Source organism: Aquitalea pelogenes, assembly GCF_041914625.1.
In the GTDB taxonomy this organism is placed as follows: Bacteria; Pseudomonadota; Gammaproteobacteria; order Burkholderiales; family Chromobacteriaceae; genus Aquitalea; species Aquitalea pelogenes.
Genome location: NZ_JAYSDA010000012.1, coordinates 234 through 57,904, shown reverse-complemented (window position 1 = coordinate 57,904; position 57,671 = coordinate 234). Strand labels below are relative to the sequence as shown.

Sequence of the window (57,671 nt, the reverse complement as noted above, 5' to 3'; positions counted from 1 at the left end):
GCGGAAGCCATGCCAGCCCAGATACCGTACCGGGGTGATATTGATGACATCTGCTGCAAGGCAGATTTGAAATGATTGTCTGGCAGCTGCATGGGCAACTCCTATTGCAGATTGACATACATGCCGCCATCCACCAGCAGGCTGGCCCCGGTGACATAGCGCGCCAGGTCCGAGGCCAGGAATACCGCCGGGCCGACCAGATCCTCCGGCTGCCCCAGCCGCCCCAGCGGGATGCGGTTTTGCATATGGCTGCGCTTGTGCGGGTCGGCCAGATCCTCCCGGTTGATGTCGGTTTCTATGGTGCCCGGCAGCAAGGCATTGCAGCGGATACCAAACGGCCCCAAGGCAATGGCGCAGGACTGCATCAGCGACAGCAAACCTGCCTTGGTGGGGGTGTAGTGGGTTTGCATGCCACCGCCCACCAGGGCACTGATGGAGCTGACTGCAATGATGGCGCCACCTTCAGCCTGATGCTGCATCTGCCTTGCGGCCGCCTGTACCGCAAAATAGGCACCGTTCAGATTGGTATTCACCGTGCGGTAATACGTCTCGTGCGGCATGTCCAGAAAGGCATGGAAAGGACAGATGCCTGCATTGCTGATGAAGACATCCACCCCGCCCAGGCACTCCACCGCCATGGCAATCAGCGCAGCACCGGTGTCGGGGTCGGCAATATCACCCGCCTGATCGGCCACCTTGCGCCCCAGAACCTCAATCTGGTGGCGCAGGGTCAGGATGTCATCCGCGCTGCTGCGGCCACTGTGGCCCAGCATCACATCCGCCCCATGGCGGGCACAGCCCAGTGCAATGGCCCGCCCTATGCCACGGGACGCCCCGGTAATCACCACTCGCTTACCTGCTAACAACATCGCTTGTCTCCTCAGAAATACCGGCGATACCAGCCCGATGTGCTACAGCAAACCCTTGATTCCATGCCCACCACCGCAGGCCGGGACCAAGGACAAATCCCGTTTTGCCAGCCGTGCTTAGCGCTGCTAACAAAACTCCGTAGAGAACCCGGGCCAAGGCGCGCCGCCGCAGACAGTACAAGGCGTACGGCAAGGCGGCGCAACGCTGGAGCGGGGGTTTTGTTGGCGAGTCTTAATGGACTGCACTACCAAAACCCACCATGCCGATGGCGGCAATAATGACCACAATGCCCAGCGACAGGATGCGGCGTGTCTGCGGTGCAGTACCGCGCCATTCGCCCAGGCAGACACCCCACAGATTGGAAATCAGGATGATGAAAGACATGTGCAGCACCCACGAGCTGGTGGGGTTATGCAAGCGACTTTCGCCCATGCCATAGAAGAAGAACTGCAGATACCACAGCAAACCGCCCAGCGCGCACAGCAGGTAGTTGCGCAGCAAGGGGGTGTTGCGATTGACGAATTCGCCCAGACTGCGACGGCGCAAGGACAGGTGCAGACACCACAACGCATTGGTGGTGAGGCCACCGAGCATGATGACGGCAAAGGTCAGATTGTTCATGAACAGGGAATTGGCACCGTACGCCACGGCAGCCAGCGCCAGAGGTTTGCCCGCATTGATGCCGTAGCTGAAGCAGGCACTCAGGCAACCGGACACCAGCGCAACCGCGATGCCCTTTTTCATGTTGAATTCCCTGACCGCACTTTGCTTGGTCGCCAGATCGACTTCGCGCTCCTTGCGCATGCCGGCCACCCCGCACAACACGATGCCGATCAGCGAGCCCAGCACGCCCAGCAGCACCATCTGCCCACCGCTGCTGAGCAGCATCTGGCTCAGGCGCAAACCGTCCTCGCGGCCAAACAGGTCATTGAACAGCGGCGGCATCAGGGCACCCAGGGCGGATGTCAGGCCCATGATGATGGACATGCCCAGCGACAGGCCGATATAGCGCATGGCCAGGCCAAAGGTGAGGCCACCGATGCCCCATAACACGCCGAAGAAGTAAGTCCAGCCCAGTGTCCCGCTGTCTGCAGTCTCAAGGATGGAAGCAAAACCCGGAATGGTCAGCGCAATGGCCAGCCACGGGGCAATCAGCCAGGAAAACAAGCCGCCCAGCAGCCAGAAGTTTTCCCAGGACCACAGCCGCACGCTGCGATACGGCAGATAAAAACTGGCGGACGAAAACGAGCCGATGAAATGAAACAACAGGCCCAGCAGAATGATGGCCATCTGGCTAGTCTCCCAATTGGTAAAAGCGCCAGGCATTGTCGGCAAACATGGCACGCCGCTCATGTGCCGCAGCCTGCGCCAGCAAATTGTCATAGGCCTGCCACAGCCTGCGGTAGGAGGTGTACAGGCTGCACACAGGGAAATTGGAAGCAAACATGCAGCGTGCGCTGCCGAAGGCATCGATGGCCTCGTACACCAGCGGCCGCAGACTGTCCTCGGTCCAGTGGTGGTCGAGCATGCCGAAACCGCTCAGCTTTACCTGCACATTCGGGCAGGCTGCCAGGGCCCGCATGCCATCCCGCCACGCGCGCCAGCCGACAGGGGCATGGCGATCCACATACATGCCGGCATGATTCAGCGCAAAGCGCACCGCCGGATAACGCCTGGCCAGCGCAGCGGCTTCCTGCATTTGTGAGGGGTAGATTTGCAATTCGAAGATCAGGCCGTGGCGTTCCAGCAAGGCCATCCCGCACTGCCATTGCGCCTCGCGCATGTAGTGGCGGCCCACATAGTCGAACTGCGGGTCGGCATGCACGTTGAGAATCTGCCGCACGCCACGTACGCGAGTGGAAGCTGCCAGTTGCCGGGCAAGCTGATCCGCCACCTGAGGGTTGGCCAGATCGAGAAAAGGCAGCAAAGCAACTGGCAAGGTATCGCCGGACAAGTCGAGCATGTGTTCCAGTTGGCGGGTTTCCTCCAGCACATCCGTCGCATTGGCTTCGATATGCACCACGCCCGCCAGCTCGATATCGGCCTGCTCGGCCAGCTGTCTCAGGTCCGGCAACAGGAAGTCACGTGCCAGCGCGGTGTAATCACCCAGCAGATTGGGCTTGCGCCGGGTCAGCCAGGGGTACTGCCCTCCCCCCAGCCACCAGAAATGGCAATGGGCGTCTACGATGCGCATGGCGGTCCCTCCCCCGTACTCAGCACGAACATGCTGCGCAAGCCTACCTGTACCGGCGCAAAGTCCGGCTGGGTCACCATGATGTCGGCCATATTGGCCCACCATTGCTGCATCACCGGCAGGCTGGGCAGTTCCGCCAGCCGGTCGGGCTGCCGGCAGTACAGCACGGCAAACAAGGCATCATCCTTGTCATCATGAAAAATGCGGTACTCGACAATGCCGGCATCCAGCAGCGCGGTTTTCAGTTCCGGCCAGATGGCGGCATGGCGCCGTTGATATTCCTCGGCTTGCCCCGGAAACAACTGCATGCGGAAAGCCAGGGTGCAAAGTGCTTGTCCATGCGTCATCTCAGCCTCCCGGCGTGTGCAGGTAGGGGCGATGCAAGGCGCAGGCGGGATTAAGCTCCACGCCGAAACCGGGACGGTCCAGCCGCGATACCGGCATGCGGCCGTTTTCCGGCACTGGCTCGTGCAATAGCTGTGGACTGAACATCGGCACCACCTGATCGGCCTGCGGTGCCATCATCAGGAATTCGGCAAACGGGCTGTTGTGACGGGTGGCGACAAAGTGATAGCTGTACACGCTGGAGCCATGCGGAATCACCAGCGCCTGATGCGCATCGGCAAGTGCCGAGATTTTCAGCAGTTCGGTAATGCCGCCACACCAGCCGACATCGGGCTGGATGATGTCGCAGCAGCCCATTTCCAGCAGCATGCGAAAACCCCAGCGCGTGGCCTCGTGCTCGCCCGTCGTGCACAACATGCCCGGCGGCAGTTGCTGCCGCAAGGCGGCATAGCCCCAGTAGTCGTCCGGCGGTAGTGCTTCTTCTATCCATTTCAGGCCAAACGCCGCTGCCGCCTGTGCCAGACGGGTGGCGTAGTTCAGGTCCAGGCTCATCCAGCAGTCGATCATCAGCCAAAAGTCCGGGCCTACCCGCTCGCGCATGCTGGCCAGCAAGGCCAGGTTTTTTTGCAGGCCGTCCTCCCCCTCTGCCGGCCCGTGGTGCAGCGGCATTTTCCCGCCGATGAATCCCATTTCGCGGGCGAGGTCTGGCCGTGCGCCGGTGGCATAAAACTGCAGCTCGTCCCGCACCGCACCGCCAAGCAACTGGTACACCGGCTCCTGCCGCACCTTGCCCAGCAAATCCCACAAGGCCAGATCCACCCCGGAGATGGCGTTGAGCACCAGGCCCTTGCGTCCGTAAAACAGGGTGCCGTGGTACATCTGGTCCCAGATGCGCTCGATATCGCAAACCCGGGCCCCTTCCACGAAACGCGCCAGATGGCGCTCGACGATGAAAGCTGCCGGTTCGCCGCCTGTCGTCACGGCAAAGCCGACATTGCCAGCGCTGTCCTCCACCTCCACCACCAGCGTGCCCAGCACATTGATGCCAAAGCTGCGTCGGCTTTGCCGATAGGCCGGGTATTTGGACATCGGCGTGGCGATGTGGTCGTCAATCCAGTGGCCATCGGCCTGATCGTGATAATCCGCACCACCACCTCGCAAGGTAAAGGCACGGACGTGTTTGATGACTGGCATTTGCTTCATGGTGGACTGCTCCGACGTTGAATATCCGAATCCAAACTGATCAGAAAAAACCAATATCCGGGATGAATTTACTGGGATGACTGACGAAATTAATCACAGCCGATAATAAAAACCGACATAAGAATATTCACCCCCTTCAATCAGGAATTATCCTTATTTTCTTTGGTAAATATCAGGCTATTGATGGCACTCAGAAAATAAGCGGCAGCAGTAAAACTACGACATACTCGCAGAACCATCCAATTACATTTAATTAACTGGCAATACCTTCTGCTTATGGATAAAACCGCCATGCTGCCAGCAACACGGCACCGTCATTTACTGCAACGCCTGCGTTACAAGCATTTGCAAATGTTGGTGTTATTGGGGAATAGCCAGAATATGAAACGGACGGCGGAAGGCATGCATATGTCGCAACCAGCTGCCAGCCGCATGCTGCAGGAAATCGAGGATATGTTTGACTGCCAGCTGTTTGACCGCCTGCCACATGGCATGCGCCCCACGGCACTGGGCGTGGTGTTGGTCAAATTCGCCACCCGCAGCCTGCACCACCTGGAAGGCTGCATGCAGACGCTGGCAGTGCAGAAGAAAGAAGGCTTTGGCTACTTGTCAGTGGGTGCCATCATGGGTGCGGCACCCGAGCGGGTCATGGCGGCAATTGCACGTTTGAAACAGGAAAGGCCCCGCCTGTGCATCCGTGTGATGGGAGATACCAGCGACGAAGTGATCCGCCTGCTGGAACAAGGACGCATCGACCTTGCCATCGCCCGGCGCAGCCCGAAAACCGAAGATGCGGCTTTTGATTTTTGGCCAATGGGTAATGAAGTATTGCGACTGGTGGTGGCTAAACACCATGTGTTATTGCAACAGCAACATATCGAAATACCGGTATTACTACGAGACTGGCCATGGATATTACAAGCACCCAGCAGCCCGGCACGCATGGCATTGGAACAATATCTGCTGCACGCCGCACTGCCCTTGCCCGGTAATATCATCGAGAGCAATTCAATTTACTCCATGCTGCAACTGATTCAACGCACCAATGCGGTGATGCTGTTAGCGGAATCGGCCATGTCAGACTATCTGGAGATGGGCATCGTGCAGATATTGCCAATCAAGGTAGACATACCACTCCCTCCTTTTGGCATCTTGACGCGCAAGCATGAACCACTTAGTGCCGAACAACAGGATTTCATTTCATACCTGCATCAATCCTGAACCATGGCCCCCACTTGGCAGTAAAAGAAAAAGCCTCCGTGTGGAGGCTTTCAGGCATGGCATTCACCAGCCCGCAGGCTGGCAGAAAACTCAGTTGCTGCCGCAGCAGGCCTTGTACTTCTTGCCGCTACCGCAAGGGCAAGGGTCGTTGCGGCCCACCTTTTCGCCTTCACGGCGTACGGTGGCCGGAGCCTGTGCCTTGGCGCGCCAGTAGTTGAATACGGCAATCAGCGCCTCTGGCAGCTGTTCCTTGCAGTCATCCTTTTCCTCGTCGGTAAAGGTGACCAGGTCTTCGCCGTCTTCTTCCTCGAACATGCCGCCCAGCACCAGAATCGGCATCAGCAGGTCTTCGAAACCTTCATCGTCCGCCGCTTCGAACCAGTCGGTATCCACCACGTCCAGCGCGTACAGATAGGCATTGCACCACGGCCAGTAGTCGGCTTCGTCGTCGTCGCCGTCTTCGTCGGCGTAGAGGATCAGGTCCAGCTCGCGGCCATCGGCCAGCACATGGGCGGTGACATCAAACAGCTTTTGCAGCAGGGCTTCCAGCTCCGCCTGTTCTTCGGCATTTTCAAAAGCCGGAGCATCGCCCAGCACTTCAGCCAGCCACATGCTGCGGTCGGCGGCATCCGGTCCGCTGGCCAGCGCGGCAAAGAAGCCTTGTACTTCGTCCGGGCGCATGGTGCTGCCACTGATCGACAGGGGCGTCAGCAACTGTTCCAGCCGGGCCAGATCGGCGTCATTGAATACGATATCAGTCATGGTGCGCTCCTAGCGGTCAGATTGAATGGGCGCATTGTAGCGAAAAAAGCCCCGGCTCGCCGGGGCCTGTGCATACAAAGTTTGATCCATCTGCGTTTACGCAGTCTGACTGTCGTTCAGTCCCAGTTTTTCCTTCATTTGCTGGCGCATGACAAACTTCTGGATCTTGCCGGTAATGGTCATGGGAAAGCTGTCGACAAATTCGATGTAACGCGGAATCTTGTAATGGGCGATCTGGCCCTGGCAAAAGGCACGCATGTCCTCGATGCTGGCCTGTTCGCCATCACGCAGCTTGATCCAGGCACACAGTTCCTCGCCAAAGCGGTCGTCCGGCACGCCAATCACCTGCACTTCCTGAATCTTGGGATGACGGTAGAAGAACTCCTCCACCTCTCGCGGGTAAATGTTTTCGCCGCCGCGAATCACCATGTCCTTCACCCGGCCCACGATATTCACATAACCCTCGGCATCCATCACTGCCAGGTCTCCGCTGTGCATCCAGCCGGAACGGTCGATGGAGTCGGCGGTTTTCTGCGGGTCGTCCCAATAGCCCAGCATTACCGAATAGCCACGGGTCAGCAGCTCCCCGGTTTCGCCATGCGGCACGATGTGGCCATCGTTATCGACAATCTTGACCTCCACATGCGGATGCACCTGCCCGACGGTGGACACGCGCTTGTCCAGCGGGGTGTCGGCACTGCTCTGGAAGCTGAGCGGGCTGGTTTCCGTCATGCCGTAGCCAATGGTGACTTGCGACATGTGCATCAGAGTGGTGACACGCTTCATCACCTCGATGGGACAAGGGCTGCCGGCCATCACGCCGGTGCGCAGGCTGGACAGGTCGAATTGCGCGAACTGGGGGTGGTCCAGCAAGCCGATGAACATGGTGGGCACGCCATGCAAGGCAGTACAGCGTTCTTCCTGCACGGTTTGCAGCACGCTGAGTGCATCAAAGCTTTCCGCCGGGAACACCATGCAGGCCCCATGCGTGAGGCAGGTAAGCGTGCCCAGCACCATGCCGAAACAGTGGTACAGCGGCACCGGGATGCACAACCGGTCGGCCGGACTGAAGCCCATGGCCTGTCCGGTAAAGAAGGCGTTATTGAGAATATTGTGATGCGACAGCGTGGCCCCCTTGGGGCTGCCGGTGGTTCCGGAGGTGAACTGGATGTTGATGGCATCATCGAATTGCAGGCGATCGCCCAACTGCTGCAAGGCGGCGCGCTCGGCAGGGGTCGGTTCGGTCAGCAGTTCGGCAAACCCCAGCATGCCCGGCGTGGCCTGCTGGCCCATGCGGATCACCCATTCCAGCCTGGGCATGCGGGCGGCACGAAGCTCGCCGGGTTGGCTGTCGGCCAGTTCGGGCAACAAATCCTGCAGCATCTCGATGTAATTGCTGCTCTTGAAGCTGGGCGAAGCAATCAGGGCGCGGCAACCTACCTTGTTAATCGCATATTCCAGCTCGGCACGGCGGTAAGCCGGGTTGATATTCACCAGCACCAGCCCAGCCTTGGCGGTGGCAAACTGCGTCAGCACCCATTCGGCATTGTTTTGCGACCAGATGCCGATGCGCTCCCCCGGTTCAAGGCCTAGGCGCATCAGGCTGCACGCCATCCGGTCCACTAGCTCCTGTAACTGGGCATAACTCCAGCGTATGCCCTGCTGGCGAACCACCAGGGCGTCCCGCTGGGCGTGGTGCTGGCAGGCCTGGTCAAACATCTGGCCGATGGTTTTGCCAATCAGTGGCTGCTGACTGGCTCCGTGCACGTAGCTGGCGTGCTGCATTGTGTGTCTCCTTGTTGTGGTCTCTTTATCCGGATGCGTCGTTTCCCTTGCGACGGCAGCCACGCTGCATGGCGCGGCCCATTTTTCTGGCATTAATCCCACAAGTTGACGATTACGTAAACGTAATACATCTATCATGATGAGAAGCCGTGGGAAAAACGCTACAATCCGTATAAATACTGAAAGCAGATACCATGACAGAACAGGAAGTCTTCACCATTTCGGATCTGGCGCGTGATTTTGACGTCACACTGCGCACCATCCGCTTTTACGAGGAACAAGGGCTGATCGAGCCGCAACGCGATGGCCGTCAGCGGGTGTTCACCCGCCGCGACCGCGCCCGCCTGCGGCTTATCCTGCGTGGCAAGCGCATTGGCCTGTCCTTGTCGGAAATACGCGAAATCATTGATCTGTATGATCTGGCCCGCGATGAAGCCAGCCAGTCGCTCAAGCTGCTGCATTTGCTGGTGGCCCGGCGCGAACAGCTGGAAGAACAGCGGCGTGACATCGACGTGGTGCTGGCGGAAATCGATGCGCTGGAAAAACACTGCCGTGGCGTGATCGACCAGATGACCACCAAGGCCGACAACCCCGCCTGAACACCTGCCCTCGTGCAGGTTTTTTTACCACACCATATTGACGCTTACGTAAACGTAATTCAATATTCAAAGCAGTAAGGCAACCATCACAAAAGCCTGTCAGGCACAGCCGCCACGACCGGCACCGAGGAGAAACACCATGTACAGCAGCCTGCGTTTTGACCACGGCGACACTTACGACATGTTGCGCCAGAGCGTGAAGGATTTTGCCGACGCCGAAATCGCCCCGCGCGCCGCCGACATCGACCGTGACAACCTCTTTCCGGCCGACCTGTGGCGCAAGTTTGGTGACCTGGGCTTGCTGGGCATCACCGCCGAAGAAGAATACGGTGGCGCCAATATGGGCTACCTGGCCCACATGATCGTGATGGAAGAAATCAGCCGTGCCTCGGCCTCGGTCGCCCTGTCCTACGGCGCGCACTCCAATCTGTGCGTTAACCAGATCCGCAAGAACGGCTCGGCCGAACAGAAAGCCCGCTACCTGCCCAAGCTGATTTCCGGCGAACACGTGGGCGCGCTGGCCATGTCCGAACCCAATGCCGGTTCCGATGTGGTCAGCATGAAGCTGCGCGCCGATAAAAAAGGCGACCGTTATGTACTGAACGGCAGCAAGATGTGGATTACCAACGGCGGCGATGCCGACACCCTGGTGGTGTATGCCAAGACCGACGTCAACGCCGGGCCCAGGGGCATCACGGCTTTTATCGTGGAAAAAGGCTTTGCCGGTTTCTCGCATGGCAGCAAGCTGGACAAGCTGGGCATGCGCGGTTCCAACACCTACCCGCTGTTCTTCGACAACTGTGAAATCCCGGCCGAAAACGTACTGGGCGGCGAAGGCAATGGCGTGAAAGTGCTGATGAGCGGGCTGGACTACGAACGCGCCGTGCTGTCGGCAGGCCCGCTGGGCATCATGCAGGCCTGCATGGACATCGTCGTCCCCTATCTGAATGACCGCAAACAGTTTGGCCAGGCCATTGGCGACTTCCAGCTGATGCAGGGCAAGCTGGCCGACATGTACGTCAAGCTGTCCGCCAGCCGTGCTTATGTCTATGCCGTGGGCCAGGCACTGGACCGGGGCGATACCGGCCGCCAGACGCGCAAGGACGCTGCCGGGGCCATTCTGTACGCCGCCGAAAACGCCACCCAGATGGCGCTGGATGCCATCCAGTGCCTGGGCGGCAACGGCTATATCAATGAGTACGCCACCGGCCGCCTGCTGCGCGATGCCAAGCTGTATGAAATCGGCGCAGGCACCAGCGAAATCCGCCGCTGGCTGATTGGGCGCGAACTGATGGCGGAAACACGCTGAACATCGGGAGTAGAGAGTGGGGGGGCGGGAGTAAAACCGTCAACCCACCCACACCCTACTGACCACTAACACCGGGAGTAGAGAGTCGGGAGTGGGGAGTTCCCCACCCGTCACCTGCTACTCCCTACTCCCCACTCCCTAAAATCATGCCAGTCATCGAATCCAAACTCTCCCCCCGCGCGCCGGACTTCCAGGCCAATGCCGACAAGATGCGTGCGCTGGTGGAAGACTTGAAACAGAAAGTCGCCACGGCGGCACTGGGCGGCGGCGACAAAGCCCGTGAAAAACACACCGCCCGTGGCAAGCTGCTGCCGCGCGAGCGCATCAACCTGCTGCTGGACCCTGGCGCGCCCTTTCTGGAACTGTCCCAACTGGCGGCATTTGGCATGTACAACGACGATGCGCCGGGTGCCAGCCTGATCAGCGGTATCGGCCGCATTGCCGGGGTGGACTGCCTGATCATCGCCAACGATGCCACGGTCAAGGGTGGTACTTATTACCCGATGACGGTGAAAAAGCATCTGCGCGCGCAGGAAATCGCCAGGGAAAACCGCCTGCCCTGCGTCTATCTGGTGGATTCCGGCGGAGCCTTCTTGCCGCTGCAGGACGAGGTTTTCCCGGACAAGGAACACTTTGGCCGCATTTTCTTCAACCAGGCCCAATTGTCTGCCGCCGGCATTCCGCAAATCGCGGTGGTGATGGGCAGCTGCACCGCCGGCGGTGCTTATGTACCCGCCATGTCGGACGAAACCGTCATCGTCAAGGAACAAGGCACCATCTTTCTGGGCGGCCCGCCGCTGGTGAAGGCCGCTACCGGCGAGGTCGTCACCGCAGAAGAGCTGGGCGGTGGAGATGTACACGCCCGCATCTCCGGCGTGGCCGACCATCTGGCGCAGAACGACGCCCACGCGCTGGGCATTGCCCGCCGCATCGTGGCCAACCTCAACTGGCACAAACAAGGCGTGCTGGACCGCACCGAACCCAAAGCACCACGCCATGCCGCCGAGGAAATCTACGGCGTGATTCCGGCCGACCCGAAAAAGCCGTTTGATGTGCGTGAAATCATCGCCCGACTGGTGGACGACTCCGACTTTGACGAATTCAAGCTGAACTACGGCACGACGCTGGTCACCGGTTTTGCCCGCCTCAATGGCTGGCGTGTTGGCATCATCGCCAATAACGGCATCCTGTTTTCCGAATCGGCCCTCAAGGGTGCGCACTTTGTCGAACTGTGCTGCCAGCGCGGCATTCCGCTGATCTTCCTGCAGAACATCACCGGCTTCATGGTGGGCAAGAAGTATGAAAACGGCGGCATCGCCAAGGATGGCGCCAAGCTGGTTACCGCCGTGGCCTGCGCCAGCGTGCCCAAGTTCACCGTGCTGATTGGCGGCAGCTTCGGTGCGGGTAACTACGGCATGTGTGGCCGCGCTTACAGCCCGCGCATGCTGTGGATGTGGCCCAATAGCCGCATTTCGGTGATGGGTGGCGAACAGGCCGCCGGGGTGCTGGCACAGGTCAAGAAGGAACAACTGGGCGAGGCCTTCACCGCCGAGCAGGAAGAGGCGCTGAAAGCACCGGTACGCGAACAATACGAACGCCAGGGCCACCCTTATTACGCCAGCGCACGGCTGTGGGACGACGGCATCATCGACCCGGCCCAGACCCGCGATGTACTGAGCCTGGCACTCGAAGCCGCCCTGTCCGCGCCCATCGAAAAGACACGCTTTGGCGTGTTCCGCATGTAAGGAAGCGCCATGAGCCAGTATCAGACTCTCGATATCCATTGCAGCGGCAGCACCGCCACTGTCTGGATGAACCGCCCGGAACTGCACAATGCGCTGAACGAAATGCTGATTGCCGAGCTGACCGCCGCCTTCAAGGCCCTGCAACTGGACGACAGCGTGCGTGTCATCGTGCTGGCCGGACATGGAAAAAGCTTTTCCGCCGGGGCTGACCTGGACTGGATGCGCCGCGCCGCCGGTTACAGCGAAGCGGAAAACCTGGCCGATGCCCAGCGCCTGGCCGCCATGCTCAAGGCCATTTACCGCAGCCAGAAGCCGGTAATCGCCCGCATCCACGGCCCGGCCATTGCCGGTGGCACCGGCCTGGCTACCGTATGTGACATTGCCATTGCCACCGACGCCGCCCGCTTCGGCCTGACCGAAGTGCGGCTGGGCCTGATTCCGGCCACCATCGGCCCTTATGTGGCCGATGCCATTGGCTGGCGGCAGGCGCGGCGCTACTTCCTGTCGGCCGAGCGCATTGACGCCGCCACCGCCGCCCGTATCGGCCTGGTGCATGAAGTTGTCGCCGCCGACATGCTGGACCAGCGCATCGCCGACATCGCCAGCGAACTGGCCAAAGGCGCACCACGCGCACTGGGGGCAGCCAAAGACCTGCTGGCCGAACTGCATGAAGGTTCACCGTGGGATGACGACCTGCTGGCCGATACCGCCAGCCGCATTGCCAGTACCCGCAGCGGACAGGAAGCCCGCGAAGGCCTGGCCGCCTTCTTCGACAAACGCCCGCCCGCCTGGCAACAAGAACAATAAGGACACTGCCATGTTCAAGAAAATCCTCATTGCCAACCGCGGGGAAATCGCCTGCCGGGTGATCAAGACCGCGCGCCAGCTGGGCATTGCCACTGTTGCCGTTTATTCCGATGCCGATGCGGATGCCCGCTTTGTCAGACTGGCCGATGAAGCCTGGCGACTGGGTCCGGCACCGGCGGCGGAATCCTATCTCAAGGCCGGGCTGATTCTGGACATTGCCCGCCAGAGCGGTGCCGAGGCCATCCACCCCGGTTATGGTTTTTTGTCTGAAAACGCTGATTTTGCCGCCGCCTGCGCTGCCGCAGGTATCGCCTTTATCGGCCCGCCGGCCAGCGCCATTGCCGCCATGGGTAGCAAATCTGCCGCCAAGGCACTGATGGAACAAGCGGCCGTACCGCTGGTGCCCGGCTATCACGGTGAGTGCCAGGAGCCGGATTTCCTGCACCAGCAAGCCGACCGTATCGGCTATCCGGTACTGATCAAGGCCAGCGCCGGTGGTGGTGGCAAGGGCATGCGCATTGTCGAGCGCAGCGAGGATTTCGCCGCTGCGCTGGCCTCCTGCCAGCGCGAAGCTGCCGCCAGTTTCGGTGACGACAAGGTACTGGTGGAGAAATATCTGCCACGGTCGCGCCATGTGGAAATCCAGGTGTTTGCCGACAGCCTGGGAGGCTGTGTCTACCTGTTCGAGCGTGACTGCTCGGTGCAGCGCCGTCATCAGAAAGTACTGGAAGAAGCCCCGGCACCGGATTTGCCGGTCAGCACCCGGCAGGCCATGGGCGAAGCCGCCTGCGCCGCTGCACGTGCGGTGGGCTATGTCGGTGCGGGGACGGTGGAATTCATCATGGCGGTACAGGACGATGGCCGCCCCGGTGACTTTTACTTCATGGAGATGAACACCCGTCTGCAGGTAGAACACCCGGTGACCGAAATGATCACCCGGCAGGACCTGGTGGCCTGGCAGTTGCAAGTGGCCGCCGGTCAGCCGCTACCGCTGCGGCAGGACGAGCTGCAGATTCACGGCCACGCCATCGAGGCGCGTATTTATGCGGAAGACCCGGACAAGGGCTTCCTGCCCGCCACCGGCCAGCTGATTCATCTGGCCACCCCTGCCGAAAGCGCACAGGTTCGCATCGATACCGGGGTGGAACAAGGCGACAGCATCAGCCCCTTCTACGACCCGATGATTGCCAAGCTGATCGTGTGGGGAGAAAACCGGGCTGCCGCCTTGCAACAGCTGGACGCGGCACTGGCGCAATACCAGGTGGCCGGTGTCACCACCAATATCGCTTTCCTGCGCCGCATTGTGCAGCACCACAGCTTTGCCAGTGGTGCAGTGGATACCGGGCTCATCGCCCGCTATCAGGATGACTTGCTGCCACCGGCCGTCCCGGCCAGTAGCACGCAGCTGGCCGTGCTGGCGCTGGTCCAGACGCTGGGCGCACAGACGGACTTCCCGGTGCGCGCAGGCTGGCGACTGAATGGTCAGCTGGAAACCATCCAGCAATTCATGCACGGCGACACCCTGCACAGTGTCAGCGTGCGCCATCTGGACCACGGTTTTGCTGTGACGGTGGCAGGACAGACATATCAGGCCGCAGCACGGCTGCAACACGGTGAATGGCATGTCACGCTGGACGGGCAACAACTGCGTGCCACCGTCATCAACCAGCAGCAGCAGCGGGTGTTGTTCCTGCAAGGCGAACGACTGGAAGCAAGCTGGGTGGACCCGTACGCCGCCAACACCGAAGAAGTGCATGGCGCCACCCACCTGAAAGCACCGATGCCTGGGCGGGTAGTGGCCTTGCTGGCCAGTAGCGGGCAGCAGGTGAGCAAAGGTGAGCCCCTGTTGATTCTGGAAGCCATGAAAATGGAGCACACCATCCATGCCCCAGCCGATGGCACGGTGAATGCCTTTTACTTTGGTGCTGGTGAACAGGTATGCGATGGCGACGAGTTGCTCGACTTCGACGCCGCCTGATCCGGAGGACAACACGCTATGCCAACCGTAAAAATCGTCGAAGTCGGCCCGCGGGACGGGCTGCAGAACGAAAAGCAGCAGGTGGATACCTCCAGCAAGCTGGAACTGATTCGCCGCCTGGCTGAAAGCGGCCTCAACACCATCGAGGCCGGGGCTTTTGTCTCGCCCAAATGGGTGCCGCAAATGGCCGACAGCCTGCACATACTGCAAGCACTGGAGCTGTCCGGTGCGGTGAATTACCCGGTGCTGGTGCCCAACGACAAGGGCATGGAACAGGCACTGGCTGCTGGCGTGCGCGAGATTGCCGTGTTTGGTGCGGCCAGTGAAAGTTTCAGCCAGAAAAACATCAATGCCAGCATTGCCGAAAGCCTGGCCCGCTTTGACAGCGTGATGGCTACCGCACGGCGCGAGGGCATCCGCGTGCGGGGCTATGTGTCCTGCGTGGTGGATTGCCCCTACGAGGGCGCCATTGCCCCGGCCAAGGTGGCAGAAGTGGCTGCCCGTCTGCTGGACATGGGCTGCTACGAAATTTCACTGGGCGACACCATCGGCACGGGCACTCCCAACCGGGTACTGGACATGCTGGAAGCAGTCAGCAAGCTTGTGCCAATTGCACAACTGGCAGGTCACTTCCACGATACCTACGGCATGGCCATCAGCAATATTCATGCTTCTTTTCAGGCTGGCATCAGAACATTCGATTCCTCGATTGCCGGGCTGGGCGGCTGCCCGTATGCTCGTGGGGCATCCGGCAATGTCGCCACCGAAGACGTGGTGTACCTGATGCATGGCCTGGGCGTGGACTGTGGCATAGACTTGCCGACACTGGTGCAAACCGCCTGGTTTGCCGCCGGCCTGCTGGGCCGCGCCCCCACCTCGAAGGTGGCACAGGCCATGGCAACGGCCCACTGAGCCGCCACGGCAAGGCCGCAAAAACAAAGCAAGAAAAGCAAGCAAGGTAAAGAAAGAGGAGAACCATGCAGCAGCCCACCCAGCCCATCTGGCAACCATCCGCCGAACGTATTGCAGGCTCCCACCTGCATGCCTTTACCCGCCTGGCCGAAGCAGCCTACGACCGCCCGCTGCCCGACTACCAGACTCTGTGGCAAGCCAGTGTGGACGATCCGGGCCGCTTCTGGGCGCTGGTGTGGGATTACTGCGGGGTGCTGGGTGACAAGGGTGGGAGCGCGCTGGAGCAGGCGGACAATATGCTGGCTGCGCGCTTTTTCCCCGAAGCCCGCCTCAATTACGCAGAAAACCTGCTGCGCCACGATGGTGATGCCACCGCCCTGGTGTTCTGGGGGGAAGACAAGGTCAAATCCCGCTACAGCTGGCAGCAGCTGCGCCAGCTGGTGTCCCGCTTGCAGCAAGCCATGCAGGCCGCCGGCATTGTGGCAGGCGACCGCGTGGCCGGTTTCCTGCCCAATATGCCGGAAACCGTGGCTGCCATGCTGGCTGCCACCAGCCTGGGTGCGGTGTGGACCAGTTGTTCGCCCGACTTCGGCATCGACGGAGCCATCGACCGCTTCGGCCAGACCGAACCCAAGCTGCTGTTCTGTCCGGATGGCTACTGGTATGGCGGCAAGCAGATCGACATCCGCGACAAGATGCAGGCGCTGGCAGCCGGTCTGCCTTCGGTGCAGCAGTTCATTGCCGTCCCCTATCTGGGCGAAACCGCTGCCTTTGCCGAAAGCCTGCCGCGCACCATCACGCTGGACGATTTCATTGCCCGCTTCGCTGCGCGTCACTTGCAGTTTGTCCGGGTGGAATTCAACCATCCGCTGTTCATCCTGTACTCCAGCGGCACCACCGGCAAACCCAAGTGCATCGTGCATGGCACTGGCGGCACCTTGCTGCAGCACCTGAAGGAGCACCAGCTGCACGCCGACATTCACCATGGCGACCACCTGTTTTACTTCACCACCTGCGGCTGGATGATGTGGAACTGGCTGGTATCCGGCCTGGCCAGCGGCGCGGCGCTGATGCTGTATGACGGCTCGCCGTTTGCCAATCAGGGACACATCCTGTGGGAATATGCGCAGCAATGGCAATTCACCCAGTTTGGCACCTCGGCCAAATACATCGACGGCCTGCGCAAGATCAACCTGACTCCTGCCACGCAATACCGGCTGGATGCACTGCGCGCCATCTTCTCCACCGGCTCGCCACTGATGGCGGAAAGCTTTGACTGGGTATACGCCAACATCAAGCAGGACATCAATCTGGCCTCCATTTCCGGCGGTACTGACATCGTGTCCTGTTTTGCCCTGGGTTGCGCCAACCTGCCGGTATACCGTGGAGAGCTGCAATGCCGTGGCCTGGGCATGGCGGTGGACATCTTCAACAGTTACGGCAGGCCGGTGCGGCAGGAAAAGGGCGAACTGGTATGCACCCGCCCCTTCCCCTCCATGCCGGTGGGGTTCTGGCAGGACGAGCAAGGCAGCAAATATCGTCAGGCCTATTTTGGCCGCTTCGATAATGTGTGGTGCCACGGTGACTACGCTGAAATCACCGCCCACAACGGCATGGTGATTTATGGCCGTTCCGACGCGGTGCTCAACCCCGGTGGCGTGCGTATCGGCACGGCGGAAATCTACCGTCAGGTGGAAAGCTTCCCGGAAGTGGTGGAAAGCCTGGCCGTGGGCCAGCGCTGGCAGGACGACGAGCGCGTGGTATTGTTTGTCCGGCTGCAGCAGGGCCATGTGCTGGATGAGGCGCTGGTCAACCGGCTGCGCGAACAGATCAAGCGTGGTGCCAGCCCGCGCCATGTACCGGCGCGCATCATTGCCGTTGCGGATATTCCACGCACCATCAGCGGCAAGATTGTCGAACTGGCGGTGAAAAACGTGATTCACGGCGAGCCGGTGAATAATCTCAGTGCACTAGCCAACCCGGAAGCACTGCAGCTGTTTGCCAATCTGCCGCAGTTGCAACACTAGCCGCTCAGGGCCTCCCGCCGGGAGGCCCGGCTGTCCTTGAGAGTGATCAAGGCACATCTTCTGCCACTGGCGCAGGCTGTCTGCCTGACCGTTAACAGCCACCATCATGAAACGCAGCGCAGCCCTTACCCCACTCTCACACGACCATCACCATGCCCTGTCGCTGGCCATGCAAGCCGGTAAAGCGGCACGGCAGGATGATGCTGAAGAGTGGCAACGCGTCGCCCGGCGACTGATCCAGCATTATCAGGACAGCTTGCAAGCCCATTTCGCCCAGGAAGAACGCCTCTTGTTACCTGCGCTGTCACAAGCCAGCCAGCAGGCTGCGGTTGAGCGCACGCTGGCAGATCACGCCCATTTGCATGCCCTGCTGCAACATCCGCAACTGGCCTCGCCAGCCATGCTGCAAGCCTTTGCCGATGCCATGACTGCCCATGTCCGCTTTGAAGAGCGCGAACTGTTTGTGCTGGCGGAAAGCCTGTCGGCAGTGATGGCTGCCCTGAATCAGCACGGGAAGGACTAAAAGCAGACAGGCCGCATGTGCTGCGGCCTGTTGTCATCTTGATGAATCCTGCTGTGCGGCTAGTGCGGCGAGCGCTTGAACAGGCCGAACAGCTCGTACTTCTCGCGCGGTCGCGATCCCTGCCACAACAAGCTCCAGCCCGGCTCGGCCAGGCCCTCGGTACGTGAACGCATCAATAAGCGGTAGTCGCAGGGGCTGCTTTCGCCAGCCGGATAAGCTACCAGATCTATCCCGCCATAATAGTGCCAGCTGATGCGCGCAATCATGTTCTCGCGCTCGGTGGCAATGCAGCTGCTGCCATTGAGTACCGCCGGGGGCACGTTGCGCAGCATGCTTTCCACCACCGGGCGATAGCTCTTTGCCGCATCCAGCCACGGCAGCCACAGGCTCAGCGCCAATCCCCAGCACAAGGTAAGTCCGGCAGCCCAGTTGGTAATGGCTTGCCGACCACGCACATGGCTGCGGGTGACCGCCCATATCCAGGTGATGGTGGCCAGAATGGCAAAGATGGCGGCCAGCAGCGAAACATGTGGCACATAGTAAGGACTGAAATACTGTGCCCGGCCTGCCAGCCGTTCTGGCCAGCCATAGTTCATCGCCGCCCAGCCCGCCCAGATCAGCAGGCCGAACACCCCGAATGCCATCAGGCCGAACCAGTTGAGAAAGGCCGCAGCGCCACGCCGCAGATTATCCAGCTCAACCGCAGCGAGCAGGGACAGCGGCAACAGCAGCGGCATGGCGTAATCCATGCTCTTGCGCACCGACAGCGTCAGCATGATCAGCACCACGGCAAAAAACATCAGCGGCAGCTGCAACATGGGCAGTTCGTACTTGCGGTTGCGGTACAGCGTCCAGGCGGCAAGCGGCCAGGCCGGCCAGGCAAACCAGATGGTATTGAAGGTGTAGTAGCCAAAACCGTGAAACAGTCCTACCTTGCCAAAGCCGTCCAGCGGGCCCAGCGCATGGTGTTCCCACCACAGGCGGAACAGCGCCGGATAGCTGCGGGACAGCTCCAGCGGCCAGATCAGCGCCACAGGCACAGCCACCAGCAAGGCCATCAGCACGGTGATGACATAGCGCTTGTTGCGCCACGCGGCAAAGGCCGGCAGGAACAGCACGACAGCCCACACCAGCATCACTTCCAGCAGGCTGGCACTCAGGAACAGGGCGGCGCTACCTGCCCCCAGAATGGCACCGGCCAGTCCGGGAGAGCGCAGGGTGAGCGACAGGGCATAAAAGGCGGCGGCAAAACCGGTAAAGCTGGCTACCATCGGCGTCATCTGGTGGCCGGTGACAATCAGGCCCAGACAGCCAATCAAAATCATCACCACGCTGCGTCCGTGACGGCGGCCTATCAGGTCACGCCCGGTCATCCCTGCCAGGGTGAGTCCCAGGGTCATGAACAGCGGCGTTGCCAGCCGCGCGGCATCATGGGCAGGGAGCAGCCAGGGGGAAAACAGCTTGGCAAGTACCGTGGCCACCCAGTAATACAGCGGTGGGGATTCCAGATAGGGTACGCCCTGGATGGTGGGCAGCAGCCAGTTGCCGCTGCGCAGCATGCCATCCACTACAGCCATCACATAGGGTTCGTCAGGCTTCCACGGGTCGTGACCGATGATGCCCGGCCACAGCCAGACAAAACACAGCAGCAACAAGACCCAGGGCTTTTCGGTGGGAACGGGAACGGTGGCGTTTTGCGGGGAGTACGTCAGCATCGAGGCGCGCGCCAGTTGGAGTAAAGCATTATTTTAATGTGCAAGCACACGCAGCGGAAATGAAAAAAGGCAGCCTGGGCTGCCTTTTTTCCAAAGCTTACAAGCTTAGCGCTTGAAGAAGCCACCGAACTTCTGGTTGAACTTGTCGATACGGCCGGCGGTATCAACAATCTTCTGCTTGCCAGTGTAGAACGGGTGGCAGCTGGAGCACACTTCAATGTGGAAGGCGTCCTTGCCCATGGTGGACTGGGTGGTGAAGGTGTTACCGCAGGAGCAGGTAACCGCAACTTCTTTGTAATTCGGGTGGATATCAGCGCGCATGATGAGCTTCCTTGGTTACGGGTACAGGGGTTTTGCCTGTACTACTTGGTGAAGGGGTGCATTATCCGCGCTTTATCAGCACTTGACAAGTCGCCCGAAACGAAAACGGCGACAGCCCTTATCAGACTGCCGCCCTGGACTTACCCGGCCAGCAATGCAGGCTCAGGCACGACGCCAGCTGGTGCCCTGCGCATTGTCTTCCAGCACCACACCCTTGGCGATTAGCTCGTCACGGATACGGTCGGACTCGGCCCAGTTCTTGTTGGCACGCGCATCACGACGCGCCTGGATCAGGGCTTCGATCTGCTCGGCAGTCAATTCACCTTCACCGGCACCGGCCTTGAGGAATTCCTCCGGCTCACGTTGCAGCAGGCCGAGCACGCCGCCCAGGTCCTTCATCAGGCGGGCCAGTTGCACATCGCGGCTCTTGTTGACTTCACCAGCCAGCTCGAACAGCACGGCAACGGCTTCGGAGGAGCTGAAGTCGTCATCCATCGCTGCCTTGAAGCGCGCAGCGTACGGGTTGCTCCAGTCAATGCCCGTGCTTTCCGGCAGCGCCAGACCGCGCAAGGCAGTGTAGAGACGAGTCAGGCCCTGCTTGGCATCGTTGAGGATGCTGTCGGTGTAGTTGACCGGGCTGCGGTAGTGGCTGCGCACAATGAAGAAGCGCACCACTTCGCCGTCGAAATGCTGCAGCACGTCGCGGATGGTGAAGAAATTGCCCAGCGATTTTGACATCTTTTCGCCATCGACATTGATGAAGCCGTTGTGCAGCCAGTAATTCACATACTGATGGCCATGCGCGCCTTCGGACTGGGCGATTTCGTTTTCATGGTGCGGGAATTGCAGGTCTTCACCACCGCCGTGGATGTCGAAGTGCTCGCCCAGATGGTGGCAGCTCATCACCGAGCATTCGATATGCCAGCCCGGACGGCCAGCACCCCATGGGCTGTCCCAGGACGGCTCGCCCGGTTTGGCAGCCTTCCACAGCACGAAGTCCAGCGGGTCGCGCTTGTTGGGGTCGATTTCCACGCGCTCACCGGCGCGCAGCTTGTCCAGCGTACGGCCAGACAGCTTGCCGTAGCCTTCAAACTCGCGCACCGCGTAATACACATCGCCATTGGGGGCCGGATAGGCCTTGCCATTGGCAATCAGCTGTTCGATCAGCGCAATCATGCCGCCCACATGATGGGTGGCGCGCGGTTCGTGAGTCGGCGGCAGCAGGTTCAGCGCAGCGGCATCCTGATGCATGTCGGCGATGGTTTCCGCCACCAACTGGTCCGGGGTAATGCCGCGTTCCAGCGCCCGCTTGATGATCTTGTCTTCGATGTCGGTGATGTTGCGCACGTAGTTGACATCGTAACCGGAGGCCTTGAGCCAGCGGTAGATCACGTCAAAGGCGGCCAGCATGCGGGCATGGCCGATATGACAGAGGTCATACACCGTCATGCCACACACATACATACGCACCTTGCCCGGTTCGATGGGATGGAACTCTTCTTTCTGGCGAGTCAGGGTGTTGTACACGTTCAGCATGATCTAGATAACCTGTGCTTGGGTAAAAGGGGAAATTGTATCAGAGTCGTCAAGCCCCCGCGAAGCGCCTGCACACTGCCCGTCCTGCTGCGCGGAAAATGAAAAACCGGGCCAGTGCCCGGTCCCGAGTGACATCTGCTGCCAGTAAATGGGGTCACACCGGCGGCCATTCAATACGGCGGTAGTCCGGCACGCCCTGACGGAAGGGTGGCATGCGCTCCCCTTCCATCAGCGGCAGCAGGTAATCCAGAAAAGCCTGGGTCACGCCATAGCCATCGGCAGAGATGAAGTGCGACGGGAAAGCCTTTTCCAGATCCCCAACATCAGAGAGCGGAAACTCCGCCACTTCCCAGCGGTAAGGGTGATCGGACAGGCGGCGGATGCCCGCCATCACACCGCTGCGGCCGGCCTGCAGCCATTCCACGCCCTTCTGCCCCATCTGGTAAGCCTGGGCGGCATCGGTGGCCGACACCAGATGCCCGGCTGCGCGTTGCAGATAATCCACCTGCGCCACATGGGCGGACAGGCCGCGCTCGCGCTTGAGCAGCGCCGCCAGCCAGCTGCCCACCCCGCCCAGTTGCTCGTGGCCATACACGGCCGAGGCATTGGCCTCGGTGACAAAGCGTCCGGCGGCATCCACCAGGCCTTCTGCCACCGAGATGGCGCACTGGCCATGCGCCGCCAGACTGGCATCCACTGCCGCCAGAAACTTGTCCTGATCAAACGGCACTTCCGGCAGCAACACGATATGCGGTGCCTGCCCGCCGTGAATCCGCGCCGCAGCCGGTGCCGCCGCCAGCCAGCCGGTATGGCGGCCCATGGCCTCCATGATGAATACCCGGCCGCGGCCCATGCTGATCATGTCCATGCCCACTTCCAGCATGGTGCTGGCCAGAAACTTGGCCGCCGAGCCATAGCCCGGACTGTTGTCGGTGCCGACCAGATCGTTGTCTATGGTTTTGGGCACACCGATGACATGCAGGGCGTGGCCGGTGTGACGCTGGAAATCCGCCAGCCGGGCGGCACAGCCCAGCGAGCCGTTGCCGCCATTGATCAGCAGATAATGAATGCCGTGACGCGCCAGCACCGCTTTCATGCGCAGCCAGTCCTCAGGACATTCGTCGAAACGGCCTATCATGCGGCGGCTGACGCCAAAATGCCCGCCGGGCAAAAAACCCAGCCGGGCGATGTCATGATCGGACACCCCATCGGTATTCACCAGCCGGTCTTCCAGCAGGCCAGCCAGGCCGTCGCGGGCGGCATACACCGAGATGCCCAGCTTGCGGGCGGTTTCGATCACCCCTTGCGCCGAGGCATTGAGAACGGCGGTGGGACCACCGGATTGCAGATACAGCAGGCGAGGCTGGTTCATCACACTTCTCCGCAAAGCAAGACTGAATGGTTTTGATGCTAGGCAGGACAGGTGTAGCAGGCAAATTACATCACGCCAAAGTCGACGCGCATCAAATGCTGCGCTGGCGAAGCTTGTCAGTGCCCGCCGAACGGTGTATCCGATCAACAGACATGAAAAAAGCGGGCCAGCAGGCCCGCTTGAGAGAGATTCAGCACCAAGTCGGGTAAGTAAGTGCTTACTTACCCGTTGGGACAAAAAATCACTTGCTCCAGTTATCGCGCAAACCCACAGTCCGGTTGAACACCGCACGCACACCTTGCTGATGGTCGTAACGGTCGGTGACAAAGTAGCCCAGGCGCTCAAACTGGAAGCGCGATTCCGGGGCTGCTTTAAGCACGGCGTCTTCCACATAGGCAGTGACGGTTTTCAGCGATTCCGGGTTGAGGAACTGGCGGAAGTCGACATATTCGCCATCGTCGCCACGCACCGCATCCGGACGCGGCTCGGTGAACAGGCGGTCGTACAGGCGAACGTCGGCTTCAATCGCGTGCTCGGCCGATACCCAGTGAATCACGCCCTTGACCTTGCGGCCTTCCGGGTTCTTGCCCAGGGTGTCGTGGTCGATGGAGCACTTCAGTTCCACCACCTTGCCGTCGGCATCCTTGATCACTTCATCGCACTTGATGACATAGCTGTAGCGCAGGCGCACTTCGCCACCGGCGGTCAGGCGCTGCCACTTGGGCGGCGGCACTTCGGCAAAGTCGTCACGCTCGATCCAGATTTCACGGCCGATCGGCACTTCGCGCTCGCCGAATTCCGGGTGATGCGGATGGAAAGGCGCGCTGCGACTGGCGGTGACGGCGGCATCGAAGTTGGTGAGGGTCACCTTGATCGGGTCCAGCACGGCCATCACACGCGGCGATTCGTTTTCCAGCATCTCGCGCACAGCGCCTTCCAGCACGCTCATGTCGATGATGTTTTCACCCTTGGACACGCCGATGCGCTGGCAGAACAGGCGAATGCCGGCCGGGCTGAAACCGCGGCGACGCATGCCTTCGATGGTGGGCATGCGCGGGTCGTTCCAGCCATCCACCAGGCCGTCGGTCACCAGCGCCTGCAGCTTGCGCTTGGAAGTAAGCGCGTACAGCAGTTCCAGACGGGAGAATTCGTACTGGCGCGGGTGGCAAGGAATGGTGATGTTGTCCAGCACCCAGTCGTACAGCGGGCGATGGTCTTCGAACTCCAGCGTGCACAGGCTGTGGGTAATGCCTTCCAGCGCATCGGAGATGCAGTGGGTGTAGTCGTACATCGGGTAGATGCACCACTTGTCGCCGGTACGGTGGTGATGTGCGCGGCGGATGCGGTAGATCACCGGGTCGCGCAGGTTCACGTTGCCGGAAGCCATGTCGATTTTCAGGCGCAGGGTCTTGCTGCCGTCCGGGAATTCACCGTTACGCATGCGGGTGAACAGGTCGAGGTTCTCTTCCACGCTACGGTCGCGGAAGGGGCTGTTCTTGCCCGGCTCGGTCAGGCTGCCGCGATAGGCGCGCATTTCTTCGGCGTTCAGGTCGCAGACAAAGGCCTTGCCCGACTTGATCAGCTCGACGGCATAGTCATACAGCGCATCGAAGTAATCCGAGGCGAAACGGACATTGCCATCCCACTTGAAGCCCAGCCATTCCACGCTGTCCCTGATGGACTGCACGAATTCGTCCGACTCTTTTTCCGGGTTGGTGTCATCCATGCGCAGATTGCACTTGCCCTGGTAATCCTCGGCCAGACCGAAGTTCAGGCAGATGGATTTGGCGTGACCCACGTGCAGGTAGCCATTGGGCTCCGGCGGGAAGCGGGTGACGATGGAACTGTGCTTGCCGGAAGCCAGATCCTCGTCAATGATGTTGCGAATGAAGTTGCTGACTACTGGCGCGTTGTTTTCCGTGCTCATGATTCTGGCTGCAGACTGATTGAAAGCAATCGGTGATTGTAACCGATTTGCCCTTGCTGGGGAGAGGTAGTCCCGGCATGGCCGGTTTTGCCGGGGAAATACAGGCTGGCCGGTACTTTGCCCGGCCAACCGCCCGCTTGGTTTACAGCAGCTTGCGCCCGGTGATGGCCTGCAATTCGGCCAGTGGCGAGCGTGCCGGGTTGGCCATGTCCTGCGCGGCCAGCCAGAAAGTCTGCTCCAGCATGAACTGGCCGGACATCACCGCATGCGAGGCATGGTCGGAGAAACACACCCAGCCGCAGCCAGACGGAAACGGCATGGTTTCCTGCGGGCAGGTGCGCTGGTAGTCCATGTCCGCCTTCATGGCATCGTGCAGATGCAGCATCAGGTGGTCGTAAGCGCTGCGTTTGCGCTTGGTGATTTTCAGCGCAGCCATGAGTGCGGCCGAACCCGGCCATTGGTAAGGCACCCGAGGCAGCATGCGCCGCGCCATGTCGGCAAACGGCTCCCCGACGCGCCACACGCGCGGTTCACCATTGGGATTGGCATTGTAGAACACGCGCAGGATGCGCTCGCCGTAGGTGGGGCGGGACGGGAAGGCATCCACGTGCAGGCGGCTGTCGTCCTTGCGCCAGGAAGTCTGGCGATTTTCCACCCGCATCAGGCGCAGGCTGGTGGGTGCAGCGCGCAGCTTGCCACGGTATTCCGGCAGCAACTGGTTGACCAAGGCAAAGGCGCTGTCGCGATAGCGGGCAATCAAGGCGCGCACTGCGGCTTCGTTGGCCGGGTCGGCCACGCCATGCAACTTGCCATCATCTTGCGGCTCCAGGCTGATGTTCTTGCGTTTAGGGTCGGCAATGGCCGGGTTCAGCAAGGCCAGTTCGGCAGGCTGGATGGCAAAGTCCAGCTGCGGCAGAAACAGTACCTTGCCGCTTTCCAGCTCAGCTACTTGGGATTCAGACGTTTTTCCGTCCAGATGGATGATCTGACTGCTCATGCGCAATGTTTCCTGTGCTGTATGTGGCTGATGTGAAGCAATACAACACATCAGCATGACAAACCAAGACAATCCGCAAGCCTACGCCAAACTGCGGCCAAGGTCACACTCCGGCAGCGCTTGCAGGGCGGCAAAACCGCCAAACAACTGATTTCAACGGAAAATATTGCCCTCCACCCCTACTCCCAGCATGGCAATTCGCCATTAAAAACAACAATTTATGCTGATAAAAATCCAGAAGTACGGCATAATGCCCGGTTGCTTATCCACCTGCGCCACCAGCCGCTTTCATTCAGCATGACGACACAGCCAGCCGCCGCCAAACCGATTACCTCTTACCGCAAGTACTGGGCCAGCCGCTTCGGCACTGCCCCTTTCCTGCCGATGAGCCGCGCCGAAATGGACCAGCTGGGCTGGGATTCCTGTGACATCATCCTGATTTCCGGCGATTGCTATATCGACCATCCCAGTTTCGGCATGGCGCTGGTGGGCCGTTTGCTGGAAGCCCAGGGCTTCCGCGTCGGCATCATTGCGCAGCCGGACTGGCAGTCGGCCGAGCCCTTCCGCGCACTGGGCAAGCCGAACCTGTTTTTCGGCGTCACCGCCGGCAATATGGACTCGATGATCAACCGCTACACGGCGGACCGTCGCCCGCGCTCGGATGATGCCTACACCCCCAATGCCGAACCGAACAAGCGCCCGGACCGTGCCGTCACCGTGTATGCCCAGCGTTGCCGCGAAGCCTATCCCGGCGTGGGGGTGATGATCGGTTCCATCGAAGCCAGCCTGCGCCGCATCGCCCACTTCGATTACTGGAGCGACAAGGTCCGCCAGTCGGTGCTGATTACCTCCAAGGCCGACATCCTGCTGTATGGCAATGCCGAACGCGCATTGGTGGAAATCGCCCATCGTGCTGCCAAGGGTGAAAAACTCAGTGAAATCCGCGACGTACGCGGTACCGCCTTTGTGGTGCAGCAAGGCTGGCGTCCGGATGAGGAATGGCAGGAGATGGACTCCAGCGTGGTGGACACCCCCGGCAAGGTGGATCCGCACCTGAATCCGTATCAGGAGATTCCGGAACAAGCAGCAGAGGCCACCAAGGGCAGCGACCCGACTGCTCCGCAGGTAATCCGCATCGAATCGCGCGAAGAGCGCCTGGCCAAACGCCGCGCCGAACGTGCCAAAACCGTCATCCGCATTCCGGCCTACGAAGCCGTGGCGCACGACCCGGTGCTGTATGCACACGCCAGCCGCACCCTGCATCTGGAATCCAACCCCGGCAATGCGCGCGCACTGGTGCAGCTGCACGGCAGCCGCGATGTGTGGCTGAACCCGCCGCCCATTCCGCTGACCACCGAGGAAATGGACTTCGTCTACGGCCTGCCCTACGCCCGCAATCCGCACCCGTCCTATGGCAATGCGCACATTCCGGCGTGGGAAATGATCAAGTACTCGGTCAACATCATGCGCGGCTGTTTTGGCGGCTGTACCTTCTGCTCCATCACCGAGCACGAAGGCCGCATCATCCAGAGCCGTTCGGAAGAATCCATCCTGCACGAGATCGAGGAAATCCGCGACAAGACGCCGGGCTTCACCGGTCACATCTCCGATCTGGGCGGCCCGACTGCCAATATGTACCGCCTGTCCTGCAAGGACCCGAACATCGAACGCTCCTGTCGCAAGCTGTCCTGTGTGTTCCCGGACATCTGCGAGAACCTGAATACCGACCACAGCCACCTGATCCAGCTGTACCGCAAGGCACGTGCCCTGCCGGGGGTGAAGAAGATCAACATCCAGTCCGGCCTGCGTTACGACCTGGCGGTGCGCTCGCCCGAATACATCAAGGAACTGGTGCAGCACCACGTGGGCGGCTACCTGAAAATTGCCCCGGAGCACACCGAAGACGGCCCGCTGTCCAAGATGATGAAACCGGGCATGGGCGCGTACGACAAGTTCAAGGAGCTGTTCGAACGCTTCAGCCGTCAGGCCGGCAAGGAACAATACCTGATCCCCTACTTCATCGCCGCCCACCCCGGCACCAGCGATGAGGACATGATGAATCTGGCGCTGTGGCTGAAGAAGAACAACTTCCGTCTGGATCAGGTGCAAACCTTTACCCCGACGCCCATGGCCATGGCCACCACCATGTGGCATACCCGGCGCAACCCGCTCAAGCGCCTGTCGCGCAGCTCGGAAAAAGTGGATGTGGTGCGCGATGGTTATCGCCGCAAGCTGCACAAGGCCTTCCTGCGCTATCACCACCCGGACAACTGGCAGATCATTCACGATGCGCTGATCAATATGGGCCGCAGCGACCTGATCGGCCACAGCAAGCACTGCCTGATTCCGCCCACCCCGCCGGGTGACAAATCCGCTGCGGTGCGTCACCGTCTGGGCGCGCCGGCGGCACGTCAGGGCAATGGCAAGCCCGGCCAGCCGCGTCCGGGTCAGGGCAAGGCCACGGCAGCGCAAGGCAAATCCTTTGGTGGACGTCCGCAAGCCACCGGCCGGCCGGGAGCAAAACCGGGCAGCAAACCGGCAAGCCAGGCCACTGGCACCAACCGCAGCAAGCACAAACGCTGATCCATCATCATCGGCAATAAAAACGGCATCGCCTGGCGATGCCGTTTTTATTGGGCAGACTCCCTGTTTGGCAGCTAAAGTAGCAGCCAACCGGATTCAAACAGGACATGGACCATGGGGGCTTCGCTCAAGCTGGCGGAATTGCTGGGTTCGCTCAGCTATGCACTGGATATCACCGAGGGACAACCTGAAGGCCATTGTGTACGCAGCTGCTGGATAGGCATGCACATTGGCCGTGCCATCGGGCTGGACAGCCAGTCACTGTGGGAACTGTACTACGCCATCCTGCTGAAAGACCTGGGCTGCAGCAGCAATGCCGCCCGCATCAGCGAACTGTATCTGGCAGATGATCGCCAGTTCAAGCAAGACTTCAAGCTGGTAGGCAGCAGCTTGCAGGACAAGCTGGGTTTTGTATTCAGCCATACCGGTCGCCACGCCGGCTGGGCCGACCGCCTGGCATCCATTATCAGCATTGTGCGCAATGGCAAGGAAATTGCCGACGAACTGATCCAGACCCGTTGCTATCGAGGTGCGGATATCGCCCGCCAGCTGCGCTTCAATGAAAACGTGGCGCGCGGCATCCAGTCGCTGGACGAGCACTGGGATGGCTCCGGCCGTCCGCTGGGTTTGCAGGGTGAGGCCATTCCGCTCAATGCCCGCATTGCCCTGCTGGCGCAGGTGGTGGATGTGTTTCACATCACCAGTGGTCGTGACGGTGCGCTGGCCGAGGTGCAGCAACGTGCCGGCAACTGGTTCGACCCACAACTGGTGGCCAGCTTTGCCAGCGTGGCCAGTGACGAAACCTTCTGGCAGGTGCTGGAATCGACGGCTGTCGATCAGGCGGTACTGGCGCTGGAACCGGCCCAGCATCAGGTGGAAGTTGATGAAGATTATCTGGATGAAATTGCCGAAGGCTTCGGCCAGGTGGTCGACTCCAAAAGCCCCTTCACCGCCGGTCACAGTCAGCGGGTAGGTCATTATGCCGACCGTATTGCCGCCACCCTGGGCCTGGATGATGCGCGCCGCCGCTGGCTCAAACGCGGCGCCCTGCTACACGACGTGGGCAAGCTGGGGGTGAGCAACCGCATTCTGGACAAGCCAGGCAAGCTGGATGCCGAGGAATGGGCCGCCGTGCAAAAACACGCCAGCTACACCCACGCCATTCTTGGCCGCATGCAGGTGTTTGCCGAGCTGGCCGATGTTTCCGCCGCCCACCATGAACGACTGGATGGCAAGGGCTATCCGCGCGGTCTGTCAGGCGACGCCATCACCCTGGAAACCCGCATCATCACCACCGCCGACATTTTTGACGCCATCAATGCCGAGCGGCCATACCACCCGGCCACGCCGGTGGCCAAAACACTGGACATCATGCAGCAGAACCTGCACGTGGCTATCGATCCACGCTGTTTTGCAGCCTTGCAGCAGGTATTGCGCGAGGAAGGCCAGCTCTAGCCCCACACCACCCCGCTGGTCAGCAACTGTTCGGCACGCTGCAAGGCGGCTGCCAGGTCCGGCTGCAGATTATCCGCACCCAGATCATCCACCAGCCGCGACCCCTTGAGCATGTCCAGCACCTCATCGGTCGCACCACACAGAATCAGCGTCTTGCCCTGTACGCGCAGCTTGTCGTTCAGACTGTCCAGCGCCAGCAAACCGGTGGTATCCAGCATCACCAGCCGGTGCAACTGCAAGATGATGACGCGCGCCTGCTCGGCCTGCTGGTGAATGATTTCCACACTGTCCGCCGCGCCGAAAAACAGTGCACCCTCCACCCGGAAAGCCGCGCAGCCATCCGGCACATGCTTGCCGGCAATGGTATGGCGCTCGAACAACTGCGCATATTCCGGCAACAGGCGGTTGACCGAGGTATGGCTGGCCATGCTGCGGATGAAGAACACCGCCGCCATCAGCAGGCCGATCTGTACTGCCACCGTCAGGTCAAACACCACGGTCAGCACAAAGGTGACAATCAGCACGGCGGTATCGCGCTTGGGAAACTGGAAAGCCTTGCGGATATCCCAGTCCCCCATTTTCAGTGCCACCGAAATCAGGATGGCCGCCAGCACCGCCAGGGGAATGCTCGCCGCCAACGGGGCTGCCACCAGCAAAATCAACAGCAGCAACACCGCATGCACCATGGCAGCCACCGGGCTGCGACCGCCGTTGCTGATATTGGTGGCAGTGCGCGCCACCGCTCCGGTCGCCGGAATGCCGCCAAAAAACGGGGCCACCATATTGGCGATGCCCTGACCGATCAGCTCCTGATTGGAATCATGCTTGTCGGACGTCATGCTGTCCGCCACCACCGCACACAGCAGTGACTCGATGGCCCCCAGCAGGGCAATGGTAAAGGCCGGTGCCAGCAGGTCGGACAAATGGGTCGGGTCCAGGTCCAGCCCGCCAAAGCTGGGCAAGCCTTGCGGAATACCACCGAACTTGCTGCCCAGCGTGGCCACCGGCAGGCTGAACAAGGCCGTGGCCAGCGTCGCCAGAATCAGCGCGACAAAAGGCGCGGGCAACAGGCGGTTGAGTCGCTTTGGCCATAGCAGGATAAGCAGCAGGCTGGCCGCAGACAGCAGCAAGGTCGGCCAGTGAAAATTGCCCAGTTGCTCACGCAATACCTGCATCACGGCAAAGAAGCCGGCTGGCATCTTTTCCACCGGCAAGCCGAAAAAATCTTTCAGTTGGGTCAGGAAAATCAGCACGGCGATACCGTTGGTAAAACCGGTAATCAGTGGCAAGGGAAAAAAGCGGATCACCTGCCCCAGCCGGAAAATGCCCATCAACACCAGCATCACGCCGGACATGAAGGTGCAGATCAGCAGGTTGGCCACCCCGTACTTGGCCACAATGCCGTAGATGATGACGATGAAGGCCCCGGTAGGCCCGGTGACCGACAAACGGCTCCCCCCCAGCACCGCCGCCAGAAAACCGGCAATCACGGCAGTGAATATGCCAGCCTGTGGCGTCACCCCACTGGCCATGGCAAAGGCCATGGCCAAGGGCAAGGCGACAATGCCGACGGTAATGCCGGCCATGATGTCATCGCGCAGCAACTGGCGGTTATAGCTTTTGAGGGTATCAACAATACAAGGGTGGAATCCCGGACTGAACATGGTGCGACTTTCGTTGATGGCAAGCGGCAGCAAACAGTGCTGCCGCTGCATGTTTGTACTGTCATCATCGACGCCAACTACGCCAGGCGCAAGCCAGCCGGGTATCCCGCCAGCGGAATAACCGCCATGGCAGAGGCATATCGACACCCCAATTCAACAGGCGTAGCATGGTTTCAAGACCACTTCAGCATGAGGGAAAACCATGACGCAAGACAAAAATAACGATCCCGCCATCAGTACGCCCGCCGACACCACACCTGTCGCGGAAAATACCAGCTCCACCAGCACTCCTGCGGCCAGCCGCAAGCCTGCGCGCAGCACCAGCAGCCGCCAGAGCAACGTCAAGCGCGTGCATCAGGAATCGGTGAAAGCCATCGAAACCATCAGCCAGCAGCCGGTTGCACTGCAGGTGGCCGAGGCACCGCACGGCACCAGCGAAGACAGCAGCACCGCCGAACTCCCTGCCAGCTTCCCCTACCGCACCCGCATGCGCCGGGCCGAGTACGAAAAGATCAAGCTGGAACTGCAGATCGAGCTGTTGAAAGTACAGAACTGGGTGAAGGAAACCGGGCAGAAAATCGTCATCCTGTTTGAAGGCCGCGACGCTGCCGGCAAGGGCGGTACCATCAAGCGCTACATGGAACACCTGAACCCGCGTGGTGCCCGTGTGGTGGCACTGGAAAAACCGTCCGAGCGCGAACGCGGTCAATGGTATTTCCAGCGTTATATCGAACATCTGCCGTCTTCCGGCGAAATCGTGTTCTTCGACCGCTCCTGGTATAACCGCGCCGGCGTGGAACGGGTGATGGGCTTCTGCACCCCGGACGAATACCTGGAATTCATGCGCCAGACACCGCAGCTGGAACGCATGCTGGTCAACAGCGGCATCCATCTGTTCAAGTTCTGGTTCTCGGTCAGCCGTGAAGAACAGCTGCGTCGTTTCATCTCGCGCCGGGATGACCCGCTCAAGCACTGGAAGCTCTCGCCCATCGACATTCAGTCGCTGGACAAATGGGACGACTACACTGCGGCCAAGCAAGCCATGTTCTTCCACACCAATACCGGCGATGCGCCCTGGGTGGTGGTGAAATCGGATGACAAGAAGCGGGCACGGCTGAACTGTATCCGCCATTTCCTGGCCAGCCTGGACTACCCCAACAAGGACCCGCGCGTGGCCCATGCCGCCGACCCGCTGATCGTAGGTGCCCCCAAGCACATGCACAATGCAGATGAGGACAAGTCACTGCGTTTTGACGTCTGAAGCAAGCGACCCAAGCAGCCGCATCCGCGATGCGGCTGCTGTGCTAGAATTCGGCTTTGTTTCCGCCGACAGCACTCCTTACATCCATGAAAAAACTGCTCGCAAGCCTTGCCCTGTGTGCCCTGCCCCTGTTGGCACACGCCGCGCCGGTGGTGGAAATGACCACCAACAAAGGCGTGATTGAAATTACCCTGGATTCGGCCAAAGCGCCCAAGACCGTGGCCAATTTTGTCAGCTATGCCAAGGCCGGTTTTTACAACGGTACGGTATTTCACCGCGTCATCGATGGTTTCATGATTCAGGGTGGTGGTTTTGACGGCAAGCTGGAACAGAAGAAAACCAACGCGCCCATCCCCAATGAAGCCGCCAACGGCCTGAAAAACAGCATTGGCACCATCGCCATGGCCCGCACTGCCGACCCAAATTCGGCAACGGCACAGTTTTTCATCAACGTGGCCAACAACGAATTCCTTGACTACAAGAACCCCAGCCCGCAAGGCATCGGCTATGCTGTATTCGGCAAGGTCAGCAAGGGCATGGACGTCGTCAACCGCATTGCCAAAACCCACACCGGCAGCATGAAAGGCATGGATGACGTGCCCTTCGAGCCCATCGTGATCCAGAAGGTTGTGGTTAAACCCTGACCCGCCTTCACCGGCCAGCCACAGGCTGGCCTTCAGCACACCGCATCAAGCGTACGCTTCAGACAATAAAGGAATCCTCATGATCAAACTGAGCACCAACTTCGGCGATATCGTTCTGGAACTGTTCCACGACAAAGCCCCGGTCACTGCCGCCAATTTTGAAGAATACGTAAAGAGCGGCCACTACGACGGCACCATCTTTCACCGCGTAATCAACGGTTTCATGATTCAGGGCGGTGGTTTTGATGCCGACATGAAGCAAAAAGACACCCGCGATCCGATCAAGAACGAAGCCAACAACGGTGTTTCCAACAAGACCTACACCGTTGCCATGGCCCGCACCATGGACCCGCACTCCGCATCGGCCCAGTTCTTCATCAACGTGTCCGACAATGACTTCCTGGACTTCAAGTCCGAAACCACTCAAGGCTGGGGCTATGCCGTATTTGGCCAGGTTGTGGAAGGCAAGGAAGTGGTTGATCGCATCAAGACCGTGCGTACCGGTCGTAGCGGCGGTCACCAGGACGTGCCGGTTGAAGCCGTCGTGGTGGAAAAGGCCGAGATCATCTGATCCCGTCCAGGGCCACTAGCGGCCCTGTCAGCAAGCCAGCTGCCCCCGGGTGAGCTGGCTTTGCTTTGGCATTCTGACAATTGTTGCCCTTACTGAAACATCATGAGCCATCACTTCATTTCCGACCTGCACCTGAGCGAAGACAGCCCCGCACTATGCCAGTTGTTCGTGAGTACCTTGCAAGCATGGCAGGGGCAGATCGACAGCCTGTTCATTCTGGGTGATTTGTTCGAATACTGGGTTGGTGATGACGATGATTCTGCATTCTTGCAGGACATGCTGGCTGCCATGCAGCAGTTCTCCCGCCATACCCCACTTTATGTGATGCGAGGCAACCGCGACTTCCTGCTGGGCGAGGGCTTTTGCCAGCGCAGCGGGGCCATGTTGCTGGAAGACCCTCACCTGCTGGAGGCCTATGGCCAGCGTTATCTCTTGAGCCATGGCGATGCGCTGTGTACCGATGACACCGCCTATCAGCAATTCAGGGCCGTGAGCCGCAACCCGGCCTGGCAAGCCGCCATGCTGGCGCGCCCCTTGGCCGAACGCCACGCCATTGCCGCACAGGCACGCATGCAAAGTGAAGCCGCCAAACAGCAGCAAGGCCTGAGCGCCATTACCGATGTCACCGAACAGGCCGTTCTGGCATTACTCGACCAGTATGACTGGCCGGTTCTCATCCACGGCCACACCCACCGCCCGGCCTGCCACAGCTATCAACAAGACAACAAGTCCAGTCAGCGCTGGGTGTTGACCGACTGGTACGGCAATCATGGCGGCTATCTGCGGCTGGATGAAAATGGTCTGCAGGCTCATGCACTGACAGCAGGCCACCAACACGACTAGCCTCACCAATGGGAGCCATTGCGGCTTAATTGCAACTAGGCGCGCTGCTGGCTCTGCCCACCCCCTGCCCCTACTACTGTTTAAAACAATTCTTTAGGACAGTATGTAATACCTTCACTCTGGCAATAATGTGCTATTCCTGATAAGTGGGCTTGCTGACATTTCCACTGCAGTCTCAAGCTCACTTACAACATGGCATGCCTGACATGCCTGACAACAGCAGCACAGCAGACAAGGCCCGCCAACAGGCAGGGTCTGGCCGGACATGTGCGGGCTTTGGGGAATCACACCAATGCAGAACCATCACCGTTTTTTCTCGGTGCGCCAGCGTTTTGTCTGGCTCACGCTGGTGCTGGCCAGCTTGCTTGCCGCCGTGGCGCTGGGAGCGGCAGTACTGATCAGGCAAATCACCATCGGTGGCCCGCAGTACCACCGCATCATCCAGGCCAAGGATCTGGTGGCAGATATCCTGCCGCCACCGGCTTACATCATTGAAGCCAATCTCCTCGTCCATCAGCTCAGGCTGGCATCCGTTGAGCAGCAAGCGCATCTGCTGGGGCAGTTACAGCGCAGTGAACAGGCATTCAATCAGCATTACCAGTACTGGCAGCGACAGGACCTGCCTGTTGCATTGCGCGAGTCTCTGACAGGCCAGGCTCAGGAATATGGACGTGAGTTTTTCATATTGCTGAATCAGCAGTTGCTTCCGGCCCTGCAAAAAAAACAGGACCGCCAGGTAAACATTGTTTTTGCCCATATGCAGCAGGTGTATGCACAACACCGCCAGGCTATCGACAAGGCCGTGATTCAGGCCCAGCAATACCAGCAGCGACTGGAAGATGAAGCAGCCAGCAGCAACCGGCAAAACTGGCTGCTATTGTCACTGTCCTTGCTCGGAACCGTATTGGTCGTGGCCCTGTTATTGCGCTGGAGCTATCGCCGGCTGATTGCGCTGCTGGGTGCGGAACCGGCCCAAACCCGTCAGCATATCGGCCAACTGGCAGAGGGCCAGTGGCAAGGCCGTCTGCAGCAAGTCAGCCCCCACAGCATGAGTGGTGTACTGGACAGCATGATCAGCCGCTTGAGCACCGTCATGCACGGCATACGCCAGACTGCGACCGACATGCGCACCTTGTCCGGACAGGTAGAACATGCTGCCAGCCATGTCGGAGACCAAACCAGCAGTCAGGCGGCCCATCTGGAGGAAATTGCCACCACCTTGCAGCAGTTTTCTTCCACGCTGGATGCCACCATGCATAGCGCCCAGCAAACCGAACAACAAGCCATTGCAGCGGTAGATGCCAGCCGTGAAGGCCGCTTGCTGGTAGAAAACACGGTGCAGGCCCTGCACCATATCATTCAGTGCATAGAGCAGATCGACGACATTGTTTACCAGACGGATTTGCTGGCCTTGAATGCCACAATCGAAGCCGCCCGCGCCGGAGAACACGGCAAGGGTTTTGCCGTGGTGGCGCAGGAGGTTCGCAAACTGGCCCAGCGCAGCAAGGACGTGGCGCAGGAAATCCAGCAACTGTCGCAACAAACCATGAGCCGGGCCGAACATGCCGGTAGTGCCATGGGTACGCTGGAAGACATCATCAGCCAGACCCGTCGCCTGGTGGAACACATCAACAGCAGCAGTCAGGAACAGAACCTGGGCATCAGCCAGATTTCACAGTCCTTGAACCAATTAAGCTATTCATCAGTGCAAAACGCTGAAGAATCGCTGAACATGGCCACACTTTCGCGGGAAATGCTGCAGTATGCTGAAGCCTTGCAACAACGGGTGGCCTTCTTCCGCTTGCGTGACCAAGCCGCTGACCACCGACAGTTATCCGCTCTGGATGGCGAAAGCAGCGCCCCGCTGACCGCCGCCTGACCCTCGCTCGCCCTCTCTCCCCATCGTCAGACACAGGGTAAACCCGCAAGGGCAAGCCCTAAATGACGATTTGATGCTTGATCACTACAGTTGCGGCATCCGCCACCAGTACAAAAACAGGCGGAACGCTCGAATGGGGCACAGCCGCGATGGCTGCGCCCGATCAACGCCAACAATCATTGGAGAGAACCATCATGTGGTCCCACGTTTACGACCCACTGGGCAACCCGTGGCTGTCTACGCTGTGCGCAGCGCTGCCGGTCATCGTGCTGCTGGGCGCGCTCGGCATTTTTCATATCAAGGCTCACATTGCAGCCGTGATGGGTTTGATCACTTCGCTCGTTGTCGCCATCGGCATTTTCGGCATGCCCGCCGGCATGGCTGCCAGCGCCACCCTGATGGGTGCGGCCAACGGCTTGCTGCCGATTGGCTGGATCATCCTGAACGTGATCTTCCTGTACCAGCTGACCGAACGCAAAGGGCAGTTTGCCATCCTGCGTGAAAGCATTACCGGCGTCACGCAAGACCGTCGCCTGCAACTGCTGCTGATTGCCTTCTGCTTTGGTGCCTTCTTCGAAGGTGCTGGCGGCTTTGGCACACCGGTGGCCGTTACCGGTGCCATGCTGATTGGCCTGGGCTTCTCGCCGCTGGCCGCATCCGGCCTGTCGCTGATCGCCAATACCGCACCGGTCGCCTACGGTGCACTGGGCACACCGATTACCACCCTGGCCAAGGTGACCGGCATCGACGTGATGCTGATTTCCTCCATGGTGGGTCGCCAGATGACCATCTTCGCCGTCATCGTGCCGTTCTGGCTGCTGATTGCCTTCTGCGGCTGGAAGAACACCCTGCGCATCTGGCCTGCCGCCCTGGTGGCCGGCTTGTCCTTCGCCATTCCGCAGCTGATCGTCTCCAACACCATGGGGCCGGAACTGGTTGCCGTGATTGCCTCGGTGTGCTCGATTGCCGCGCTGGTTCTCTTCCTGAAGGTATGGCACCCGCAAGAGGTATACACCTCCACCGCCGGCACCATGGCCGGTGCCGCTGCCGAAGCCGCAGGCAAGACCGCCCTGCAACCCAAGCATGGTTACTCCACCGGTGACGTGATCCGTGCCTGGCTGCCGTGGCTGATCCTGTCGGTGCTGGTATTCGCCTGGGGCTCTCCCAATGTGAAAAAGGCGCTGGATGCCATCTTCACGCTGGACATCCAGTGGCCCGGCCTGCACAACCTGGTACAGAAGATGCCGCCGGTTGTGGCCAAGCCGCATGTCGAAGCAGCCATCTACAAGCTGAACCTGCTGTCCACCACCGGTACCGGCATTCTGGTGGCAGGCATCCTGTCCGGCCTGATCATGGGCTATCGTCCGAGTGAGCTGATCAAGGTATACGGTCAGACCTTCTGGTCCCTGCGCTACTCGCTGATCACCATCGTGGCCATGCTGGCACTGGGCTACCTGACCCGCTACTCCGGTGTGGACATCACCCTGGGCCTGGCGTTCTCGCACACTGGCGTGCTCTACCCCTTCTTCGGCACCCTGCTGGGCTGGCTGGGCGTGGCACTGACCGGTTCCGACACCGCCGCCAACGTGCTGTTCGGTGGTCTGCAAAAGGCATCCGCTACCCAGCTGGGCCTGTCGCCGGTGCTGATGACGGCGGCCAACTCCGCCGGTGGTGTAATGGGCAAGATGATCGACGCCCAGTCCATCGTGGTGGCTTCGACTGCTACCCAGTATTACGGCAAGGAAGGTGTGATCCTGCGCTATGTGTTCTTCCACTCGCTGGCACTGGCCTGCCTGGTCGGCCTGGTGGTAACGGCGATGGCCTATCTGCCGCCGTTTACCTTGCTGGTATTGCACTAAGTCGTTCCGGCCGCATTTACTGCGGATATGAAAAGCCCCGCCAGAGCAATCCGGCGGGGCTTTTTCACAACATCAGGACATGGCAATCTTGTAGCCTGCCTGTGACATCAGGCCAAGGTAACGGTCAGTCCAAGCCGACGGCACAACAATGCGATGCAGGCCCTGGCACCATCCTGCTGCAGTAACTGGAACTGCTGCTCAAGCAGCTCGACAAAATGCGTATTGGCGGGCAAATCGGTCCCGAACACTTGCTCCAGCTTCAACAATGCCCGTACCGCAGATTCACCGTCCGTTCTACTGGACAGCAGACGGCTTATTTCCCCGGCCAGCGGGTCGGACACGGAGATGACTTGCCCCTGCTCATCCACCCGACTGACAAAGCACATCCATGCCGCCACCCCCAGTGCCAGGCAGTCAAAACGACTGCCATGCGCCAGATGAAAACGAATGGACGCCAGCATGCGCTGTGGCAATTTCTGGCTGCCATCCATTGCTATCTGCAAGGTACGGTGTAATAAAGCGGGATTGCGAAAGCGAGTCAGCAGCTGCGCGGCATACTCTTCAGGCTTTATCGGGCATTGCACCAATGTGACCGCCTGCTCTTCCACCATCAAATGGTGGACCAGCCTCACCAGGCAAGCATCCTGCATGCAATCGCTGACATGCACATAGCCGGCCAGACAACCCAGATACGCCAGAAAGGAATGGCTGCCATTGAGCATGCGCAACTTCATTTCCTCGAAAGGCTGCACATCGGCAAGCAGCTTGACCCCAACCCGTTCCCATGGCGGTCGCCCGTAGGGAAAGCAGTCTTCTATCACCCACTGGCGATAAGGTTCACAAGCCACACCGGCCGGGTCATCGACACCGCCAAGCAAGTCACGGATGCGCCTGCGGGTTTCTGCAGTCACCATGGGCACGATGCAGTCCACCATGCTGGAAGGAAATGCCACCTGCGATTCCACCCAGGCAGCCAGGTCTGCATCCTGCAAACTGGCCAGCGTCGTCATGACTTGCCTTGTCACGACACCGTTAGCCGGCATATTGTCGCAAGACAGAATGGTCAAGCCGGGCAAGCCACGCTCACGACGCAAACGCAGACCAGCCAGCAACACTCCGGGAGCAGAGCATGGCTGCCAGGGGCAGGCAATATCATGCCGGATGGCGGGATGTTCCATCTGCAATTGGCCGGTGGCGGGTGAATGGCAATAACCCTTCTCGGTAATGGTCAGCGTCACCACGGCCAGCTCAGGCTGCGCCAGCGCCTCAACAACGGCCGACAAGCCATCCTCACGCAGGCTCAGTGCCTGACAGACCACGCCCACAACCCGGCATGACCAGTCATTGCCATCCATTTCTGCCACTGCATAGAGAAAGTCCTGCCCTTTCAAGGCAGTAATCGTACCGCCACTATCCGTCAGGCTGACTTCACAGTAGCCCCAGTCACTGGCATGGTCGCTGGCCAGCATGTCGGCAAACACCGCCTGATGAGCGCGATGAAACGCCCCACAACCCAGATGCAATAATCTGGGTCGCAAGGCTTCACGTGGGTAAGGTGGCTGCAAATGCTTGGTGGACAAAGACGAATCTGGCATGGGCACTCCTCAGGAAACAACACAAGCACCACAGTACTCACAACGCGGCAATACAACTGGGCAACCCGGCTCAGACGGCTGCATCCTGCATGATGGTCAGGTCGCGGTCTTTGACTTCCGGCATCAACAGTGCCGCCATCAGGCCTGCCATTGAATAGCACATGACCATGACTGCCACAGGCCACCAGCTGTTAGTCAAATGGCAGAAGATACCAGCCAGCAGCGGGCCCAAACCAACCGCCACCAGGCCTCCGGCCTCCTTTGATATCGCCATCCGCGTGAAGCGCTGCCGCGCACCAAACAACTCGGCCAGGGTGATGTTTTCCAGAGCAAACAATCCCAGCACAGCAATATTGTGAATGATGATGATGCACAGCATGATGGTGCCGGTATCCTGGGCTTGATCCATGATCAATGACAGCAATGGATAAGCCAGCAATATTCCTCCAGCATTCAGCACAATATACGGAAGCCTTCTACCGAAGCGATCCGACAGATATCCCATTAATGGAATCGTCAGGAATCCGATGACAGAACTTATCATCAAGGCATCCGTCGGAATGCTCTTGTCAAACAGCAGGGTCTGAACCAGATAAGCGGTCAGGAAGGTTTGAATCAAACCGGAATTTCCGGCCTGTCCAAAACGCAGGGTGGTCGCAAGCCAGAATGCACGACTGCGGAACATGGCAGCAAACCCGCCATCATCCGCTTCCACGGCAGCCGGCTTTTCATGCGATTTTTCATGCACATGCCGTTGATTCACACCTTGCACGAAAACAGGCGACTCCTTCAGGTTGGCACGTAGCCAGATGGCAAATGCCATGACCACGACGCTGGACAAGAACGGAATGCGCCATCCCCATTCCATCAGTTGCTGACGGTCCAGCAAATAAAACAGAACACCCCAGATCGCCGTTGCCAGCAAGGTTCCGCAATTTGTCCCTATGGCTACCAATGAAGAAATGATGCCGCGTTTACCCTGCGGTGCTGACTCTGCCAGCATGGTGCCGGCACCGGATATTTCCGCTCCGGCACCCAATCCTTGCACAATACGCAGGATAACCAGCAGTATTGGGGCCAGAATACCGATCTGCGCATAAGTAGGCAGTGCACCGATCAGGGTTGTACACAAGCCCATCATGGTAATCGTGATAAACAGTACTTTCTTGCGACCAACCCGGTCTCCCATGCGTCCGAAAATGATGGCACCGACAATACGCGCCAGATAACCTGCACCATATGTGCCCATGGCCAGGATCAATACCATGGCCCTGCTTTGTCCATAGAAGAATATTTCATGAAAAACCAGTGCAGCGCCCAGGGAGTAAAGCTGAAAATCCATGAATTCAAGAGCCGTTCCCAACCAGCCTGAAACAGCAGTCTTGACCAGGCCGGAAGTATCACTTTCCTTGATTTGCTGATCCAGGACATTATCCGTATTCACATCACACCCCCAAAATTACCAATCCATCCTTTTATCAATCAGGAAATCTGAGCAGAATCTTGCAGCAGCTATCCGGATTAGACTCAAATAGCGTCAGTGCCTGCTCTACCTGTTCCATCTCCATATCATGGCTGATCAGGATGTGCGGAAACAGTTTGCCAGCGGCCATCCATTCAATAACCTGGGGAAAGCGGGCACTATTCAGACGGGAAGAGAAAATGGACAACTCTTTGCTGGTAATGTCTTTTTGCCGGATCACCGTTTCTGCATCAGAAAAACCCATGATACCGATACGACCGGCAGGAGATGCCAAGGTAATCGCCTGTGACAAAATGGCAGGATGACACGCCGCATCGATAATCAGTGTCGGCTGGCACCGGATGCCTTGCAGATAATCAGCCTCGGATGACTTAAGATTATTGATAACCACATCAGCCCCGCATTCAATCGCCATCTCCAGCCGCGAAGGAATCCGGTCCACCACCATCACCGTGCCAACCTGATAAACATTTTTCAATACCTGTACCAGCGCCAATCCCATGGGGCCGGCACCATAAATCAAGGCTGAATCATTTGTGGCTGGTTGCAACTGAGCAGTCATGTTTGCCGCAACGCTGAATGGTTCAATCAGTGCGGCATGTCGATCTGGAATACTCGATGGCACCTCATGGATATTTGCGGCAGGTACGCAGACATATTCACTGAAGCCACCATCACGATGTACACCCAGTACCTTTAGCTTCAGACAGACATTTGGGCGCCCCATCCGACAGGGATAGCAGCAACCACAGCTGATGACCGGGTCAATCACCACACGCTGACCGATACGGGCAGTGTCGACAGACTCTCCGACCGCATCAACAATGCCAAATAATTCATGCCCTATCACCCGTGGATAGCTGACAAAGGGATTATGGCCCCGATAAATATGCACATCAGAGCCACACACACCGGCATATTTCACCTTGACCCGGACTTCATGCGCGGCAGGAGCAGGGATTTTTTCATCTACCAATAACAGACTACCTGGCCGGGTGATAATAATACTTTTCATTCCGCCACCTTTATCGGTTCAACATTATTGCAATAAAAGCAACAAGCACCGCAAATATATCAACAAAAACATTTTGATGAACAATATTAACAGAACCCACATCCCATTAATCGACCCGATGAAAGTATTACAAACCCAAGCACCATACAAGCATGAAAAACTGACCTTATTAGCGGCAATAATAAAATCCCACATCTGCAACTTAGCAATACACTGCATCAAAAGTGAATTATCAAAAGCAATTCACGATCAATACTATTGATAGTCAGAAAAAATAGAATTAAATACAGAATATTCAAAACAACATGACCAGAGACATTTGAATATCAGGACAGAAAGCATACGCATTTCGGGCAGATACTGGATGTACCGGCCAGATAAGCGCACTCAATAGTCAGTAGAATACGGGCGGGAAGCAGCGGGAAAGAATGAAGCCGCTGGCCATCCAGAACACACGGCAGGACATGGCGTGCATCTGGAATCGGGCAGCGGCTTTCAGCAGGCAGCAGACAGGCCTGAAGCGGGACGGGGAATAAGCGCGGGATTCAGCTGGAGCAGCTGACGCTGATTTCCGTCGCCCAAGCGGGTGGTTCAGCAGCAAAGTCCTGATACTCTGGCTGTTCGTCAAATGGATGTTGCAGGCAATCATGCAAGCGGTTTATCAGGGTGAAATCGCCCTGTTGAGCGGCTTGTATTGCTTGTTCAGCCAGATAATTGCGCAAGATGTATTTGGGGTTGACTGCCAGCATGGCCGCCCTGCGCGTGGCCTGCGGTGTTGACTCTAGCTGCAAACGCGCGGCATAGCGCGCAGCCCAGTCATCAAACAGGCTGCGATCCAGGAACAGATCGCGCAACGGTGCATTGTCCTCACCGGGCACAAAATCCACCAGCCGGCGGAAGAACACGGTGTAATCCGTCCGGTGTGCATGCATGGCCAGCAATAATGCCTCGATCAGGGCATCATCCTCTTCCAGCTCGGTGACAAGGCCCAGCTTGCTGCGCATCAGCCTCATCCAGCACTGCGCATACTGTTCGCGATAAGAGGACAGGGCTGACAGCAGGGTTTCCTCGTCCACCAGCGGCAAGAAGGCCGATGCCAGGCAATGCAGATTCCACAAGCCAACCTGTGGTTGCTGGTTGTAGGCATAACGTCCGGAATGATCGCTGTGATTGCATACATGCGCGGCATTGAAGCCATCCATGAAGCCAAACGGGCCGTAGTCCAGTGTCAGCCCCAGCACCGACATATTGTCGGTATTCATCACGCCATGACAGAAGCCCACTGCCTGCCATTGCGCAATCAAGCTTGCGGTGCGAGCGACAATTTCGCTGAATAATGCTGCGTAGGGCTGCGCTTGTTCTGCACAGTCCGGGAAATGATGACGGATGAGGAAGTCTGCCAGGATACGGATTTCATCATGTTGGCCACGGTGATAAAACACTTCGAAACTACCGAAGCGGATGAAACTCTCTGCCAGTCGGGTCAGCACGGCGGCGGTCTCGACTTGCTCGCGGTAAACCGGATCTGGCGAGCCCACCATGGCCAGTGCGCGGGTAGTCGGGATGCCCAGCCCATGCATGGCTTCGCTGCACAGGTATTCTCGGATGGTGGAGCGTAATACGGCGCGTCCATCGCCCATCCGGGAAAAGGGCGTCAGCCCGGCCCCTTTGAGCTGCCATTCCCAGCGATGCCCATGGATGTCTGCCGTATCACCCAGCAAGAGCGCCCGGCCATCTCCCAGTTGCGGGACGAACACACCGAACTGATGCCCGGCATACACAGCCGCCACAGGCTGCATGCCATCTGCCAGCCGATTGCCGGACAGCAAAGCCACGGCAGCAGGCGTATCCAGTGTTTCGGGCTGTATACCCAGTTGCGCGCACAGGGGGGCGTTGGCCGCAACAAGATACGGCTGGCTGAGTGACTGGGGCTGGACCGAACGGTGGAAGACCGGTGGCAGCTGCAGAAAACGTTGACCGAAGGTCAGGGAAGTGAGTGCTTGCATTGCCCGATTCTAGTCGCGAGCCGGGCGGATAAACACCTGAAACCAATCAGGGTTTTTGCCGACGCAGTACCCGGCGCATGTCGCGGGCGGCGTTGAGTGAGGCGGAGGAGAAGCTAGTGGCGGCAAAGTGGCCTACCTGACGGCTCATCTTGCTTACGGCATTGCCAGAACTTTGCCCAAGCTGCAGCGCCTGTTTCATCACGGTGAATGAGGGGTGGTTACCGGACTGCTCCAGCTGGCTGAGCAGGCGCTTGTGCATGTCATTGAGCGACTTTTCGGTTGCCAGCATCAGGTCTCGCTGGTTGTCCGCATGTGCCTGCATCAGGGACACACTGCCAAGCAGACTGCTGTCGATGCGGTTCTGCAGTTCGCCTTCCGGCAAGGCCGGCCCTTGCAGCCATGCAACGGCCCAGCTGATACAGGCATCCTGCTGGGCATCCAGCAAGCGGCGCTGGCTGAGCTCCATGGTACGCAGATAACGCTCGAAAGCACTGGCAAACCATTCGTAGGCCATGGAAGATCCTTGTCGGTGAGGCGGGGTTCAATGCGCGGTGGCGGGGCTGAGTTCCCAGACGCGAATCAGTTCGTGCAGCAATGCTTCCAGTATGGGGTCGCCAACCCGGTCTGATGGATAAACGAATTGAAGCTCAGCCAGTTTGCGCACACCTGGCACAACCGTCAACCGCCCGGCGGCTTCCCATTCCAGCGCCTCTTCCTCACGCGCCAGTGCCACACCGACGCCACAGGCGACAAGTTCCAGAATGGAAGCCAGATTGTCGCTTTCTGTCACCTTCTTCGGAGAAATATTCAGTTCACGCCACAGTTCTGCAGTGATCTTGGACAAGCTGGAAAACTGCGACAGACCTATCCAGGGCAAGCGCCCCAGGTCTTTGTGATTGTGAATGTCAATACGGTTTTGCCAGTTGTGTGGCATCACGATGCGAAACGGCAAATTGGTCAGCAGGACGGTATTGACATTGACGTAGGGGTTTTTGCCCAGATAGAAGCCGGCATCCAGTTCCTTTTTGCGCACCAGGTTGAGCACCTCGCCCGTGACCCCGTGTTGCAGGCGCAGGTCCAGCAGCGGGTACTTTTCCACCAGGGCGGCCACCCACTGCCCCATTTTCAGCGTCGCCGGGGTCAGGGTCAGCCCCACCAGTGCCTTGCCACCGGTCTGTCCTTTCAGGGTTTTGGCGTGATTCAGTATTTCCCGGGCCGAGGCCAGGATGGATTGCGCCTGCGGCAACAGTTCCTGCCCTGCACGCGTCATGGTCACCCCACCGGCAGTCCGTTCAAACAGCGGCATGCCAACTTCTTCTTCCAGCGCCTTGATCTGTGCGGTCACGGCAGGCTGGGACAAATGCAGCAATTCGGCGGCCTGGGTCAGATGCCCTTGCTGGGCCACGGTGACAAAGGTCCTCAACTGATAGATTTCCATGTACGACCTGTTCTCTCTGCCTGTAGTAAATGAACTACATTTTTCTGTTTGTACGACATGTTCTGCTGCCTCATTTTGGCTTCAATAGCACATCTTCCACAACATTTTCCGGTATTCCCACACAAAAAAACCGCACAAACCACAGGGGAAATGGAGCAAAAATACCATTGCAACTTGTTGTTTTTTAATATTTTTTGCAACGCAACATCGACATGACAAATTTTGCTGATCAAAAAAAGCGATTAGCGGTGCCCAGCTTTCGTCCCTTATGTTTCATCCAGCGGTCAGACGATCGTTACGACAAAGGAGGATGCAATGAACGAGGACGTACTCAAGAAAGTACAGTCCAACCCGAAGTTCAAAGAGCTTGTTCACAAGAAGACAAGCCTGGGTTGGCAGCTCAGCATCGTAATGCTGGCCATTTACTATGGCTTCATTCTGATTCTGGCATTTTCACCATCAACGCTGGGTGCTCCGCTCGCCCCCGGCATGACCATGACTGTTGGCATCCCGGTAGGGATCCTGATCATTCTTTCTGCTTTCGTGCTGACCGGCCTGTACGTGCGCAAAGCCAACGGCGAGTTTGACCAGCTCAACCGCGAGATCGTAGAGGAGGCACAACAATGACAAAACGCACTGGCTCTCTCGCTCTGGCAGCCCTGACCCTGTTTCCTGCCCTGGCTTTCGCCTCCGGCGCCATCGAAGGTGATGTGAAGCAACAGGCCACCAACTGGCACGCCATCATCATGTTCGTGGTGTTTGTGGCCTTCACCATGGGCATTACCTACTGGGCGGCACGCCGTACCCGTTCTGCTTCGGACTTCTATACCGCCGGTGGCGGCATCAGCGGTTTCCAGAATGGACTGGCCATTGCCGGTGACTACATGTCGGCAGCCTCCTTCCTGGGGATTTCCGCCATGGTGTTCGACAAGGGCTATGACGGCCTGATCTACTCCATGGGCTTCCTGGTTGGCTGGCCGGTGATCCTGTTCCTGGTGGCAGAACGTCTGCGTAACCTGGGCAAATACACCTTTGCCGACGTGGCTTCCTACCGCCTGCAACAGACCCCGGTACGCTCCTTTGCAGCCACTTCCACCCTGGTAGTGGTGGCCATGTACCTGATTGCCCAGATGGTAGGTGCCGGCAAGCTGATCCAGCTGCTGTTCGGCATGAACTACTCCTCTGCCGTAATCATGGTGGGCATCCTGATGGTGTGCTACGTGCTGTTTGGCGGCATGCTGGCTACCACCTGGGTACAGATCATCAAGGCCGTACTGCTGCTGTGTGGTGCTTCCTTCATGGCCTTCATGGTGCTGTCCACCGTTGGCTTCAGCCCGGAACTGATGTTCGAGAAGGCAGTTGCCGCTCACGCCAAGCACGCTGCCATCATGGCCCCGGGCAAGGCTGATCCGGTTGACTCCATTTCGCTGGGTATGGCGCTGATGTTCGGTACTGCAGGCTTGCCGCACATCCTGATGCGCTTCTTCACCGTGTCTGATGCCAAGGAAGCCCGCAAGTCGGTGTTCTACGCCACCGGTTTCATCGGTTACTTCTACATCCTGACCTTCATCATCGGTTTTGGCGCAATCATGCTGGTACTGAACCAGCCGGGCATGATGGAAACCATCACCAAGGATGGCAAGCAAATCACCCAACTGGTTGGTGGCAGCAATATGGCCGCCATTCACCTGGCCAATGCGGTTGGCGGTGACATGTTCCTGGGCTTCATCTCTGCTGTTGCCTTCGCCACCATCCTGGCCGTTGTAGCAGGTCTGGCCCTGTCCGGTGCCTCTGCCGTCTCGCACGATCTGTACGCTTCGGTTATCAAGAAGGGCAAGGCGAACGAAGCTGACGAAATCCGCGTATCCAAGATCACCACCGTGGCACTGGGCGTCATCGCCATCGTGCTGGGCCTGGTGTTCGAGAAGCAGAACATTGCCTTCATGGTTGGTCTGGCCTTCTCCATCGCGGCTTCCGCCAACTTCCCGGTACTGTTCCTGTCCATGTTCTGGAAGGGCCTGACCACCCGCGGCGCAGTAATCGGCGGCTTCATCGGCCTGGCAACCGCAGTGGTGCTGATTGTTCTGGGACCGGCAGTATGGGTGGATGTGATGAAACACAAAGCCGCCCTGTTCCCGTACAAGAACCCGGCCATCTTCTCCATCACCCTGGCGTTCGTGACCACCTGGCTGTTCTCGGTGACCGACAACTCCAAGTCTGCTGCTGAAGAAAAGGCCAAGTTTGATGCCCAGTTCGTTCGCTCCATGACCGGCATCGGCGCCTCTGGCGCTTCCAAGCACTAATCGTTACACCTGGGGCCGCATCCTGCGGGATGCGGCTACAGCAAGACAAAACATAAGGAGAAGTTATGTCCACCCTCGAGTCCATTCTGAAAGAAACCCGCAGCTTTCCGCCGTCCGATGACTTCCGCCACAAGGCCACTGTATCCGGCATGGAGGCCTACAATGCGCTGTGCGAACAGGCTGATGACAGCTACCTGGCTTTCTGGGGGGACCTGGCACGCGAGCTGATCACCTGGAAAAAACCCTTCTCACGGGTACTGGATGACAGCAATGCACCTTTCTTCAAATGGTTTGACGATGGTGTGCTGAACGTCTCCTACAACTGCCTGGATCGTCACCTGCCGCTGAACGCCAACAAGATCGCGCTGATCTTCGAAGCGGATGATGGCGAAGTGACCCGGGTTACCTATTCCGAACTGCACCGTCGCGTTTGTCAGTTTGCCAATGGCCTGAAGAGCCTGGGCATTGCCAAGGGCGACCGTGTGGTCATCTACATGCCGATGGTGATTGAAGCCATCGTGGCCATGCAGGCCTGCGCCCGTATCGGTGCCATCCACTCTGTGGTATTCGGTGGTTTCTCCGCCGGCGCGGTACGCGACCGTATCCAGGATGCCGGCGCCAAGCTGGTGATTACCGCCAATGAGGGCCTGCGCGGCGGCAAGACCGTTCCGCTGAAGGCCACCGTGGACGAAGCCCTGGCACTGGAAGGCTGCGAGTCGGTACAGAACGTGGTGGTTTACCAGCGTACCAATGGCGGCGCACAGTGGACCGACGGCCGCGACGTATGGTGGCACAAGCTGGTGGAAGGCCAGGCCGAAGCCTGCGAACCGGAATGGATGCTGGCGGATGACCCGCTGTTCATCCTGTACACCTCCGGCTCTACCGGCAAACCGAAAGGCATCCAGCACAGCAGCGCCGGTTATCTGCTGGGCGCCATCAACAGCTTCCGCTGGGCCTTTGACTACAAACCGAATGATGTGTACTGGTGCACCGCCGACGTGGGCTGGATCACCGGTCACTCCTATATCTGCTACGGCCCGCTGGGCATCGGTGCCACCCAGGTGGTATTCGAGGGCGTGCCGACCTACCCGGATGCCAGCCGCTTCTGGCGCATGATCGAACAACACAAGGTCAGCATTTTCTACACTGCACCGACCGCCATCCGTTCGCTGATCAAGCTGGGCAACGACCTGCCCAAGCAGTTCGACCTGTCCAGCCTGCGCCTGTTGGGTACCGTGGGCGAGCCGATCAACCCGGAAGCCTGGATGTGGTACTACGAAGTGGTGGGCGGTGGCCGCTGCCCTATCGTGGATACCTGGTGGCAAACCGAAACCGGCTCGGCCATGATTGCGCCGATTCCGGGTGCCGTACCCACCAAGCCGGGTTCTTGCACCCTGCCGCTGCCGGGCATCATTGCCGACATCGTGGACGAATCCGGTGCACAGGTGGAACCGGGCCGCGGTGGCTTCCTGGTCATCAAGAAGCCTTTCCCGTCGCTGGTGCGTACCATTTGGAACGACCCGGAACGCTTCAAGAAAACCTACTTCCCGGAAGAGTTCAACGGTCAGTACTACCTGGCTGGCGACTCGGCCAACCGTGACGAAAACGGCTATTTCTGGATCATGGGCCGTATCGACGACGTGCTGAACGTATCCGGTCACCGTCTGGGCACCATGGAAATCGAATCCGCGCTGGTGGCCAACCCGCTGGTGGCCGAAGCCGCTGTGGTGGGCAAGCCGCACGAAGTGAAGGGTGAGGCGGTGGTGGCCTTCGTGGTACTGAAGGGTGCCCGTCCGGAAGGCGACGAAGCCAAGAAGATTGCTGCCGAACTCAAGAACTGGGTAGCCCACGAAATCGGCAAGATCGCCCAGCCGGACGACATCCGCTTTGGCGAAAACCTGCCCAAGACCCGCTCCGGCAAGATCATGCGCCGTCTGTTGCGCTCGATTGCCAAGGGCGAGGAAATCACACAGGACGTTTCGACGCTGGAAAACCCGCAGATTCTGGGCCAGCTGCAAAACCCCATCTGAATCAGTTCAGGAGCACACTGACCTTGAGCCCGGTGATTTCACCGGGCTTTTTTTATTGCCCGTAGTATCGGTCTCTAACTGCAACAGCGGTGACCAGCAAGGTCGGGCAAGAACCTGGCATCTCCACGGCAACAGCTTTCCTGATGGATGCGCTTAGTGCAGATACACCCCTTGCGGCTTTGGCGCTTCCACCGTCACTGGCAGGCCCTGCATTTCGCGCACGGCGGATTCGATGGTATGGCACAGGGCAGCCAGTGGCAGGTCATTACCCTCACGACCAAACGGCTCTTCCAGTTCTTCGCCAATCACTTCCAGCGCGAGGTATGTGTACGCAATGAATACGGCAATGGGAGGCGTCAGCCAGCCTATGCTGCTGACCAGGCCCATCGGCAGCAGCAAGCTGTAGATGGTGACCGTGCGATTAAGCAAGACGCGATAAGTATAAGGAATAGGCGTGGTGTCGATGCGCTCGCAACCGCCCAGGATTTCCGACATGGTGTCCAGCTTGCGGTCCAGCGCCTGCCATTGCCACTCGTTCAGGCAACCCTCGCGCTGCAACTGCTGCACCAGCTCTCCCAGCCGACGCAGGATGATGGCCGGCGCAAAGCAGGCTGCTTGCACCTCGTCCAGCAGGCCGGGGGCAATCAGGCGCTGCAGATGCTGGCAATCATCCTCCCGCCGCAGCTGGGCCTTCAGTGCATAGGCAAAGGCACAGAGCAAATCTGCCGCCTCGGCAGTCAGCGAATGTTTCGGTACGGCAGACAACAGCAAGCGGGTGATGGAGCGATTGACAATCAGCAGGCCACCCCACAATTTGCGGGCTTCCCAGAAGCGGTCGTAACTGACTGAATTGCGAAAACCCAGAAAAATGGCCAGCGACACGCCAAGCAAGGTGAAGGTGGGAATGCTGAGCGCAGAATCCGCATGGGTGCTAAGCCACCAGTGGCGGGCACCGGCTGACATGACGGCAATCAACAACACCAGCAACAGTCGTGGCATGATGCGCGGCAGGACTGAGCCATGCCAGACAAACAGCAAGCGAAACCAGCTCAGGGATGATCGGACAATCATGAAGCAATATCAGCCAATGATGTTAAAGCCGACATGATAAGCCATCGTCACGCATGCTGCAGTGCAAAATACGACTCAGCGATTTCACTTGTCGCCCCGAGGGCAACAACTACAGTAAAGAGATGAAACGCATTCTCCCTGCCCTGTCGATCCCGCTGCTGATGCTGTGCTCGGCCTTGCCCGTGGCACAGGCAGGCACACTCACCATTGCCTGTGAAGATAATCTGCCACCATTTTCCAGCGAGGCCGGCGGACAGCCGCACGGCATCGTGGTTGATGTCGTGCAGCTGATCATCCGCCAACTGGGCTTGAGTGAAACGGTGCACCTTTATCCGTGGAACCGGGTATTGACCATGGGCCTGAATCAGCCCAACACACTGGTATGCGCCATGGCCAGAACACCGGAGCGGGAAGATCGCTTTCAATGGGTAGGCGAGGTCATCCACTCGCCGCCGGTGTTATTGATGCTGACCGAAAATGGCGGACGCATTCCCCGTAACGGCAAACTGGCTGACTATCAGAACTACGCGATTGGCGTACTGCATGGTTCATATCAGGAAAAATACCTGCAAGAACACGGATTCACCCATCTGGAGGCCTTTTCCTCGTATCGCGAGGGCTACCAGATGCTGCGCGCCAAACGCATCACACTGTGGGCGGCCAACCAGCTGACAGCCTATTCCACCGTACAGCAAATGCATGACCAACCCGGCCAGGTGCTGCAGACCGCCTTTGTGTTCAAGCAACTGCCCCAGGGCATGTCCATGGCATTCAGCCTGGGAACACCAGCCTCCACGGTAGAGGCATTCCGCCAGGCACTGGAACAGATAAAACGCGATGGCCGTTACCAGCAGATCCTCAAACAGAACAGTGAATAGCATGACCGGCCACTGAAGCGGGCAAAAGCACTGCGACGGATTTCCCCAATATCAGTCGGGTCTGGCCAGCTTTATATTGAACCCATCACAGCGCAACCGGCAGACCATGACCACGCCCACTCCATTCCCGGCAGACTGGCAACCATTGCTGGTGCATGAACCATTTGCCGTCATGACAGCGGAACAGCTCCAGCTACTGACCCGTTATGGCAAGCGCCAGTATTATCCTCGCGGCAGCAGCTTGCTCAATCCCCAGGCAGGGCTAGCCACGCAGTTGTTCATCGTGCTGGAAGGCCAGGTACTGGCCGAGGATATTTACAGCGGCCAGCCGTTTGCCATGCTCAGCCAGGGAGAAATGTTTCCGCTGGGTGCCCTGCTGGCGCAGCGACCGGTCACCAACCATTACCGTGCGGACAGCGACTGCATGGTGCTGTTGTTACCGCATGCGGCCTTTCTGGAGCTATGCCGTGCCTCGTCGGCATTCCAGCAGTTTTGCACCCAGCGGCTGGCCAATCTGCTGTCCCGCGCCAGACAACAACACCCCGCCGCGCTGGGGGGACAGGGCCTCAGTCTGCATACCCCGCTGTCAGCGGTCATCCAGCGGCCGCCCGTCACTTGCCGGCCCGATACCGCACTGCGCCCCTTGCTGGAATTGATGCAGGACCAAGGGGTTGGCTCGGTGGTGATCACCAGCCCGGAACAAAGACTGCTTGGCCTGTTCACCCTGCGCGACCTGCTGTCCGCCCATCTGGCCGGACGGCCGGACGACACCCCGGTGCAGCAATTGATGCGCCAGCCCAGCTGCATCCTGCCGCCTACCGCGCTGGCCAGCGAAGCCATGCTGGCGCTGGTGCAAAGTGGTGAGCGCCATGTGATGGTATGCGAGGGCAGCACACTGGTCGGCATTGTTTCGGAACATGACCTGTACCGTCTGTCGCGGCTGGACATGAAGGAAATGCTGCAACGGCTCAGCCGATGCGACAGTACTGCCGCCCTGTCCGGCGTGGCCGCCACCTTCCGCCGCCAGGTGGTCGCCCTGTTCCGCCAGGGCATGGATGCCGATGCCAGCACCCGCTTGCTCAGCCTGTTCAACGACCAGTTGCTGACCCGGCTGTGCCAGCTGCATCTGGCAGAAGCCGGGCTGGATGATGTGGAAATCTGCTGGCTGCAGTTTGGCAGCAGTGGTCGTCAGGAAAATACCCTCTCTTCGGATCAAGACAGCGGCATCGTGTTTCACAGCAGCAAGCCGTTGCTACAGCACCAGCTGGCCTTGCAACTGCCCGCCATTGCACAGGGCATCTGTTCCGCACTGAGCGCCTGCGGCATACCGCTGTGCCGCAACGGTGTGATGGCAGGCAATCCCAGCCACTGCCTGTCACTGGATGACTGGAGCGACACCTTTATCAGCCAGTTGATGCAGTCGGACGACAGCGCCGGACACATCGGCCTGTATCTGGACTTGCGCCCGGTGTGGGGCAATACCGCGCTGGGCCTGGAGCTGGCCAGCCGGCTGCGCCAGCGCGCCGCAGACCGTCAGGTATTGCAGGCACTCAGCCGCAACGCCCGCCGCTATCAGGCACCGCTGGGCTGGAGCGGACGCCTGCAAACCGATGAAAATGACAAGCTGGACCTGAAAGCCGCACTGGACTTCTTTGTTGACGCCGCCCGCATCATGGCCTTGATGGCTGGTTGCGCCGCAGGTCGCACCAGCGAGCGCTTTGCCGCTGCCAGCCAGCTGCCCGGCCTGGACAGCAGCGATTGCCAGTCCTTTGCCGACAGCGCCCGTTTCCTGCAGGATTTGCGCCTGCGTCACCAATTGGCCTGCCAGGACAATGCGGCCGGGCTGGACAGCCTGATCGACCCGCGCCAGCTCAGCACCCTGGACGCCCGCATCCTGAAGGAAACCTTGCGCCAGGCGCGCAAACTGCAAGCCTGGCTTGGCCGGCAACTACCCTGAATGCTGGCTGAGGGCCATGGCCTACCCGCAGCAAGGTTGTGAAGCAGGCCCGAAACCCGGATAATTTTGCGGTTTTGCTTTCCGGATACTCTGCGCCATGAATTTCGGGCTCTACCTGCCGCTGCTTGCCCTGATGGCCTGTCTGCAACATTGCCAGACCGGCAGACAGCGTGCCATCAGCCTGGCCTGGCCTGCCGCAGCCGCCATGGGGCTGACCCTGCTGATCAGCCAGTTGCTGGGCAATCTCGGCCTGGCGCTACTGCAGCCCCTGACCGGCCCGACGCCGGGGCTGCCTGCCATCATCATCCTGCAAAGTGCCAGTGCCCTGTCGCTTGCCTGGCTGCTCAACAACAAGGCAGGCAACGCCAGCCGCGCACTGGGCCTGCGTCCGGGCTGGCTGCTGGCCAACAATCTGCTCTTGAGCCTGCCGGGCAGCTGGATGGCCCACGCGCCTGCCAGCATGGGCAGCAGCATGCAAAGCCTGTTGCTATCGGTCTTGCTCAGCCTGTTACTGGCTGTATTTGCCTGTTTGCCAACCCGTCTGGCACGTAGCCGCTTGCCTGCCATGCTGCGTGACCTGCCCGCCCTTTGGCTGTGTGCCCTGCTACTGGCACTGGCCCTGCACAGCCTGGGAGCCCGACTGTCATGAATATCCTGTTCCTTATCGCCTTGCTGCTGCTGGCTGGCTGGCTGCTGCGCAGCGTGATGACCAAGCGCCGGCAACAAGCGCAAGATGCCGATCCGCGCCCGCTGGTCGAACAGATTGATGCCATCCTGCCGCAAACCCAGTGCGGCCAGTGCGGTCACGCCGGATGCCAACCCTATGCCGCCGCGCTGGCCAAGGGTGAGGACAGCATCAACCGCTGCCCGCCCGGTGGCGAGGAAGGCATACGCAAACTGGCTGCACTGCTGCATACCGACTACCTGCCCTTTGCGTCAGACGCCCCGCCCAGCAAACCCAAGGCCGTGGCGCTGATTGACGAAAGCACCTGTATCGGCTGTACGCTCTGCATTCAGGCCTGTCCGGTAGATGCCATCCTGGGTTCGGCCAAGCAGATGCACACTGTACTGGCAGACGAATGCACCGGTTGCGAACTCTGCCTTGTTCCCTGTCCGGTGGATTGCATCAGCATGCGTCCGGCCACCAGCAGCCCGCACGACTGGCGCTGGGGCTACCCGGTGATTGCCATCAAGGCCGTCAAGCACGAGGCAAGGTCATGAGGCGTTTTCTCTCCTTGCCTGGCGGGTTCAAGCTGCCTTTGCCCGACCGCAAGCATGACAACACCGCTGCTACGACCCTGCCGCTGCCAACGCGCCTGCTACTGGGCCTGCAACAGTGCCTGCCTTGTGTGCAGCCTGGCCAGCAAGTCCTGAAATACCAGCGCCTGGCCGATGCAGACAGTGAATACGGTGTTGCCCTGCATGCCCCGACATCCGGCCGCATCATCGCCATCCAGCCCCTGGCTCAAGCCTTGCCCGGCGCACCACTGGCCAACACCCTTGTTCTGGAAGCGGATGGCCGGGATGAAGCCCTGCCGCTGCAAGCAGGCGACCCGTCCCTGCTCACGCCGCTCAGCCTCGCCCTGCAACTGCAAGACATGGGGGTCGCGGGCAATCACGGCCCCCTGCTGCCGCTGGACTGGGCCATGCAGCCACATGCACTGTCCCTGCTGATCATCAATGCGGTAGAAGACGAGCCCTGCCTGACTGCCACCTCCAGCTTGCTGGAACAGCAAGCCGATAAACTGGTGGCCGCCATTGCCATGCTGGAACAAGTCCTGCAGCCCGGACGCATCGTGCTTGCCATCAGCCACACCGGCAGTGCCGAGGCTGTGCAGGCAGCCGCCAGCCAGCACAGCTGGCACATCAGTACCATCAATGCCCCCTATCCGGCGGCGGATGAAACCACGCTGACCCGCCAGCTGGCCAGCCCGGCAGAAACAGCACACTGCCTGTGTCTGCCAGCCGATGCCGTGGTGGCCGCTGGCGACGCCATCCTGCATGGCCAGCCCTGCATCAGCCGCTTTGTTACCCTCGACGGCAAGCTGGAACGGCCAGGCAGCGTGCAGGCGCTGCTGGGTACTCCGCTGAGCCATCTGTTGAACTTTGCCGGTGCCAGTGCCGATTGCGCCATTACCCATGGCGGCGGCTTGCGTGGCTATGCACTGCCAGTCGATCAGGCAGACACGATGGGGTTGCACTGGCATAGCCAATGCCTGCAAGCCCGCACGCCGGATACCACCAGTGGGCAACAGGACTGCATCCGCTGCGGCGATTGCCTGCGCATCTGCCCCAGCAAGCTGCAAGCACAGGAGCTTTACTGGCATTGCCAGCAAAACAATATGGAAGAAGCCAACGCCTGGGGCCTGCAGGACTGCACCCTGTGCGGACTGTGCGATGCCGTCTGTCCCAGTCAGCTTCCCTTGCTGGATACCTTCCGCCACGCCGCCTTGCAGTATCAGGCGGCACAGCAACAGCAGCAGCAGGCCGACCTGGCCAGGCAGCGCCATCGCTTCCGCCAGTTCCGGCTGGAGCGGGACAAGCAGGAAAAAGCCCAGCGACTGGCCGCGCGCGCCGCCGAGCAGGCCGCCAAACGCGAACAGGCTGCCACCGCAGCGCAGCCGGAAAGCAAGGCCTCACCGGCAGCAGCCGACAAACAAGCCGCCATTGCCGCCGCCATGGCCCGCGCCGCCGAGCGCAACAGCCAGCATCTGGAAAAACAGTCCACCGGCGCTGCGGACAACACACAAGCAGATGCCCGCGCCGCTGCTATTGCAGCCAGCCGGCAGGCCGCCATTGATGCAGCCATGGCCCGCGCAGCAGCCCGCAAGGCTGCGCAGGATGCCGCCAAAGCTGCCCGCACCGCTGGCATACAGGATAGCCCTGCAGCAACAAGCCATGACAAACAGGCCCTGATTCAAGCCGCCATGCAGCGTGCCGCCGCGCAAAAAGCAGCACAGGCCACAGCAGCACCGGCCGGCATGGATG

General features: G+C 59.5%; 47 protein-coding genes (1 of these 47 only partly in view). 25 read left to right on the top strand and 22 right to left on the bottom strand.

Features of this window, described 5'->3' with window-relative positions; genetic code table 11:
• From ACE3SE_RS11430 to rhmD, 6 genes are all read right to left on the bottom strand, one after another.
• Window positions 1-92, bottom strand: partial view of an HpcH/HpaI aldolase family protein gene (locus ACE3SE_RS11430; RefSeq protein WP_374555363.1) — the beginning only. 718 nt of this gene lie to the left of the window's left edge; 92 of the gene's 810 nt are visible here — the first part of the coding sequence; it begins with the start codon at window positions 90-92; its stop codon lies off the left edge, out of view.
• A gap of 9 nt (window positions 93-101) precedes the next feature.
• On the bottom strand, window positions 102-869 hold the full coding sequence (locus tag ACE3SE_RS11425) for an SDR family NAD(P)-dependent oxidoreductase (RefSeq protein ID WP_374555361.1): 768 nt from the start codon (window positions 867-869) through the stop codon (window positions 102-104).
• Between the two features lie 232 nt (window positions 870-1,101).
• Window positions 1,102-2,160 carry an L-rhamnose/proton symporter RhaT gene (gene rhaT / locus ACE3SE_RS11420; RefSeq protein WP_374555359.1) on the bottom strand — a complete coding sequence of 353 codons (1,059 nt, stop codon included), beginning with the start codon at window positions 2,158-2,160 and terminating at the stop codon, window positions 1,102-1,104.
• Window positions 2,161-2,164: 4 nt separating this feature from the next.
• Window positions 2,165-3,064 (bottom strand): amidohydrolase family protein, encoded by a 900-nt coding sequence (locus ACE3SE_RS11415; RefSeq protein WP_374555357.1) that lies wholly within the window; start codon window positions 3,062-3,064, stop codon window positions 2,165-2,167.
• On the bottom strand, window positions 3,052-3,411 hold the full coding sequence (locus ACE3SE_RS11410) for an L-rhamnose mutarotase (RefSeq protein ID WP_374555355.1): 360 nt from the start codon (window positions 3,409-3,411) through the stop codon (window positions 3,052-3,054). Before ACE3SE_RS11410 ends, ACE3SE_RS11415 begins: the two co-directional genes overlap by 13 nt.
• A gap of 1 nt (window position 3,412) precedes the next feature.
• A complete protein-coding gene (rhmD, locus tag ACE3SE_RS11405) occupies window positions 3,413-4,612 on the bottom strand; it encodes an L-rhamnonate dehydratase (RefSeq protein WP_374555353.1) in 1,200 nt (399 codons plus the stop codon).
• Window positions 4,613-4,888: 276 nt separating this feature from the next.
• Here rhmD and ACE3SE_RS11400 point away from each other — a divergent pair, with 276 nt between their 5' ends.
• Window positions 4,889-5,833 carry a LysR family transcriptional regulator gene (locus ACE3SE_RS11400; RefSeq protein WP_374555351.1) on the top strand — a complete coding sequence of 315 codons (945 nt, stop codon included), beginning with the start codon at window positions 4,889-4,891 and terminating at the stop codon, window positions 5,831-5,833.
• 90 nt (window positions 5,834-5,923) lie between these two features.
• Here ACE3SE_RS11400 and ACE3SE_RS11395 read toward each other — a convergent pair whose 3' ends face one another.
• Window positions 5,924-6,595 carry a UPF0149 family protein gene (locus ACE3SE_RS11395; RefSeq protein WP_374555349.1) on the bottom strand — a complete coding sequence of 224 codons (672 nt, stop codon included), beginning with the start codon at window positions 6,593-6,595 and terminating at the stop codon, window positions 5,924-5,926.
• A 96-nt stretch (window positions 6,596-6,691) separates the two neighbouring features.
• A complete protein-coding gene (locus tag ACE3SE_RS11390; RefSeq protein ID WP_374555347.1) occupies window positions 6,692-8,380 on the bottom strand; it encodes an AMP-binding protein in 1,689 nt (562 codons plus the stop codon).
• Window positions 8,381-8,574: 194 nt separating this feature from the next.
• Here ACE3SE_RS11390 and ACE3SE_RS11385 point away from each other — a divergent pair, with 194 nt between their 5' ends.
• The 8 genes from ACE3SE_RS11385 (at window position 8,575) to ACE3SE_RS11350 (ending at window position 18,280) form a co-directional block, all read left to right on the top strand.
• The gene (locus ACE3SE_RS11385) at window positions 8,575-8,979 is read left to right on the top strand and encodes a MerR family transcriptional regulator (protein ID WP_045847119.1); all 405 of its coding nucleotides are present in this window, start codon (window positions 8,575-8,577) and stop codon (window positions 8,977-8,979) included.
• A 139-nt stretch (window positions 8,980-9,118) separates the two neighbouring features.
• The gene (locus ACE3SE_RS11380; RefSeq protein ID WP_045847118.1) at window positions 9,119-10,288 is read left to right on the top strand and encodes an isovaleryl-CoA dehydrogenase; all 1,170 of its coding nucleotides are present in this window, start codon (window positions 9,119-9,121) and stop codon (window positions 10,286-10,288) included.
• Between the two features lie 146 nt (window positions 10,289-10,434).
• Window positions 10,435-12,033, top strand: coding sequence for a carboxyl transferase domain-containing protein (locus ACE3SE_RS11375; protein WP_374555345.1), 1,599 nt, complete (start codon window positions 10,435-10,437; stop codon window positions 12,031-12,033).
• A 9-nt stretch (window positions 12,034-12,042) separates the two neighbouring features.
• Window positions 12,043-12,840: an enoyl-CoA hydratase/isomerase family protein gene (locus tag ACE3SE_RS11370; RefSeq protein ID WP_374555343.1), complete on the top strand. Its 798-nt coding sequence runs from the start codon at window positions 12,043-12,045 to the stop codon at window positions 12,838-12,840.
• Between the two features lie 10 nt (window positions 12,841-12,850).
• The gene (locus tag ACE3SE_RS11365; protein WP_374555341.1) at window positions 12,851-14,818 is read left to right on the top strand and encodes an acetyl/propionyl/methylcrotonyl-CoA carboxylase subunit alpha; all 1,968 of its coding nucleotides are present in this window, start codon (window positions 12,851-12,853) and stop codon (window positions 14,816-14,818) included.
• An 18-nt stretch (window positions 14,819-14,836) separates the two neighbouring features.
• Complete coding sequence (locus ACE3SE_RS11360) at window positions 14,837-15,730, top strand: hydroxymethylglutaryl-CoA lyase (RefSeq protein WP_374555339.1); 894 nt, start codon at window positions 14,837-14,839, stop codon at window positions 15,728-15,730.
• A 65-nt stretch (window positions 15,731-15,795) separates the two neighbouring features.
• On the top strand, window positions 15,796-17,757 hold the full coding sequence (locus tag ACE3SE_RS11355) for an acetoacetate--CoA ligase (protein ID WP_374555337.1): 1,962 nt from the start codon (window positions 15,796-15,798) through the stop codon (window positions 17,755-17,757).
• A 106-nt stretch (window positions 17,758-17,863) separates the two neighbouring features.
• Complete coding sequence (locus tag ACE3SE_RS11350; protein WP_374555335.1) at window positions 17,864-18,280, top strand: hemerythrin domain-containing protein; 417 nt, start codon at window positions 17,864-17,866, stop codon at window positions 18,278-18,280.
• A gap of 59 nt (window positions 18,281-18,339) precedes the next feature.
• On the opposite strand, the gene ACE3SE_RS11345 is transcribed toward ACE3SE_RS11350, so the two are convergent.
• The 6 genes from ACE3SE_RS11345 to ACE3SE_RS11320 all read right to left on the bottom strand — a co-directional run bounded on the left by ACE3SE_RS11345 (window position 18,340) and on the right by ACE3SE_RS11320 (window position 26,148).
• On the bottom strand, window positions 18,340-19,995 hold the full coding sequence (locus tag ACE3SE_RS11345) for an ArnT family glycosyltransferase (protein ID WP_374555333.1): 1,656 nt from the start codon (window positions 19,993-19,995) through the stop codon (window positions 18,340-18,342).
• 105 nt (window positions 19,996-20,100) lie between these two features.
• Entirely contained in the window at window positions 20,101-20,316 is a 216-nt protein-coding gene (rpmE, locus tag ACE3SE_RS11340; protein WP_045847109.1) for a 50S ribosomal protein L31, read from the bottom strand.
• 162 nt (window positions 20,317-20,478) lie between these two features.
• Window positions 20,479-21,852, bottom strand: coding sequence for a cysteine--tRNA ligase (gene cysS / locus ACE3SE_RS11335; protein WP_045847108.1), 1,374 nt, complete (start codon window positions 21,850-21,852; stop codon window positions 20,479-20,481).
• A gap of 154 nt (window positions 21,853-22,006) precedes the next feature.
• On the bottom strand, window positions 22,007-23,224 hold the full coding sequence (locus tag ACE3SE_RS11330) for a 6-phosphofructokinase (RefSeq protein WP_062789081.1): 1,218 nt from the start codon (window positions 23,222-23,224) through the stop codon (window positions 22,007-22,009).
• Between the two features lie 241 nt (window positions 23,225-23,465).
• Entirely contained in the window at window positions 23,466-25,151 is a 1,686-nt protein-coding gene (locus tag ACE3SE_RS11325) for a glutamine--tRNA ligase/YqeY domain fusion protein (protein WP_374555330.1), read from the bottom strand.
• 142 nt (window positions 25,152-25,293) lie between these two features.
• Window positions 25,294-26,148 (bottom strand): Kdo hydroxylase family protein, encoded by an 855-nt coding sequence (locus ACE3SE_RS11320; RefSeq protein ID WP_374555328.1) that lies wholly within the window; start codon window positions 26,146-26,148, stop codon window positions 25,294-25,296.
• Between the two features lie 297 nt (window positions 26,149-26,445).
• Between ACE3SE_RS11320 and ACE3SE_RS11315 the strand changes: the two genes are divergently transcribed.
• Both ACE3SE_RS11315 and ACE3SE_RS11310 read left to right on the top strand, forming a co-directional pair.
• The gene (locus tag ACE3SE_RS11315; protein WP_374555326.1) at window positions 26,446-28,731 is read left to right on the top strand and encodes a YgiQ family radical SAM protein; all 2,286 of its coding nucleotides are present in this window, start codon (window positions 26,446-26,448) and stop codon (window positions 28,729-28,731) included.
• 114 nt (window positions 28,732-28,845) lie between these two features.
• Window positions 28,846-30,186 carry an HD-GYP domain-containing protein gene (locus tag ACE3SE_RS11310; RefSeq protein ID WP_374555324.1) on the top strand — a complete coding sequence of 447 codons (1,341 nt, stop codon included), beginning with the start codon at window positions 28,846-28,848 and terminating at the stop codon, window positions 30,184-30,186.
• On the opposite strand, the gene ACE3SE_RS11305 is transcribed toward ACE3SE_RS11310, so the two are convergent.
• A complete protein-coding gene (locus ACE3SE_RS11305; RefSeq protein ID WP_374555322.1) occupies window positions 30,183-31,850 on the bottom strand; it encodes a SulP family inorganic anion transporter in 1,668 nt (555 codons plus the stop codon). The two genes, ACE3SE_RS11310 and ACE3SE_RS11305, sit on opposite strands and share 4 nt — an antisense overlap.
• A gap of 403 nt (window positions 31,851-32,253) precedes the next feature.
• Between ACE3SE_RS11305 and ppk2 the strand changes: the two genes are divergently transcribed.
• From ppk2 to ACE3SE_RS11275, 6 genes are all read left to right on the top strand, one after another.
• The gene (gene ppk2 / locus ACE3SE_RS11300; RefSeq protein WP_204377090.1) at window positions 32,254-33,111 is read left to right on the top strand and encodes a polyphosphate kinase 2; all 858 of its coding nucleotides are present in this window, start codon (window positions 32,254-32,256) and stop codon (window positions 33,109-33,111) included.
• Between the two features lie 86 nt (window positions 33,112-33,197).
• Window positions 33,198-33,755: a peptidylprolyl isomerase gene (locus ACE3SE_RS11295; RefSeq protein ID WP_045847101.1), complete on the top strand. Its 558-nt coding sequence runs from the start codon at window positions 33,198-33,200 to the stop codon at window positions 33,753-33,755.
• Window positions 33,756-33,834: 79 nt separating this feature from the next.
• Entirely contained in the window at window positions 33,835-34,326 is a 492-nt protein-coding gene (locus ACE3SE_RS11290) for a peptidylprolyl isomerase (protein WP_045847100.1), read from the top strand.
• A gap of 102 nt (window positions 34,327-34,428) precedes the next feature.
• Complete coding sequence (locus ACE3SE_RS11285; protein ID WP_374555320.1) at window positions 34,429-35,169, top strand: UDP-2,3-diacylglucosamine diphosphatase; 741 nt, start codon at window positions 34,429-34,431, stop codon at window positions 35,167-35,169.
• Window positions 35,170-35,461: 292 nt separating this feature from the next.
• Window positions 35,462-37,048, top strand: coding sequence for a methyl-accepting chemotaxis protein (locus tag ACE3SE_RS11280; RefSeq protein WP_374555318.1), 1,587 nt, complete (start codon window positions 35,462-35,464; stop codon window positions 37,046-37,048).
• Window positions 37,049-37,242: 194 nt separating this feature from the next.
• Window positions 37,243-38,907 (top strand): L-lactate permease, encoded by a 1,665-nt coding sequence (locus tag ACE3SE_RS11275; protein ID WP_374555316.1) that lies wholly within the window; start codon window positions 37,243-37,245, stop codon window positions 38,905-38,907.
• A gap of 107 nt (window positions 38,908-39,014) precedes the next feature.
• Here the strand turns inward: ACE3SE_RS11275 and ACE3SE_RS11270 are convergent, their stop codons facing one another.
• The 6 genes from ACE3SE_RS11270 to ACE3SE_RS11245 all read right to left on the bottom strand — a co-directional run bounded on the left by ACE3SE_RS11270 (window position 39,015) and on the right by ACE3SE_RS11245 (window position 46,444).
• The gene (locus ACE3SE_RS11270) at window positions 39,015-40,502 is read right to left on the bottom strand and encodes a mannitol dehydrogenase family protein (protein ID WP_374555314.1); all 1,488 of its coding nucleotides are present in this window, start codon (window positions 40,500-40,502) and stop codon (window positions 39,015-39,017) included.
• A 70-nt stretch (window positions 40,503-40,572) separates the two neighbouring features.
• Entirely contained in the window at window positions 40,573-41,946 is a 1,374-nt protein-coding gene (locus ACE3SE_RS11265) for an MFS transporter (protein WP_374555312.1), read from the bottom strand.
• A 34-nt stretch (window positions 41,947-41,980) separates the two neighbouring features.
• Window positions 41,981-43,000, bottom strand: a complete 1,020-nt coding sequence (locus tag ACE3SE_RS11260) for a Zn-dependent oxidoreductase (protein WP_374555310.1) — start codon at window positions 42,998-43,000, stop codon at window positions 41,981-41,983.
• A 545-nt stretch (window positions 43,001-43,545) separates the two neighbouring features.
• A complete protein-coding gene (locus ACE3SE_RS11255; RefSeq protein ID WP_374555308.1) occupies window positions 43,546-45,006 on the bottom strand; it encodes a protein adenylyltransferase SelO in 1,461 nt (486 codons plus the stop codon).
• Window positions 45,007-45,052: 46 nt separating this feature from the next.
• Complete coding sequence (locus ACE3SE_RS11250; RefSeq protein WP_131355047.1) at window positions 45,053-45,520, bottom strand: hypothetical protein; 468 nt, start codon at window positions 45,518-45,520, stop codon at window positions 45,053-45,055.
• Window positions 45,521-45,547: 27 nt separating this feature from the next.
• The gene (locus tag ACE3SE_RS11245; protein WP_131355050.1) at window positions 45,548-46,444 is read right to left on the bottom strand and encodes a LysR family transcriptional regulator; all 897 of its coding nucleotides are present in this window, start codon (window positions 46,442-46,444) and stop codon (window positions 45,548-45,550) included.
• A 315-nt stretch (window positions 46,445-46,759) separates the two neighbouring features.
• Here ACE3SE_RS11245 and ACE3SE_RS11240 point away from each other — a divergent pair, with 315 nt between their 5' ends.
• The 3 genes from ACE3SE_RS11240 to acs all read left to right on the top strand — a co-directional run bounded on the left by ACE3SE_RS11240 (window position 46,760) and on the right by acs (window position 50,777).
• A complete protein-coding gene (locus ACE3SE_RS11240) occupies window positions 46,760-47,071 on the top strand; it encodes a DUF485 domain-containing protein (protein WP_045847092.1) in 312 nt (103 codons plus the stop codon).
• The gene (locus ACE3SE_RS11235) at window positions 47,068-48,747 is read left to right on the top strand and encodes a cation acetate symporter (RefSeq protein ID WP_199101310.1); all 1,680 of its coding nucleotides are present in this window, start codon (window positions 47,068-47,070) and stop codon (window positions 48,745-48,747) included. The genes ACE3SE_RS11240 and ACE3SE_RS11235 overlap by 4 nt, the downstream gene beginning before the upstream one ends.
• 65 nt (window positions 48,748-48,812) lie before the next feature.
• Window positions 48,813-50,777: an acetate--CoA ligase gene (gene acs / locus ACE3SE_RS11230; RefSeq protein WP_062790801.1), complete on the top strand. Its 1,965-nt coding sequence runs from the start codon at window positions 48,813-48,815 to the stop codon at window positions 50,775-50,777.
• 153 nt (window positions 50,778-50,930) lie between these two features.
• Here acs and ACE3SE_RS11225 read toward each other — a convergent pair whose 3' ends face one another.
• Window positions 50,931-51,848, bottom strand: a complete 918-nt coding sequence (locus tag ACE3SE_RS11225; protein ID WP_374555305.1) for a bestrophin family protein — start codon at window positions 51,846-51,848, stop codon at window positions 50,931-50,933.
• A 122-nt stretch (window positions 51,849-51,970) separates the two neighbouring features.
• On the opposite strand from ACE3SE_RS11225, the gene ACE3SE_RS11220 reads away from it, so the two are divergent.
• The 5 genes from ACE3SE_RS11220 to ACE3SE_RS11200 all read left to right on the top strand — a co-directional run.
• On the top strand, window positions 51,971-52,726 hold the full coding sequence (locus ACE3SE_RS11220) for a substrate-binding periplasmic protein (protein ID WP_374555303.1): 756 nt from the start codon (window positions 51,971-51,973) through the stop codon (window positions 52,724-52,726).
• A gap of 106 nt (window positions 52,727-52,832) precedes the next feature.
• On the top strand, window positions 52,833-54,683 hold the full coding sequence (locus tag ACE3SE_RS11215; RefSeq protein WP_374555301.1) for a DUF294 nucleotidyltransferase-like domain-containing protein: 1,851 nt from the start codon (window positions 52,833-52,835) through the stop codon (window positions 54,681-54,683).
• Between the two features lie 97 nt (window positions 54,684-54,780).
• The gene (locus ACE3SE_RS11210) at window positions 54,781-55,332 is read left to right on the top strand and encodes a hypothetical protein (protein ID WP_374555299.1); all 552 of its coding nucleotides are present in this window, start codon (window positions 54,781-54,783) and stop codon (window positions 55,330-55,332) included.
• Window positions 55,329-55,904 carry an electron transport complex subunit RsxB gene (gene rsxB, locus ACE3SE_RS11205; RefSeq protein WP_374555297.1) on the top strand — a complete coding sequence of 192 codons (576 nt, stop codon included), beginning with the start codon at window positions 55,329-55,331 and terminating at the stop codon, window positions 55,902-55,904. Before ACE3SE_RS11210 ends, rsxB begins: the two co-directional genes overlap by 4 nt.
• A partial coding sequence (locus ACE3SE_RS11200; protein WP_374555295.1) for a hypothetical protein occupies window positions 55,901-57,671 on the top strand: 1,771 nt, incomplete at its 3' end. The genes rsxB and ACE3SE_RS11200, both read left to right, overlap by 4 nt.

What these genes read in the sequence shown, in the direction of transcription:
- ACE3SE_RS11425 (WP_374555361.1), bottom strand. Translation starts at nt 869, where the DNA reads ATGTTGTTAGCAGGTAAGCGAGTGGTGATTACCGGGGCGTCCCGTGGC.
- rhaT (WP_374555359.1), bottom strand. Translation starts at nt 2,160, where the DNA reads ATGGCCATCATTCTGCTGGGCCTGTTGTTTCATTTCATCGGCTCGTTT.
- ACE3SE_RS11415 (WP_374555357.1), bottom strand. Translation starts at nt 3,064, where the DNA reads ATGCGCATCGTAGACGCCCATTGCCATTTCTGGTGGCTGGGGGGAGGG.
- ACE3SE_RS11410 (WP_374555355.1), bottom strand. Translation starts at nt 3,411, where the DNA reads ATGACGCATGGACAAGCACTTTGCACCCTGGCTTTCCGCATGCAGTTG.
- rhmD (WP_374555353.1), bottom strand. Translation starts at nt 4,612, where the DNA reads ATGAAGCAAATGCCAGTCATCAAACACGTCCGTGCCTTTACCTTGCGA.
- ACE3SE_RS11400 (WP_374555351.1), top strand. Translation starts at nt 4,889, where the DNA reads ATGGATAAAACCGCCATGCTGCCAGCAACACGGCACCGTCATTTACTG.
- ACE3SE_RS11395 (WP_374555349.1), bottom strand. Translation starts at nt 6,595, where the DNA reads ATGACTGATATCGTATTCAATGACGCCGATCTGGCCCGGCTGGAACAG.
- ACE3SE_RS11390 (WP_374555347.1), bottom strand. Translation starts at nt 8,380, where the DNA reads ATGCAGCACGCCAGCTACGTGCACGGAGCCAGTCAGCAGCCACTGATT.
- ACE3SE_RS11385 (WP_045847119.1), top strand. Translation starts at nt 8,575, where the DNA reads ATGACAGAACAGGAAGTCTTCACCATTTCGGATCTGGCGCGTGATTTT.
- ACE3SE_RS11380 (WP_045847118.1), top strand. Translation starts at nt 9,119, where the DNA reads ATGTACAGCAGCCTGCGTTTTGACCACGGCGACACTTACGACATGTTG.
- ACE3SE_RS11375 (WP_374555345.1), top strand. Translation starts at nt 10,435, where the DNA reads ATGCCAGTCATCGAATCCAAACTCTCCCCCCGCGCGCCGGACTTCCAG.
- ACE3SE_RS11370 (WP_374555343.1), top strand. Translation starts at nt 12,043, where the DNA reads ATGAGCCAGTATCAGACTCTCGATATCCATTGCAGCGGCAGCACCGCC.
- ACE3SE_RS11365 (WP_374555341.1), top strand. Translation starts at nt 12,851, where the DNA reads ATGTTCAAGAAAATCCTCATTGCCAACCGCGGGGAAATCGCCTGCCGG.
- ACE3SE_RS11360 (WP_374555339.1), top strand. Translation starts at nt 14,837, where the DNA reads ATGCCAACCGTAAAAATCGTCGAAGTCGGCCCGCGGGACGGGCTGCAG.
- ACE3SE_RS11355 (WP_374555337.1), top strand. Translation starts at nt 15,796, where the DNA reads ATGCAGCAGCCCACCCAGCCCATCTGGCAACCATCCGCCGAACGTATT.
- ACE3SE_RS11350 (WP_374555335.1), top strand. Translation starts at nt 17,864, where the DNA reads ATGAAACGCAGCGCAGCCCTTACCCCACTCTCACACGACCATCACCAT.
- ACE3SE_RS11345 (WP_374555333.1), bottom strand. Translation starts at nt 19,995, where the DNA reads ATGCTGACGTACTCCCCGCAAAACGCCACCGTTCCCGTTCCCACCGAA.
- rpmE (WP_045847109.1), bottom strand. Translation starts at nt 20,316, where the DNA reads ATGCGCGCTGATATCCACCCGAATTACAAAGAAGTTGCGGTTACCTGC.
- cysS (WP_045847108.1), bottom strand. Translation starts at nt 21,852, where the DNA reads ATGCTGAACGTGTACAACACCCTGACTCGCCAGAAAGAAGAGTTCCAT.
- ACE3SE_RS11330 (WP_062789081.1), bottom strand. Translation starts at nt 23,224, where the DNA reads ATGAACCAGCCTCGCCTGCTGTATCTGCAATCCGGTGGTCCCACCGCC.
- ACE3SE_RS11325 (WP_374555330.1), bottom strand. Translation starts at nt 25,151, where the DNA reads ATGAGCACGGAAAACAACGCGCCAGTAGTCAGCAACTTCATTCGCAAC.
- ACE3SE_RS11320 (WP_374555328.1), bottom strand. Translation starts at nt 26,148, where the DNA reads ATGAGCAGTCAGATCATCCATCTGGACGGAAAAACGTCTGAATCCCAA.
- ACE3SE_RS11315 (WP_374555326.1), top strand. Translation starts at nt 26,446, where the DNA reads ATGACGACACAGCCAGCCGCCGCCAAACCGATTACCTCTTACCGCAAG.
- ACE3SE_RS11310 (WP_374555324.1), top strand. Translation starts at nt 28,846, where the DNA reads ATGGGGGCTTCGCTCAAGCTGGCGGAATTGCTGGGTTCGCTCAGCTAT.
- ACE3SE_RS11305 (WP_374555322.1), bottom strand. Translation starts at nt 31,850, where the DNA reads ATGTTCAGTCCGGGATTCCACCCTTGTATTGTTGATACCCTCAAAAGC.
- ACE3SE_RS11295 (WP_045847101.1), top strand. Translation starts at nt 33,198, where the DNA reads ATGAAAAAACTGCTCGCAAGCCTTGCCCTGTGTGCCCTGCCCCTGTTG.
- ACE3SE_RS11290 (WP_045847100.1), top strand. Translation starts at nt 33,835, where the DNA reads ATGATCAAACTGAGCACCAACTTCGGCGATATCGTTCTGGAACTGTTC.
- ACE3SE_RS11285 (WP_374555320.1), top strand. Translation starts at nt 34,429, where the DNA reads ATGAGCCATCACTTCATTTCCGACCTGCACCTGAGCGAAGACAGCCCC.
- ACE3SE_RS11280 (WP_374555318.1), top strand. Translation starts at nt 35,462, where the DNA reads ATGCAGAACCATCACCGTTTTTTCTCGGTGCGCCAGCGTTTTGTCTGG.
- ACE3SE_RS11275 (WP_374555316.1), top strand. Translation starts at nt 37,243, where the DNA reads ATGTGGTCCCACGTTTACGACCCACTGGGCAACCCGTGGCTGTCTACG.
- ACE3SE_RS11270 (WP_374555314.1), bottom strand. Translation starts at nt 40,502, where the DNA reads ATGCCAGATTCGTCTTTGTCCACCAAGCATTTGCAGCCACCTTACCCA.
- ACE3SE_RS11260 (WP_374555310.1), bottom strand. Translation starts at nt 43,000, where the DNA reads ATGAAAAGTATTATTATCACCCGGCCAGGTAGTCTGTTATTGGTAGAT.
- ACE3SE_RS11255 (WP_374555308.1), bottom strand. Translation starts at nt 45,006, where the DNA reads ATGCAAGCACTCACTTCCCTGACCTTCGGTCAACGTTTTCTGCAGCTG.
- ACE3SE_RS11250 (WP_131355047.1), bottom strand. Translation starts at nt 45,520, where the DNA reads ATGGCCTACGAATGGTTTGCCAGTGCTTTCGAGCGTTATCTGCGTACC.
- ACE3SE_RS11245 (WP_131355050.1), bottom strand. Translation starts at nt 46,444, where the DNA reads ATGGAAATCTATCAGTTGAGGACCTTTGTCACCGTGGCCCAGCAAGGG.
- ACE3SE_RS11240 (WP_045847092.1), top strand. Translation starts at nt 46,760, where the DNA reads ATGAACGAGGACGTACTCAAGAAAGTACAGTCCAACCCGAAGTTCAAA.
- ACE3SE_RS11235 (WP_199101310.1), top strand. Translation starts at nt 47,068, where the DNA reads ATGACAAAACGCACTGGCTCTCTCGCTCTGGCAGCCCTGACCCTGTTT.
- acs (WP_062790801.1), top strand. Translation starts at nt 48,813, where the DNA reads ATGTCCACCCTCGAGTCCATTCTGAAAGAAACCCGCAGCTTTCCGCCG.
- ACE3SE_RS11225 (WP_374555305.1), bottom strand. Translation starts at nt 51,848, where the DNA reads ATGATTGTCCGATCATCCCTGAGCTGGTTTCGCTTGCTGTTTGTCTGG.
- ACE3SE_RS11220 (WP_374555303.1), top strand. Translation starts at nt 51,971, where the DNA reads ATGAAACGCATTCTCCCTGCCCTGTCGATCCCGCTGCTGATGCTGTGC.
- ACE3SE_RS11215 (WP_374555301.1), top strand. Translation starts at nt 52,833, where the DNA reads ATGACCACGCCCACTCCATTCCCGGCAGACTGGCAACCATTGCTGGTG.
- ACE3SE_RS11210 (WP_374555299.1), top strand. Translation starts at nt 54,781, where the DNA reads ATGAATTTCGGGCTCTACCTGCCGCTGCTTGCCCTGATGGCCTGTCTG.
- rsxB (WP_374555297.1), top strand. Translation starts at nt 55,329, where the DNA reads ATGAATATCCTGTTCCTTATCGCCTTGCTGCTGCTGGCTGGCTGGCTG.